This is a genomic window from Alkalihalophilus lindianensis (assembly GCF_032843265.1).
Taxonomy (GTDB): Bacteria; Bacillota; Bacilli; order Bacillales; family Bacillaceae_D; genus Alkalihalophilus; species Alkalihalophilus lindianensis.
In genome coordinates, this window is sequence record NZ_JAWJBA010000002.1 from 346,029 (window position 1) to 403,699 (window position 57,671).

Here is a 57,671-nt window from a genome sequence, read left to right on the forward strand (position 1 = left end):
TCATTTCTTCTATTGCATATTTAGGACCTTCTTTACCAGAACCACTCTGTTTCATCCCGCCATAAGGCATTTGGTCTACTCTGTAGCCTGAAGTATCATTGATGATCAAACCGCCCACTTCAATCTCCTCTGCTGCTTTCATGGCAAACGAAAGACTGTTAGTAAACAATCCGGCTTGAAGTCCATAAATAGAATCATTCACACGAGAGATTACTTCCTCTTCATCTCGATAAGTAGACACAGCTACAACTGGACCGAAGACTTCTTGTCGACAAACTTTCATGCTATCATCAACATTTGTAAGAATGGTAGGGGCATAGAATACTCCATCTCGCTTTCCCCCTACTTCTATCTTGGCTCCATTACTTACAGCCTCGTTTACCCACTGTTCCACTCGAATCGCTTCTTTTTCTGCAATCATCGGGCCAATTTGCGTAGTTGACTGGCTTGGATCACCTATTTCAAGTGATTCTGTCACCTTTTTCATTTGGTCTAAGAATTTCTGATAGATCTCTTCCTGAACGTAGACACGTTGAACAGATATACACACTTGACCAGCGTTGTTAAAACTCTTCTGTGCACAAAGTGTAGCTGCTTGCACAATATCAGCATCATTATGAACAATGGTTGCTGAGTTATTACCTAACTCTAGTGAAACCTTCCGTAGCCCAGCCTTTTCTCGAATCAATTTCCCAACTCGAGGACTACCTGTGAATGTAAACATGTTCACATCTTCGTTTTCTAATAACCATTCACCGGTCTTTGCACCATTTCCAGTAATTAAATTAAATCGGCCACGAGGAAGACCTACTTCTTCAAAAATTTGCATTAAGATAATGGCACTTATAGAGGTTACTTCCGCAGGCTTTAAGATGACACTATTTCCACTAGCAAGGGCAGGTCCGATCTTGTGACAAACTAAGTTTAGCGGAACATTAAATGGTGTTATAGCAGCTACCACCCCAACCGGTACGCGCTTTGTATACGCTTGACGAGTTTCAGATCCAGGTGCCGCTTCTACCGGGACTCCCTCTCCATGTATTCGCTTCGCTTCTTCGGCTGATATTTCTAGCGTTTGGGCCGCTCTTTCTACCTCGCCTAGTGATTCTGTAATAGGCTTCCCTACTTCTTGCACTAACACATTCGCTACTTCTTCTTTTCTCTTAATTAAAAGCTCTGCTGCTTTTTTCAAATAAGTAAAACGTTCATAAGGCGACAACGGAAGTTTCAATGCTTGTTTAGCAGAGGCAACAGCTTCATCAACATCCTGTTTCTCCGCTGACGCTACATGTGCAATAGTAGTTTGGTTATACTTATTCAATACCTCAAAGGTTACTTGCTTCTCTTTCCATCTACCATCAATATACAATCCATACGTTGGTACTTGAACAGTTGTTGTCATTATCAAAGACCCCTTTCGTTATAACGTTACTACCTTTTTGTCATTTAAAAGTTTCTCTGCTTTGTTAGCACTCCCAAATACTCTAATTTTCTCTTTAACTTTTTTCTTCATAACTGCGCGACCTGCACCTAATGTATCTGCTACTACAATATTGTTCATATCTTGTTGGAATGCTTCCTGAACTCCCTGTGTAAATGCTTGGCGTAGTTCTGTATCAACATTGATCTTTGAAACTCCTAAAGAAATAGCTTTTTGTACTTGCTCATCTGGTACATCTGAACCTCCATGAAGCACAATCGGTCTTTTCACCGCATTTGAAATCTCCTCTAAACGCTCAAAACGAAGCTTAGGTGTTTCTTTATAAATACCGTGAGCAGTACCAATTGAAACGGCTAAATAATCTACATCTGTCGCTAAAATAAATGCTACAGCTTCTTCAACAGTTGTAATTAAAGCATCTTTTTCATCTACCGTAATATCATCCTCTGTTCCACCAATCTTTCCAATTTCACCTTCACTACCAATATTCAAAGCTCTTGATGTTTCAACTACTTTTCTTGTAATGGCCGTATTCTCTTCAAATGATAAGGCAGACCCATCAAACATAACCGACTGGAATCCACACTGCACAGCTTCCATCGTTTGTTCAAATTGGCGACTATGATCTAAATGAATGGCTATAGGAATCGTATAGTTTTTAGCCAATGAATCTATTAGTACTTTCATAGGCTCAAGGCCAATGTTTTGAATGACTTTTTGACCTACTTGAATCATAATTGGTGATTGCTCTTCTTCTGCTGCTTCTAAAATAGCTTGAATTGTCTCTGCATTATGGGCACTAAATGCACCAACCCCATATCCATTTCTATACGCATGCTCTAACATTTCTTTTCCATTAACAAATGGCATACTTATTACCTCCTAATTTGTGTTTCTATTTAATAATGAGTAAAAACGGTATTCTTTGGAGCTAATGGGGGGTAGCTCGTTATTGGATCACCAATAATCGGAGCTAACCATTTATAATAAGCCTCAAGATTATCAATAAATCTAAGGGGCATGACTCTCTCTCCACAGCTCGCTACCGCCTGTAAGGAAGCAGGCTTCATTACAATCTCGTAGTCCTTTTTTTCTGTTCTCTCCATTGATACCATCACGTTAGATAAACCTTCCTCAATCCAACTAGCTCCGACCACACCTACTTGATATGCTTCTGCTGTGTCCCTTGAAGATACAGATTGAGAGAAACTGCGTTGGCTCATTCCTAATAATTCAGCACGTGCTGTAACCTTAAGCTCTTCTTTTAGAAGTTGTTCTATTTGCTTAGAGATCCCTCCAAGAATGGCTCTTCCTCCTACAACATCATGTTGAAATTGTTTACCATTACTAAAGGCTACCCCTTCACTAACGACCACTACAGCATAGCCATAGTTAGTCAATGCCGATTTAACCGCCTTCAGCAATTGTTCTTGATCTAACGGTTTTTCCGGCAATGCAATAAAATGAGGACCTTCTTCAGCGGTCGTCTTAAAAAAACCAGAAGCAGCAGCTAACCACCCTGCATTGCGTCCCATTGTTTCAAGTATCCTCACTTGTTCAAAGTTTTTCATTGAATAAAGATCTCTACTCAAATCTCTAGTAGCCTGGGCAACGAATTTAGCAGCACTTCCAAACCCTGGAGCATGGTCTGTACATCCAAGATCATTATCTACCGTTTTGGGCAAACCAATGACTTGAAGATCATACTTCTGTCTGGCAGCTTCAATCCCGACTTTATTCAAAGCTTCCATCGTCCCATTCCCACCAATAAAAACAAGCGTATTAATAGACATTTTCTTTAAATGACGAACGGCTGTTGAGATATTCTCATCTGTGAAAGCATATCTACCTGATCCTAAGCAAGCACCAGGGATATGCTCATGGTCTAGAATCCACTTTAGAATGGTTTCATTCCCTTCTGAAAATTGTCCATGTGTTAAGCCATCGTATCCATTTTCAATAAAATGGAGTTTATTTTCCTTCATAGCTTGTTTCACAAAACCAACTAACGTCGTGTTAATAACGGATGTGGGACCTCCGGCCTGCCCAATGGCAATATTTTTCATATCTCAGGCCCCCTTCATTATTTGGTAAAGATGGTTGTCTCAATGCCTAATTGGCGACCAAGTTCAATTAGTTCATCTACAACGTCTTCATAGACAATGGCATAATGTGGTTCAAAGCCATCTTCCATTAATGTATAAAGAGTTTCACTAACATTTGTCTCAAGTTGAACTTCTACCGACGTGCCGTTAAATCGTTGCGGAGTATCAAGCGCATTCCCCCTCATAATTAATAGGCGATATCCATCGGTCTCTGTGTAACCTAATCTAAACATTGTCACCCGGCCTGGCTTTAACCCAAACTCTAAGGTGAATCCTAATTTTCGATTAGGGTGGACACCAGCTTTTGCCCCTATTTCAGGATGAGCTAATGAATAGGCTCCTGCTCCGCAATGCCAGAATACAGCGGAATTACTAGCCTCGTTAATATGCACCATGTCGCCTAAATAAGGGGCACTACCATTTGCGAGCTTCCGTAAAATAAACATGGAGATGGAGCCGTGTATATCTGACTCACACGAAGAAACAACACCATCTTCTGTAAATTGGGATAATGTAGAACAAGCCGCTGCTCCTAGTTCATTAAAGAAATCTGGCCAGCACCTTACAGCAATTGCGTTCATTCCTTCTTCATCAATTCTATCTTTTATATACGTTGAAAACTGTGCGAACCGTTCAACTGTTTCATCACTACGATTCAACCCAATCACTTGCTTTTCTGCACGCTCGATCATTCCTACCCATTTTTCTTTAGGAAGCTTTTTACATTCATTAAATGCTTCATACAAGTCAAAATATGTAACGGTCGACCCCACTTTCTCTTTTAACAACTTTTCATCTACATCTGAGAAGAAAAATCCTGGTGGATGCTCTCCAACCACACCAATTTTAAGATTTTTTAAGTCCTTTATTACATTTTGAACAGCTAGCTTTTGCTTTATTTTTCGTATTACTTGAGCTTCATCTGCATTGCCAAATACAAAAGTGAACGGATGATTATTGGACCTCAATACGTGACTAGTGCTATTACCACCTGTTAAAGAATTTAGCCTTAATCTTCCCCCTACACTTGGTTCACGGACAGACCAAACAATTACTGGTGCCTCTACAAGCTCTATCACTGCTTTAATAAATTCACCATCAGCAAATGTAACACTTTGATAAATCGTTGTTGTGATCGACTCATTATCGATCGTATTTAAGAAATCTGCTAAATCTTCTGGAGATGTGATGATTTCGCTTGGTTCTATAACATGTTCTGTTAGCTGATTAAGCAAATCAGAACTCTTTTTTCGTTGCTCTTCACCAGCTTCTAAATCAAAGGTCTTTCTTCCAATAGGTAAATAAAGGACATTGGTATTAAGCAAGCTCGTCACCCCTTTTTTAGTATCTTTATCATATCATAGGTAGGTATGTTTTAAAATACATTATAACCTTTAGCAACGATTATTTAAATAATCGTTGCTACTCTTTCAAATAAAACTCTATGTTTAGTAGCTTTTCTATAGAAGACAGGAGGTTTCCCAACAGGCGCTTCTACTTCTACATATCCACCGTTATACTCCACTCCACTCCACAGGTGAACCCACTGATCCTCCGGTAAATAAACGGTCCACTTATCCTTTCCTTCTTCATGGACTGGAGCAACAAGAATGTCAGAACCCAGCATGTATTGATACTTGATATCATAAGATAGTTCATCCTCTTCATATTCCATAAACAATGGTCGTTGAACAGGAATTCCTTCTGTGGCGTTTAGCTTTACAGCTTCCTTCAAGTAAGGTCCAAGTTCAACATATACATTCGTCATTTTCACAAAATGATCCAATGTTTCATCATCACCATCAAACTGGAAACAATCATCCGGTCGATTCCCCTCATGCGTTCTCATAACTGGAGTAAATGCAGCCATCTCAGCCCAACGAAGTAAAAGTTCCTTCGAGCGTTTATTTCCATGTAAGCTGGTATAACCACCTATGTCACTATGTGAGATTCCACATCCAGATAATCCTGCAGATAATGCTGCTGGAATCACTGACGCTAAGCCGTCATCTAAGCTCCAGTCAACACTTTGATCTCCTGCCCACAAGAGCGGACAATACTTTTGATTACCTGTATAACCAGCACGCATAAAATAAACAATATCTCCCCAACGTCCGCTTTCCTTTAGAGCATCATGATTCGCTTTCGCCCACATAGCTGGCCATGCATTATGCATCACCTTAGCTGAAACCCCATTTGATAGCTTTACATCTGTAGGCAGGTATTCTCCAAAATCCGCCATCCAGCCATCTAACCCAAAATTGATCAAGTTCTCTTTGATAACCGAAACATACCACGTATGTGCCTCTTCATTTGTAAAATCGACGACCCCACAATAAAACTCACCAAAATCGACTACGTAATCACTACCATCTTCTTTTGTTGCTAAATAGCCTTTTTCTTTTGCTTCCTTATATAAATGACCTTCTACAGCAACATAAGGATTGATGTATCCTAGGAATTTGATTCCTTGGCTTTTCCACTCATGAATCTTAGTATCTAAATTAGGATACTCTTCTGGATTCCATTTCCAGTTCCACATTAGCCTTTTTCCAAAGGACGTAATTCTCTTTCCTTGCCAATCTTGGCACCACACCGCACCAACTTTTAATCCCTTATTAAGGGCATGATCAATCTTTTCTTGAACCTTCTCTGTTCCACCTTGGATCCCTAACCAAATTCCCTCATATGTCCAATCAGGAAGTTCAGGCTGTCTACCTAGCCTTGCTGTTAATCGCGTAACTAGTTCCTTATAGGTTGAGCCGCATTCAAACAGGATGGACTGCGGCACTTCCCAAATTTGAAGCTCATGAAATGACTCTTGGCGAAAATCGAAATCTGCATAAGCAGTTGTTTCTACATGGCAGAAGTACTTTCTTGTTGATAGAAATGTAGGCTGTGGGAAGTTTGTATTGTAGTAGTCTCCTCCCGCCTTATCTTTCACATCTGCTTGCCAAGTTGTATAGGTGTTCTTATTACGCCCCACACCAGGTTCAGATGTCCAAAGGGGGAAGTTTTTCCCTCTTAGGTTCAGATAAGACAGCTGTTCACCACAACCATAGACTTTCTCTTCTTGATCTGCGTGAAGACGCATCCAAAAACGATTTATACTCTTATCTAAACGGTCAAAAGAAACTCTTAACCCCTCCTGATCTTGTTCTAGCTTAATAGAAAGAACATCTTCATCATTTGAAAAACGTTTTAGAGTAATCGTTATAAGGTCTTCATTATGTAATACTTTGGCATAACGAAGAGGTACACGTTCTTCAAGGTAATCTTCTATTTTGAAGTTTCCACGATACATATCAATAGATTCTTCACCAGAGCCCACAAAGATAAAAGGTCTTTTAGTTTGATGTGAGAATAACAAGGTTCCTTCTAAAAGAACATCAAAGCCATTATCGTGTTCTACTACCTCAAATGATTTCATTACTAATTGTTTATCCATGATGCAGTCTCCCTCTCTTCATTCACTAAATTACTTTCTCATTATTATTTGCATGATCAACATGTTGAGTATGACTACGTTCTAAGACCACTGCATACTTCTTGTTCCAACTCGTCAGAGCTTTAATGTAAAGTCCAACTGTCACAACGGTTAAAGTAATCATTGCAGGCCAGAACCATTGAGACACAATACCGTCCGCATAAGCTACTCCAATTGGCGAGAAGACAATATACATCGCGACAACTAAGCTTAATAAAATGACTGTGACCGGAATCGCGTGTTTCCAAGGAACCATGTCAACTTTTGGACTAGGTTTAAATTGATATGGTGTCTTAAGTGGACGAATCCTTCCTACAACAATCATGATTCCAACTTCGATTACAAATAAAATCGCTGAAATATGAATAAAATTCATCCCAATAGTAATACCAAACAATTGATTTAATCCCCAAACAAGCATATAGTACGTAATGACGTGGAAGATAATCGCAATTTTAGCCCCTAGTGCAGGAATTCGTTTTGATATAATCCCCACAAGAACAATCGCAATGATTGGGATATTGAAGAATCCCGTAAAGCGGCGAATAAGATCCCAAATCCCATCTGGAGCGTTCATTAACATCGGTGCGATAAAGAACGAAATTAAGGCTAAAACACTACCGAAATATTTACTAATCGTAATTAACTGACGGTCAGTAGCATTCTTATTAAAACCTGCTTTATAAATATCTAATGTAAACATTGTCGCCGCACTATTAAGTAGTGAGTTAAAGCTTGAGAATACAGCTCCTAATAATACAGCTAAGAATAACCCAGACAAGAATGTAGGTAATAAATTAGATACTATAGTTGGATAAGCTAAATCAACCGGATCAATGTTACCACCATATAAATGGAAGGCAATGACCCCCGGAATCATCATTAAGAATGGAACAGCTAACTTATAGAACCCAGAGAAGATAACCCCTTTTTGCCCTTCAGCAAGATTTTTAGCTCCTAATGTTCTTTGAATAACGTACTGGTTTGTCCCCCAGTAGAAGAGGTTCATTAGAATCATACCTGTAAAGATGGTTCCAAATGGGACGGAATCTGTGCTGGAACCGATCGCATTTAATTTATCCGAATGCTCTAAAGTAACCGTTTTCATTCCTTCTAGTGCATTACCATTGCCGAGTGCAATAAACCCTAATATTGGAACGACTAACCCAATTAACAATAACCCTATTCCGTTCAACGTATCAGAAACAGCAACCGCTTTCAATCCTCCGAATATCGCATAGAGGGCACCGATAATTCCTACCACCCAAATGACTAGCCACACCGATTGTTCCAATGAGATTCCAAGTAACTCCGGAACATCAAATAACCTCAAAATAGCTAATGCTCCAGAATACAATACAGAAGGAATGGTGACTAATACGTAACCGAGCATAAAGAGAACAACGGTATAGCGTCTAACTCCTTCATCAAATCTAGTACTTAAAAATTCAGGTAAAGTAGTAAATGCACCGCCAAGATATCTAGGCAAAAGAATCAACGCACAGATAACGATTGCTAATGCAGCAGTTACTTCCCATGCCATATTTGATAAGTTAGCACGATATGCTTGGCCATTTAATCCAATTAGTTGTTCAGCAGATAAGTTTGTCAGTAGTAAAGAACCGGCTATAAATCCGCCTGTTAAACCTCGCCCCGCTAAGAAATAGCCATCTGAATCATTTACAGAGTTCTTTGACTTAATATAGGAGACCCAACCTACTAAAGCCATAAAGATGATACAAGAAATAAGTGTAAATGCCATTGAACTTCCCCCTTTAATACCTTTTCTTATTTGTAAACAACAGCTACATTCTCTCCAACAATCCCTGCGTGTGCCCCTCTAGACATAAAACGCTTATTATCAGGATGAGAGAGTAACCATTTGTTTTTCATAAATAACCATTCATCATAACCTTTATCTTCATCATGTAACGGAGAGTTTGTTCCTTCTGGTAAAATGACCGCACATTTAAACCCTTCATCAGAAACTTTACAAGGTGCTAGATGAAGAGTTGTTTGAAATAACTCTACCGCTGTCCCTTTTGGCACAAAGAAGGCCTGAATATTTTCAACTGAATAATGTCCCTCCTTGATGTCATTCACATGTCCAAGAAGTAATACAAAATCTGTAATGGCTATATTAATTTCACTACTCTTATGAAATTCAAGCCCATTAAGATGAGAGTTCCTCCCATTGCAGTAACCTAGCTGAACACTCATTCCTCCGAAGTATCGACTTTCAACAAGTTGCTTTAACTTGCCTTTTTCCCATTCACTAACGGAAGGTATATAAACGTTACCATCTTCAGGTATGTTAGTGCCCTCCATTAACTGAGCCATGATCCCCACAGGAAAATCAGGTAATACATTTCCAAATTTGCGGAACTGATCATCCCTTACAGATGATAGCTTAAGCGACTTATTAAGCGTTTTCAATTCTTCAATCATCTTAACACCCCACCAAAAGTAGTTATCTTTAATTAAACATCATTACCTTTGTCGTTATTATATTGTTAACTTTCTAAATATTCAAGCAAAACTTCACATTTTGGTCAAATTTATTCTCGAGAAATCTAAATAAAGGTAACTATATATAACAAAAACATCATAACCAATTATAATCAGACTATTCCTTGTTTGGCAACCATAAACTTACACACTCTTTCCTTTAGTGAAGCTATACTAAAACATATGTAGGGAGAGCAAGATACCTGCGCCCATAGGGGACGCTCCTTAGAATTTTAAGTTAAGCTACTTAAGTGTAATGAAGAATAAAACAAGCCCACTAAACTAAAAGTTTAGCAGGCAAATAGGCTATTTTCATTCGAAACCACTTTTCATTCACCAAATTCCAAGAAAAAAGGATGAATGGATTTCTCCCATTCACCCTTTGCTTATAGTGCATAATGCTTCCTGAACGTTTCTTGGGAATTTATTCGTTCTGCATGAAAGACTGGTCTATACTTTTTATTAAGTCTATAAAATTCTTTCCTAAAATCCATTCCTTCTGTTCTTGAGGAATGTCTAAAGAATCAATCCAACTCCTTTTTTCTGAGTAATCGTACTCATTAAACTTATTCATTCCATATGGACCATCGCAGCCAAACAATACTTTCCGATATCCAAGTGCCTGAACTACACTTCTTACGATAGAGGGGGTAAGGTAATCACTTGATGTGTCCACGTAAACACTGGGTTTTTCCTTTGCATATTTCCAAAAGCTTTTCCAAAAAGGAACCCCGGCATGAGCATAAATAATTTTGAGATTGGGATATTTGTCAGGTAAATATTTGTAGGATTCTGGTTCTGAAGATAGATGAATGATCATTGGGATGTCTCTGTTTTCGCATAGGGCTCCAATGAAATCGAGTTCTTTAATACGATATTTATGCATAAACGGATGGGCTTTTACTCCAATAAACCCAGGTAGGTTAAGATATGACTCTAACGTCTCCACAGATTCTGGAACAGTTGGATTAACGGCAGCCCAGCCCAGAAAACGATTAGGATAGCGATTTATCGCATTTGCTACAATGTCATTATTTGGCTCGTTAAAAATCTTAAAGCTTCCATTGACTTTAAAGTAACCATCTTTAACTAATCCATCATAAAGCTTGAGACCTATATTGGGGAAATTCATGATTAAAAAGCGAAATAAGCGGTGTAAGTTATCCTGATATGTGCTTTCTTTTTCGTACATGGTTTCATTAAAAGGTGGAATTAATGCGGTTTTATCAACATTGTTTTGATCCATTTCTTCAATCATTTTATCTAGCTCTAACATCGTTTCATCCACATGGAAATGACAGTCAATAACCATTTGTAATTTCAGCCGTCCTTTCTCATTAAAGCTAAAAGTTTTAAAATTGGAATATTTAGAATCATATAAACTCTATCACATTCCTTTTAAAGTTACCACAAACTGGATTAGGACTGAATCATCCTCCTTCGCCCCACGACGGAGGTTTTTTATTATTTCATACACATAATAAAAAACACCCATTTTCCCAAAACACCTCTTTTTTCACCTCTTATTCTGTCATTTTTACCCCTAAAAACCCCCGAAACCCGCATTCCACCGTTTTCATTTTTCAATTTTGCCCATATGCTCTTATTCGCCGCCCGCTGTATGCTGAGTCTACTTAAAGCAACCTACCTAAGGAGGCAGTCTATATGCAGTCAGGTCGTATTGATCAATTCACTCATTTAAGCTCATTTTCCTCAACCGAAGAATTTAATAAGGCAATAACTGTTCATTTCAAACAACATTTTCATCTATTCACGAAAGGAGAGGTGATAGCTCTGAAAAGGTTAATCCGCTATAGCGTCAAGCATAACGGCGTGTGCAATGCCAGGGTGGCGAAAATGGTCGAAGCGACTCATGAGAGTGAGAAAGGGATTTCTCGTTCAACCTTTGAGAGAATGCTAAGAAAAGCGAGGCAGTTGAAGATCATTGAGGTTCATCATACCGTTCGCAAAAGCGGAGGATTCTCTCACTGTGTCTATGTTTTTCTTCCACCTGCTGTAGCCAATGAGACACAATTGACGGAGCGTGAAGAAGCCGAAAAGCCTGATCCACCAAGTGTTGAATTCCATAATTCCACTCCTAAAGCTATTAAAAAACATAAAGCTATAAATCAAGTTCAAGATCATAGTCATACTAGTACAGCCGCTCCTTCAATCGATGATGATCTCCCTCCCTACATTCCAGAACGCTTCAAACATGTGACAAGTTCCTTCTCCCACCTTGCTCCGAAATTCACCGAGCGACTATGGTACAGTGCCCTATCCGCTTACAAACAAACAGGACAAACCGACCCAATTGAAGACTCCCTTCCTCTCATGATTCAAGCTTTTAAAGTCACAATCGCGAAATACAAAACCAACCAAATTGAAACGAGCATCTTTCAATACTTTTACGGAACCTTCCTTGCGATGCTCGCAGCTGAAGATCGAAAAAGAGCCGCAGAACGCCTTGGATTTCCGTCATGGCTTATGAAATAACAAAAAAATTCAAGCAACCCACTAAAATATCTCGAAATACCGGTTATAGCCGGTGTTCGTTCTCTTCTAGCCCATTAATAATTTGAGGAAAAGGGGCAAGAAGGTTGAAGGAAAAACCAATTTTAAATATAAAAATCGGCCAAGTGATTCGCAACAGGCGTAAGATGCTAGGAATGACGATTGAAAAACTCGCCGCAGAATCGAGAGTGAACGAAAAGCACCTCGGTGACATTGAACGCGGATTAGCCACAATCAAATACCCTACACTGTTAAAAATTGAAAAAGGACTAGGGTATAAAAAGCCAGGACACTTAAGCAATGATGAAGAAATTCTTAAACTTTATGAAAAACTATTTGAGCACGTAAAAGATAACGACAAAGAAGAAAAGTAGAGCCTCGAGCTCCCTTTTCTTCGTCCCCTCCCCACTACGATTCGCACTCGACATCCTACCTCTAACCCCATTAAGGAGAGATTCCCCTATGACAATTCCAATCCTTTTAAGCTACGAAATAAACCGCAACACAATGGCGCTTCTGCCAGCATTCCACACCGATTACGACACTATTGTTCTTGAATTAGACCATACCTACTACGTAAAGGAAACCAGCCTGATGATGATGGAGAGAGCCTGTATTGAAGGTGGTTCAACCTATGATGGCAGACGAGAAGCAGTAAGTACCTTAATTAATGTTCACAGTAAAGTACCGATCCCGATCGACCCCACCGACCACCTCTACACATTCCCGACACACTCACCGACAAAGATGGTTTGCATCTGGATCTTCTATCACCACATCACAACCTTTAAGCCTCTCCCTAAGTCCCCTCACAAAACCCTAATCACCTTCACCAATTCCGAACAACTCACCATTGATGTCTCCTATACTACCTTTGAAAAACAAATGCAGCGAACCTCCTATTGTATTGTCCGGTTAACGCATAGACCATTTGAGCGACGGAGGAAGTTGCAGGTTGTGGAGTAAAAGCTTCAAGATAAAATAATTCCCGGCAAAATATGAGGAATTTCAGGGAGTAAGTGAGTTTGGAACAAATTTATTAGATATAATTAGAAATAATGATTCTACATCAAAATATCATCGTAATATGTTATAAACAAAGCATTAGAATTGCTTTTTAGACTTGAATACATGAAAGAGCATACTAATTAAGCATGCTCTTTCAGTGTTATAATAAATCCTTTATGTAACCCGCACCCTATTCTATCTTCACCAAATTCCACAATCGATCATTCAGTTCGCTAATAGGCTTATTAATTCTAATCCTTTCCTTCGTGTCTTCCTTCCACACATGAAAATCTGTTAATCCTCCTCTACTAGGGTACAGATTTTCGACTATCAAACTAATTTCACGCTTTTTTAGTTCGTTACTGTCATGAGATTTAACAATTGTTAATATTTCCTCTAGCTGACCTATTTGATAGGTGATTTGTCCATTATCATATCTTTTTAAAATAGGTAATAAATCCTTCACTGTCATTTCAATAGCCTGTATATTACTGTCCATGGTATCAACTCCATATTATTTTAATCGACTAGAACCTTTCACTTGAACGCCTTCTATGTTCCATGGTTCTTTGATGTATATTTGGTTAATATCTAACCCACCTTGATAAATGTCTCCTTGAGTTCCCACTGGACCTTTATAAATCGTCGTACCAGAAGGTATTTCAATTTTGTAGACTGTACTTAGATGAGATGTTCCAGTTAAAACACCATTTTTATCTAACCACTGTTCTTTAACTGCTGTATTTATCCTTACTTGAGCTGCTGAGCTAGGAGGGATTTCAGTGAACCATTGACCTAGTGGACTATTAGAATCACCTGCTCTATAAAAACTTTTTGATTCACTTAAAACTTCTACATCATATCTACCACCATAGAAATTCTGATTAGGTTGCCCTCTAAAACTAGCCAAAGGTCCTGGGTTATCAAAAGAATTATATTTATATCTATAGAGATCATTATACTTTGAAATAGAATTGGACCCATTAGGGATAATAGCTTCTTCTGTACCCTTCCCAGTAACACCCTTAACTCCTTTAACCCCTTTAGAACCTAGTTTAGCAAGGCCTCCTGCGAGAATACCAGCTGCTGCAAAATACTGTTCCCATCCTTCTAACTCTCTTTTAGTGACCGGGTCTACTCCACTTGCAGCTTCTACACCTGCTTTTATATTTCCTACGATTGGAGTAAAATCCAGAACTGTGGAACTAATTTCTTGCGAATGATCTTTTGCCGCTTTCCCCACTGTTTTTGCACCACTTACTACCTGATCTCCAACCTTCTGAAACAAGTTCCGCTCCGACTCTGCAGCTATTGTCTTATTTACGTGAGCAGGTCTCGCACACCTTGGATTTGTCCACTTATCAAAGGCTACCGCTGTCATCGATTGATTCATACTAGAGGCAGGCGACTGCATCTGTTTTAATAATGGAGTAGTTTGTGTTTGCTTCTGAGATAGATTTGAATTCAACATAATAGAGGATTGATGGTATGTCAATTGATTCATAGAAACACTTGATATGCGTATCCCTTCCCCTTGAAACATAGCCTGAATCTCTTGAACATATCTCTCCATCAAAGTGATATCTGCTTCCACTGAATCAAGCGCTGCCGCCTGCTCATAATCAAATTGATGCAATTGCTCAAGAGCCTGATCTTTTTCTTGTCTCGCTTGTAGGATAGATTGCCTCACTTCATCATCTCGAAGAGGAGGAAGAGCTACGATATCAGCCACTTTCTGCATCGTAGCATTCGTTTCGTTGGTGATGTTGACCGTGACCAGTTCCACCTGTCGTAAGCCTTGCTCGACATCTTGTTCTAGAAAGCTTTCTTGAATTCGTCCATTACTTGCCGGTTCGAATGCTTGTAAGGCTGCTGTCATTTGCGAGAGCGACTCGCTATATTGAGTGAGTGATAGCTTGAGATAGTGCAAAAATGGGAGATGACCTTGTTGATAGAAGCGACGAATAGCCGCCCCACCTTCCCCTTTTAACGAATCACTTAAGCCAACAATCGCTGTTACACCTGACTCTATTTGATTTAATTGTTCTATATGTACATCAATCTTGGATTGGACTTCATCTATTCCGTTATGTAAGTCAGACACATCCAATGCTTTCATCCTATCACCTCTACTTCGCTCAAAGAAATCTATGTCTAATTTCCTTCTATTAAAAGGATAAAACAGACAGAAGATGGATTAAATAGGAAAAAGTATGGATATTCATTACTTATTAGCTATTTATTGATCATTATTTTAGAAACAATAGGTATAAATATACAATTAGAGAACTGCGCCTAATCATGTGGGCTTCAACATTTTCCAATATCTTGCTCCATTTGCCGAATTATTGATGAGTTTCGTCGAATTATTACTGATTTTCGTTGAATTATTAGCTACCTTGTTCGAATTACTCATAAATTTGTTCGAAAAAATGCCCACCACTCCCAATCCACATAAAAACCAAGCTGTCACTCCACAACAGCTTGGTTTATTACTTAATTCCCTTGAACCATCTCTTTTTATAGTTATACATAATAAATTCATAGATGATTTCTTCTACTAGTAGAGAAATACTCTTGAGTTCGTCTAAATCTAAACTTAGCTCTTCAGTGGCAGCTATACGTACTACGCAAGTAATAAAAATCCAGTTCATTGAAACTTCTCATTGGCCTACTTCGTATAGTTAAGTAGAAAGGTAGGAGGGATAATGAATGAATAAAAGATTCATAGCTGCAATTTTGATAGCCATTCTCTTTTTTACGCCAACTGAAGTACTCGCTGTTGATTACGACATCACAAACGTCGACATTCATGCTTATCTACAGCCAAATGGGAATGTTACTGTACAAGAGCAGCACACATATGCGTTTAGTGGCACATTCGGAGGAATGATTCGTGAATTAATACCGAAAGAGGGCACTGAGATTGTGCAGCTTGAAGCATTTGAAGGAAATAATCCGCTACCCATTGAAACAGATCAAACAGAGCATCGTATTCACCGAGAAGGGAACGATGAAACCGTAACAATGGACCTCCACTATGAAATCAAAAATGGTGTGGACGTTTATGCAGATGTGGCTGAATTTCACTGGCCGTTTTTTGATAAAGGGAATCAGTCGACTTATGAAAACTTGACCATTTATGTTTATCCACCCACACCTACAACTTCAGTGATTGCCTATGGTTATGATGAAGCTTACAAAACCGAGAATGTTAGTGAAGGCGGAATTGTTCAGTTTGCGATGGGTGAAGTTCCTCGGAAACGAAATGGAGATATTCGTGTTGCCTATAATAAGGAATTGTTCCCTGCTGGCACTCAGATATCCAATAAACGAATGCATGATGAAATTGTTGCGGACAAACAAGCGTTGATAGATGCTGAAGTCTCAAGAACAGAAAGGCGAGAGTTGTTGAGTTCAATCGGACTCGTCATCGTTCCAATTTTTGCTTTCATCTTCCTATTTGTACTTTTCAAAGCCTGGCTTGAATCAAAAAGAAGTAAAAAAGCTTTGATAAGAGAGTTATCCTATTCAAACGTCGTCCCAAAAGCAACGCTATCATTACCTATAATGATTTGTTATATGAACTTTCAACAGTTTCTACCAGAAACAATCGTTGCGGCACTGTTAGATTTAGTTCGAAAAGGTCATGTGAAAAAGGTAGAAAATGATCGCTTCCGTTTAGTCAACCAAAATGGGATGCAGAAACATGAACAAAAATTAGTAAAGTGGCTCTTTACGGAAATAGGGTCAGAGAGTGAATTTAGTTTTGACGATATCGCGACATATCTCAAAAATAAAAACAATCATAAAACGTATCAGGAGTTAAAGGCAAATTGGGAACAGGCAGTAAGAGAAGATTTAAAAGAGGCAGGCATGTATAAAAATAAAGGTAAGTACCGTTTTATGATTGGTTTCATTAGTTTCCTTCTCGTTCCATTCATTATTTTATTTGCTGTACACGGCCTGATGGCACTTATGATACTATCGCTCGTGATCTGTTTTAGTTTGTTGCTGTTTGCGATATGTTATTATCCGAGAACAGTAAAAGGCCTGAAACTGACGCTTGAATGGCGCCATTTCAAACAGCAATATCCAACGATCATGGAATCGACTTGGCACACACTTACAGAAGATGAAAAAATGCGAGCTTTTATTTTGGGATTGGGGATGAAAGATAAGAATATTACCAAGAAAAATGAATCACTGGTTCAAACATTTCAAGCAAGCGGAGCACCGTCAACTACCGCATATGGCTTTGATCCGACATTTCTGATCATTGCTGCAGCTGCTACGTCAAATTTCCGAAATGCCGAGCAAAATGCTGGTATACATGGAAGTTCAGGCAGTTTTACTGGCGGTGGTTCTGGAGCAGGTGGAGGTGGTGGCGGTTCAGGTGCGTTTTAATTGGATACAAAATTTTTGTAGGAGATAACGATGAAACGTTGGAAAATCGGTTAGTTAAATCGTTAAACTATGCATAAATACAGCCAGGTTAAGCATCTCCGCTCAACCTGGCTGTTCATCATTTGTAAGCGTCAAGCAAATTCTCAGCATGCAGATCATTTCCAATATCTTGCTCCATTTATTCGAATTATTGCTGAGTTTGTTCGAATTAACCGCTACCTTGATCGAATCACCCACAAACATCTCCAATTAATTCCCCCCACCCCCAATATCACACACAAAAAAACCAAGCTGCGCACCCGCATCAGCTTGGTTCATCCCTTAACTCTCAACAATCATCTCTTTTTTAATCCCTTTTCTCAGAATATTGTTATACATAATAAACTCATAGATATCTTCTTCTACTACGGGGGATATTTTCTTTAATTCGTCTAAGCTTAGGTCTTCAATGGCTTTATTTTGTTCTTCGCAATAGATGACGATTGCGCCTACTACCCCGTGTGCGTCTCGGAATGGGACATTTTTATTAACTAGGTAATCCGCTACCTCTGTTGCATTTAAGAAGCCTGCTTTAACGGCTTCTTTCATCTTTTCTCTATTCACTTTTAGTGTGCGGATCATCTCGTTCATGATTTTCAAACAAGAGATAGTCGTATCTACACTATCAAAGAAAGGCTCTTTGGCTTCTTGCATATCTTTGTTGTAGGCAAGCGGTAATCCCTTCATGATCGTTAATAACGACATCAGCGAGCCGTATACTCGACCTGACTTTCCTCGAATCAGTTCGGCTGCATCTGGGTTTTTCTTCTGTGGCATGATACTACTTCCTGTTGCGTAGGCATCATCTATTTGAATAAACCCAAACTCCTGGCTGCTCCATACGATTAATTCTTCACTTAGCCTGCTTAGATGCATCATCACTATTGAAAAGTGAGACGTTAACTCAATTAAGTAGTCGCGGTCACTCACTCCATCTAGAAAGTTCTCGACCGGTTGCGCAAACCCCAACTCTTTTGTCGTCATGTCTCTTTTAATCGTATGGGTTGTTCCGGCTAGTGCCCCGCAACCAAGTGGGTTTTCATCCATGATTTCAAGAGCACTTTTGATCCGTTTGGCATCTCTACCTAACATACTCGCATAAGCCCTAAGGTGATAATTAAATGTAACCACCTGAGCACGTTGGAGGTGCGTGTAACCTGGCATGATCACATTTTCTTCTTTTTCTTTGTCTTCTAACGTTCCTTTTAGGTTGTCTATTTCTTTTAGGAGATCTAAGGATTTATTCCTTGCATAGAGCTTCATGTCTAACGCTACTTGATCGTTTCGACTTCTCGCTGTATGTAGCTTTTTCCCCGTCTCTCCAATTCTATTAATTAGATGACCTTCCACAAAGCTATGAACGTCCTCATAATCCCCATCAAAGGTCAGACGATGTTCTTGAACATCTTCTAAAATGGAGTGAAGACCCTGTAATAACTCTTCCTTTTCAATAGAAGTAATAAGATTAGAGCCGAACAACATCTTCACATGAGCGATACTCCCTGTTAGATCTTCAGAAATTAATCGACTATCCATTTCTAACGAAGAATTAAAGTCTTCCATTAGTTGATCTTCTTCTTTTTGGAATCTTCCTCCCCATAATTTCATCCTTTTATATCCATCCCTTCACTCGTCTTTCTTATTTGCATTCTCGAAATGATAACCACTGTTATGGCCATCAATATGATTGCTACGATTAATGAAATAGCACTACCCGTAATACCGGCAATAATGTAGGCTACTAAAGCAACAGATGCATTTAGTACGGCGTAAGGTATTTGCGTTTTCACATGGTCGATGTGATCACAACCTGCCCCTGTTGATGATAAGACTGTTGTATCTGAAATAGGAGAGCAATGATCTCCAAACATACCACCTGATAAAACAGCACCGATACACACTAACATGTGAGCATCAAGTCCGACCGCCATTGGAATCGCTAAAGGAATCATAATCGCGTACGTTCCCCAAGAACTACCTGTAGCAAACGACATCAGAGCCCCTGCAATAAAGAGGATCGCCGGTACAATATATCCAGGAACGTTCCCTTCCATGATTTCAACAATATATAAAGCTGTACCCATTTCACTTAGAACGGTTCCTAACGCCCAAGCTAGTACGAGCGTAATCGCTACATACATCATTTTTTGCATACCAGATAGATAGATTTCAAAGGTTTCGTTGATCTTCTTCACTTTGTAGAGAACCATTAACACAATTAATAAAATACTAGCGAATAAATAAGCGGTACTTAAAGCGATTCGGAAATCACCACCTGCGACTGGTTCAAATGGAAATCCAAAGGTGATCAACAGACCAAAGAGAGTAACAAATAATACTAAAAGTGGAGCCCATATTAATAACGGCTTACTAATCACACCATCATTTAATTCATCCGTTTTTCTAAGTGGCTTAGATGTTTTCCAATAAAGCTCCCCTGTTTCTTGCACTCTTCGCTCGGCCTTTGCCATAGCTCCAAACTCTAGTTTAGTGAGAGCTACTAAAGGAACCATCAAGATAACTAAGAACGAATAAAATTGGAAAGGGATAGCCTGAACAAACGTTGTAAATTCGGAGTCTGTTAAATTTATGTTATCAAACTCTTGCCTAATTAATCCCATTATGTAAACACCCCAACCAATGAAAGGGATTAATACAGCAACAGGAGAAGAAGTTGAGTCAATAATCCATGCCAATTTCTCTCTTGATATTTTTATTTTATCGTAAATTTTTTCGAATACTGGCCCTACGATTAAAGGGGTTCCTAAATCTGAGAAAAAAACGATGATTCCACCAAACCAAGCTGATAATTGCGCCTTCGCTTTTGTATTGATAAATCTGATCGTACTTTTCGCAAAGGCTGCGGCTCCTCCTGATTTCTCCATCAAAGCGACAAAGCCACCTATGAATACGAGTAGTACGAGGACGGCTGCATTGTAGCTATCAGTAAGCTGCGGAAACAAGTAATCACCAATCGTCTCCATCGTTGCTTGAATCGGACGACCATTCGCTAAAATTAATACACCGACAAAAAGACCTGTAAATAAAGATATAATGACATTTTTCGAAATGATCGCAATTAAAATTGCTATAATTGCAGGAAGTAAAGATAAGATCCCCATGTGCTCCATCTACATCACCCCTTTTATAATTAGGGTAAATACCTTTTTATTACCCTAAAATAAGTATATTTGAATTTTCTGATTTCAACAACCATTATTTTCAAACCTAAATTTCATTTTAATTGATACATCTTTTGCGGTCTGCCTCTATTGATGGCATTTTCTTCACCGACATAAGCAATCACGTCAATCTCAACTAGACGGTTTAAAAACCTTCTTGTATTTCTTTTATCCCAGCTTAGTTGATCGGCCACATAATTCACCGTAAATGTACGCTTACCTGACTTGATAATCAAATCACTCAGTTTGTAATAGTTTTTGATGTTAATGTCAGCACTCTTAAACTTCTCAACCAAGTCGAGATCTGTTGAGGTTAATGGGTAGTTATTTTCTCGATTCAATTCATCTACTTCCATCACCGTACGATCGTCTTTCACAATCACAATTCGATTGCTTGCTTTAGCCGCTCTCGAGATGGCCTGCTTCGCATTGGATTGAGCCGAATAGGCATGATCTCCATACCCTATCCCCACGTTCAGTTTCACGTCCCAGTTCTGACGCAATTCTTGCAGCATAGTCTTCATTAAGGGGAGGTCCTTTTCCATCGCTCCTCTTGAACTGAAAATAAGATAACAGCCGCTCCCCTCTTCGATCAGAGAACCATTTACACTCTCACAAAGCTGGACTAACCGTTCTTTTATTTTAAGTTCAATCAATTGTAAGTTATACACACTGCCGGCATCTTCAACTAACTTCTTATAATGATCTATCTCCAGTAATTGGACTGCCACTTGAGTCCCTTTGAAATAAATAGCTTTTATTCGTTCTTCAATTATTTTAAGCGTTTGCATAATTTCCATTTCAGTAGTAGAAATGCGATAAGAAGGAACCTTTTTTAACTGAAGTTTTTGATAGACCTCGTCAAAACAAGTTAACGCCGCTTCCGTTTCTCCACTCTCCCATAAATCATGATGAAAAGTGACAAGTTCTTCGGTGCTTGTATCGATATCAAAGGTTTTAAGACTCATTTTCAAAGAATAAATATTTAATTGTTCCATAGCATTATGTAAATGATCTGTTGATAATTCATCAATACTAACTCGTTCCAAACTTCTTCCATGAGAACAAATGGCTTGAAGCAAGCTCTTATAAATACCTGCCTCTGTATGTTCTATGTAGACTAACTTTTCTTCACTCGCCATTACTTTCTTAGCTATAAAATAGGCTAGTTTACTCGAGAAAACCCAGGTGTCAGCTTTATGGAAATGTTTCTCGATTATCTCTTGAGTGTCTTTTATGTTGTTATAAGGAAACCCTACATATTGTAAATCACTCTCTAGTTTCTTTGTAAGATGTAAAATGGTGTCTACCGTCGAACGTGGTCCAATTACTCCAACTCTGTACATCCTTCACCAACCCTTCTTAGCACGTATAAATAGCCGTCTATGACTCTTCATTCTACAAAAAGCAGCAAAACCCTCTAACGGAATGAAAGTATTGCACACGAACAAGGCCAATAAACTAAAGCTCAGCAGGCATTATGATCGACAATTTTCTAGTAATTCCGGGTGGTGGCAGGCACTCAACACCCAGAGGAGCTTTAAAGTCATACATATTATGTAGAAAGGATTCTATCTATTGATCTTACCCCCATAAATACCACTATGTATAAAGCAATAGTTAGTAGAAAGTATAGCATCAACAATAATACATGCTTATCCTTTACGTTGATTATTCGTCCAATCAAAAAAAAGAAACCAAATGGTACTAATAGTAGTAGAAGAAGAACAATCCTAAACGATGTAAGGAATATGGCTAACAAAAGTAGGATAACAATAACATAAATGAATATCTTCTTAGTGATTTTTTTGAATTTCATAGTCCACAACATTGTTACAGGTACAGCAATTAAATATAGTATAAAAAAACTAATTAGAGAGTACTGCATGTATACGTAATTTATGAAAGTATTTTCATAAGGTGAATTTCTAAAATCTACGTAAGTAATAACCGTGAACAGAAGTGAAGTTAAAGTAATTGATAAATTAGCGATTATTAGTTTCTCTTTAAGAACTTTAAAAATATTAATAATTCTCACCTCTGCGATTGAAAGCTATATTTTTTAGAAATGACTGGCACCAAATCCTGTCATAACAAGTGGGGCTCTATCTGTCCGCATTACTCACTTGGTTCTCTTTATATTTTATAGTTTTAACAAAACGTGTTAATAAAGTGAGCCCTCGAAATTTTTCTTTCAAAAGGGTGCATCTATGATCATACTGATGAACGATTTGTATATATATGACAAACAGAATCTGATTGTTTATTACAAAATAAAGCGCAGGACTTTCGCAAGGATACATGCAGAGTTCTGCATTGTCATTTACTTGACATTAACATTTCATAAACTCTGTGACTAATCGTCCCCATCTATAAAAGCTTTCAATTCCCTAACTTCATTCAGCTGACTATCATATTCCATAATCTCAACATCTTCAGGTATTAAGTGTTTATACGTTCTAATATAATACTCGCCTAAAGTCTCTCCTCTTTTTTCGTTGTAATCCTTTAGAATAAAAAATACTTTTCTATATCCTTGTGACGCTAGGAAGAAATAATACATCGCTTCATTCCATACTGTCATTTTTGCACTAGGTACTTTCCCACTAGAGGTCCATTTGTGTGACTTACACTCTACAATCATTTTTTTAGAGTCACTTGAAATACACCCTAAATCGAAATTACGATTTTTCTTTAATTTACTTACACCGACTGGAAGACAGACCCCTCTATCAAGTAAGATATTATTTCCTTTGAAATAGTCCAATGCCACCTCTTCAAAATCTCTGCCAACGTGAGCATTACTTATAGAATTTTCTCTTTGAAAGTTCATGACTTCACCACCTTTATTCGATTAACTCGTTAAAGTGAAAATCCATAATAGCAGCACCCTCCAAGCTTCTATTGCTCAGAGGGTGCTGCTCTTTCTAAATCAATCCCTATTAAACAAATCTCTCGTATAAACCTTCTCTTCTACATCTTGTAACTCTGCATCGAGTCGATTAGATACGATGATATCAGAAGCTTGTTTGAACTCAGCTAAATCTTGAAGAACTCTAAATCCATCAAACTTGTCTTCTTCTAGAACTGGTTCATAAATGACTACTTCAATTCCCTCGTCCTTCACTTGTTGCATGATTCCTTGAATAGCTGAAGCTCTGAAGTTGTCTGAATCTGTTTTCATCGTAAGACGATAGATTCCTACTACTTTCGGTTCTGCAGCAATGATTTGAGAGGCAATGTGACCTTTTCGTGTATCATTGGACTCAACAATTGCGCTCACGATGTTGTTTGGAATGCCTTCAAAGTTGGCACGTAGTTGCTTCGTATCCTTTGGTAGGCAGTATCCTCCGTAACCAAATGACGGGTTGTTGTAATGTCCGCCAATACGTGGATCAAGTCCCACACCTTCAATAATATCTTTCGTATTTAATCCATTTGTCTCAGCATAAGTATCTAACTCATTAAAGTAAGCTACACGCATAGCTAAATACGTATTAGAAAATAGCTTAACAGCCTCAGCTTCTGTTGAGGCAGTAAAGAGAACAGAAATATCTTCTTTAATCGCACCCTCAGCTAATAGGTTAGCAAACTTCTCAGCTCTTGCTGATTTTTCCCCCACAATAATTCGTGAAGGATATAAATTATCATAAAGAGCTTTTCCTTCACGGAGAAATTCTGGTGAGAACATGATATTCTCAGTTTTGAATCTCTCTTTTACTTCTTTTGTGTACCCTACTGGGATCGTAGACTTAATGACCATGACCGCATTTGGGTTAATCGAAAGAACGGTATCAATCACATTCTCTACTGAACGTGTATTGAAGTAGTTCTTCTCAGGATCATAGTCCGTTGGTGTGGCGATCACGACGAACTCTGCTTCAGCATATGCTTGATTGGGGTTAGTTGTTGCTGTTAAGTTTAACTCTTTTGTGGCTAAAAATTCTTGAATCTCCTTATCTATAATAGGAGATCGTTTATTGTTAATCAATTCTACTTTTTCTGGAACAATATCTACTGCAATGACTTCGTTATGTTGAGCAAGCAATACGGCATTAGAGAGCCCTACATAACCAGTACCTGCAACTGCAATTTTCATTTATTCATACACATCCTTACATCTATTAACCTACTATTTGATCTGCATCTCTTTTTCAAATACTTCCTTCAAATAATTACGGACGTCAGCCTTTAAGTCTTCTCTCTCTAATGCAAAGTCAAGAGTAGCCTTTACAAAGCCAAACTTATCCCCTACATCATAACGAATACCTTTAAAATCATAAGCTAGAACAGCTTGGCTTCTGTTTAATTCATTAATCGCATCCGTTAACTGGATTTCGCCACCTGAACCTGCTGGGATCTTCGTTAAAATATCAAAGATCTCTGGACGCAGCACGTAACGACCCATAATCGCATAATTTGATGGTGCATCTTCTACTTTTGGCTTCTCAACTAAAGATTGAACATTAATGACACTCGGCTCAACTTCATGCCCTTTTGGATCAATAATACCATATTTAGACACATCGTTATCAGCAACCGTCTGTACCCCTACGACAGAAGAATGATAACGATCATAGACATCAATTAACTGTTTTAAACAAGGTGTATCGGATTGAACGATATCATCACCTAATAATACCGCAAATGGCTCATCGCCAATAAAAGACTTCGCGCAAGCAATAGCATGTCCAAGACCTAATGCTTCTTTTTGACGAATGTAATGGATATTCGCCATATTCGAAATGGATGATACTTCATCTAGTAAATCCATTTTCCCTTTTTTAAGCAACGTTTCTTCTAATTCATAGGACTTATCGAAATGATCCTCAATCGCACGCTTACTTCTTCCACTTACGATAATAATATCTTCAATACCAGAAGCAATCGCTTCCTCTACAATATATTGAATCGTTGGCTTATCAACGATTGGTAGCATTTCTTTCGGTTGTGCCTTTGTTGCAGGCAGAAAACGTGTTCCTAGACCAGCAGCTGGAATTATGGCTTTACGGACTTTCATAATTAACACACTCCTTTTATAGAATACAATCAAAAAACCCCTCTTTCCTATGAAAAAGGGGTAGTATTACTTCAAGTTATAATATTCTTTGTACCAATCAACAAACTTTTTAAGACCTTCATCAATTGTGGTAGACGGGTTAAAGCCTGTTACTCTCTGTAGATCATCAATATCAGCATACGTTGCTTGAACGTCACCCGGCTGCATTGGTAAAAACTCTTTCTTCGCTTCTATTCCTAAATGCTTTTCTAGCGTTTGAATAAAGTCCATTAACTTAACCGGTTGATTGTTGCCGATGTTATAGACTTTGTATGGTGCATAACTTGAACTTGCATTCGGTTCTTCACGATTCCAATCAGGGTTGGCCCTTGGTGGATGATCTAGAAGGCGTACAATGCCATCGACGATATCATCAATATAAGTGAAGTCACGCATCATGTCACCGTTATTGAACACCTTAATTGTTTTACCCTCAACGATATTCTTTGTAAACGAATAATAAGCCATATCAGGACGCCCCATTGGTCCATAGACCGTAAAGAAACGAAGCCCAGTCGTAGGGATATTATAAAGGTGACTATACGTATGAGCCATTAACTCATTCGACTTCTTCGTAGCAGCATATAAACTTACTGGATGATTTACTTCATCCGATGTAGAAAATGGCATTTTGACATTGGCACCATATACCGAGCTTGATGAAGCATAGATTAAATGCTTCACATCAAAGTGACGGCAAGCCTCAAGGATATTAACAAATCCCACTAAGTTAGAATCAACATAAGCATGTGGGTTTTCTAAGCTATAGCGGACACCCGCTTGAGCTGCTAGATTGATGACAACATCTATTTTGTGATCTTTAAAAATTGGATTGAAGCTCTCACGATTGGCTAAATCTACTTCATGAAAGTTAAAATTCTCATATTGAGTTAATCGGTCTAGTCGATCATATTTTAATTTTTTGTCATAATAATCGTTAATGTTATCTAATCCAACAACATGATGTCCCTCACCTATTAAGCGTTCTGATAGGAACATTCCTATAAATCCAACCGCCCCAGTAACTAATATTTTCATTGAATTGCCCCTTTTCTTTTCGTGATAAGTAATAGATCCCATAACTAAGCTGAAATTCCCTCAAAAACCCCGGGTGGTGATAGGCACCATAATCTAGCAAAACAAGCATCCATAGACTAGGCTAATACCCTGAATTGACTACTGATATTCGAATACATCCCAGTTAACTTTTCTGGTCGGATTGAATTTTATTTAAAACACATTTATTGTTTGGCTTTCATATAATCAATGTTTTTTATAAATTCACTTCTAGGTTTTTTTAGTATGAAAGTATCTTTTTCAAGTATGTGCTTAATAAAGAAGACTAAGATTAAAGGAAGTGCTATGTGTTTGCTGAAATATGTTAATATTGTTGCAAAATCACCCCTGTTAGCATATATAACTATTGGTATCAAAATTATATATATAAGCGCCCAAATCAATCCTGTATGAGCCTTTTTATAAAGGTATTTTAGTATCAAACCTAAGATAGCAAACCATAGTATTACACCTAGTATACCAAAATTTAAATATCCTTCAGCTACTAAAGAAAATCCGTTACCACCCCCACTAGCTACAAGTTCTGGATAGAAATTCTGATTGAACCAAGCCCCTGGTGAAGTAGAATTAATAAATGCTGCAATCTTCAAGTCCCAGATCAGTGTTTCTCCATTAAAATAAGTCCATGAGTCTGAACCAGAGATTAGTGTATATAAATTCCTTGAAGCCGATCTAAATTCCCCGCCAAATATGTCTACTATCAACGATTCATTTCTAACACTCTCTCGCTCTCCAAAAGCTAGGTTTTTCATATTACTTAAAATAGAAATTGCAAATACTCCTATAATCCCCATAGTTAAAATTAATTTCTTTTTAATTCTACGATGGAAAAAATGTACTATAAAAATGGTACCTAGTATCATTCTTAACAAGATATCTCTTTCACCAGCGATAATTAATATTAGTAATGCAAATGTGATTGTAAATATAAAGAAAATTTTCGGGAATTTTTGGTCTTTAATCAATTTATAGGTAAACAGAATTAAATAACTGAATACTAAAATAGAAAAGAAACCATGGAAACTAGAGTATATTGATTGATCTAGTGCAATTGCATATTTAGAAGTCAACCCTCTAGTATAAATATATATTAAATAGACTGATGATAAAATTAAGGAAACTGAAAATATAGGTATTAAAATGTATTTTATATTTCTTAAAATTGTTAGGTCATATGTCTTTTTTAAGTCACTATTTCTACCTACAAAAATAATAAAAGTTAACAATGCAACCCACTGTACAAATAATGTATATTCATAAATTGAATTAAAAGGGAATTCACCAACTAATATAAGCATAGGCATAGATACAGAATACATAAAAAATAATGGAGGAAACCAAGTTAATGGGTGTAATAAGTTCATTCCGCTTATAAACCAAGAAAGTATAACCAATATAGAAAGGGCTAAAATACCACCTATAAGACTCGGTCCCCAAAACAACAAAATTATAGAAAAGCTAAAACCAAGTATAATAAGGCTTGCCTTTAGATATATCTTATTAATATTACTCTCATTTAAATTTCCCAAATAATTACACCCCCTTAAGGTGATATTCTATCATAAGAAGCCTTTTCGTCCTGCGGATGGGTTCAAGACCCTCTATATCGAATATGTTGTTAATAACTACCTTTTATAGAATTCAGACAAAAAGATTAGAACTAGTAGATACATAGATGTTAATATACTTCCTGTTATTGATAGTTCCAGTAAAACCCTCTCTATATTTTTTAGTAAATTGTTTTTTATTATACTTTATTTGATATGTTTTAAAAAATGCCTTTCATTCCATGAATTATTACTTTCATTCCAAAGTGTACGATAATGATAGTAGAGTTACAGTGATTTACTCCATAAATAACGATTAATATCTGGTGACATTATTCTGCTAACTAAAAGTATTTGATGAACAGAAAGGATATTGTTTTGTTAATATCTAATACCTACGAATTATCATATTAAAAAAACAAAAATTTCATTTTAATGTTAGAAATAGTGATATAATGTGCCATAAATAAAAAAATGCCCATGATACTTCTTGTAACAATGAAGTCCCCCCTAATCTTATAAAGAGGTTATATAATGAGCTACTCCCATCCTCCCACGCTACAAGCGGACAACTTGAAGTCCTAAATTAAACTAGGCTGGTCTAGAAAAGATTGCTTTAGAACTTAGGCGACCTCCTCGTAAAACCAGCCACTCAACAGGTAGATAGCCTTTCTCATTAGTAGCGGTTATTGAGGAAAATCTTTAATTAACTTGGTTTCCTGAACAAATCAATAACGGTTTAACATTTAAACTTCCATACTCTTCATCCAGCGTGAAACCAATGAGACTGCAAATGTCCTATTACGTTGCTACTTCCATTTAAATAGAAGACATTAGTTATTAACTTGTTTTAGCTAAAGCACCTAATCTTTTATTCACAAAATATACTCTTAATATTAGTTGTATCAAATTAATAATAATCAATGTATATGCTGCCCCACTGATTCCAAAATTTTTTATGAGATAGTATGAAGTAAAGAGATTAATTAATAGTATAAAAGTTGTAATTTTAGGTTGTATGCTGATATATCTCATTGATAATAATGCTGTATCAAAATTCCAACTAACAAAGTTAATTGCTAACGCACAACTCATTAGTATCAAAATATCAGTATAATTTCCATATTCACTACCGTAAACTATTGTTAAAAATGATTCACCAAGCATTAATGAAAAAATGATTATTATTAATCCTAGTAGTGATGAAAAAATAGTTAAATTAACAAAAACAGTTTTTTTAAATGACTTTAATTCATTTTTTGCAATTTTATTAGAAAGACTTGGTAAAAATATTTGTGAAATAGCATTCAACATCATATTTCCTATTGTTAGAATATAAATAATAGCAGAAAAATAACCCAAAATTTCAATTGGCTCAAAATGTTCTAAAAGATATCTAGGGAATACAGTGTTGAAGGAAACTAACATTTGAACAAAACCTAAGGGCAAACCTAATAAAATTATATTTTTTATAGTTTCTTTTGATTTCGTAATATTATCATCTTTTACGTTTCCATCATATTTACCCCTAAAATGTTTTTTTTCTATTAGAACCAAAAATAAAATTTGAGTAATCAGTTGCGCTGATAAGGACAGTATAAGGTTTTTACTAATTAATAACACACATGAAAAAGTTACTAAAGTAAGTAGGTGCTTGATAATCATGATTTTCCCTATTGCATCCATTTTTCCGTTTTTATGTGGAATCGCATAGTACATATCAGACTGTAAATCTAAAATTTTCGATAATCCAACTAGCATAATTACACTAAAATAAGGTGGATACACGAGGATCGCAATTAAAAACAGTATTATAAATGCTAAAAGAGATAAGATATTTCTCACATATATATATTCCGAAAAACTCGGCATATTTTCTGTTATATATAGGGATCTTAATTTCATATTTGCAAAAAGGGTAATAGGGGCACTTATTGCAAAAGCTAATGAATACTTACCTACTTCTTCAGGAATTAAAAATTGAGCAATTAATACCACTATTAACCACTTTGTTATCGAAACTAATAAATTCGCGAAAAAAATCCAAGTTATACTCTTTATGATCTTCATATAAAAAATCCCACTTTAACATTTATCCTGTTAGGACTATTTTTGAAATACTCATTTTATACTTTTATATTATTATCTGGAGCCTTAAGTTTAAATTTAATTTTATCTAAGGGATAGAGGATGGGCAGGCATTCCTGCAATCTTACAATTAGCGTGTACATCCTTAGTAACTACGGCACCAGCATAAACGACTACGCCTTCTCCTATATTTACTCCTGAAGTAATCACAACATGCCCCCCACACCAAGTACCTTTGCCTATACTAATAGGTTTACTAATACCTTTGTTAGTTACTACACCTTTTTCAAATACGTGATTACTACTAGCAACCACTGACATAGGACCAATAATTACATTGTCTGCCAAATAGACTTTTCCTTTTGCTTGAACATAACAATAATGAGAAATATAACAATCATCACCTAGAAATAAATTGCCTGGATTATTTAAAATTACGCCCTTCCCTATTTGAAGCCGTTTACCACACTTCCCAAAGAAGGGTCGCATAAGTCCTCCTCGAATTCTATTTGTTATAAGGTGATTAGGTAATAATGCTGTAATTAGATTAATTAGATGAATGGGTGTTTCGCGACACAAAAAATTTATGATTATTTTAATATATCTCATTATTCCTTCTCCACTCATTAAATATTGTTCTCACCGATGAACTCCTTAAAAAAACCATTTCGCCTTTTATACAAAACTGATTTTAAATACTTCTTTGAATTTTTTTGGTTTTCTTCTGCTTGCTCCTTCATTGTTTTTTGGTTGAAACTTTTAAATATATCGTAAATCTGCTGAATATTTCCTTTGTCAAATATATAATCGTCGTCAATTAACTCATGGATACCACCAGCATCTGCGCCAAAAATAGGGCAACCCTTACTCATCGCTTCAATAATTGCTCTTGATAAACCTTCTTGTTTACTCGGGTGTACATATATATCAATTTGTTCTAACCACTTAAATACGTCTTCGTGCTTTAATGAACCGACAAATTCAACTTGCTCTGCTACTCCATATTTTTGCGCTATAGATTTAAGATATGAAGTATCTCCCCCACCTACTAATTGATATTCAATGTAATAACCTTCATCTTTTAATTTCGCTATAGCTGCTATTACATCTTGTTGTCCTTTGTAAATAACATCTACTGTAGCACAAGTCCCCAAGATAATTTTATTAGGTTCTAACTTATCTATTTGTTCCAAACGCTTACTTAGAAAGTTATCATCAACTGAATTTAAAGTAACATTTGAGCAGGCAATGTATTTGCCATTTGTAGGGTATCTTCTTTCTAAAAATTCTTCCGTTACATATACAGTATATTTAGAAGTACGAATTGCCTTTTTGGTTAGATGGGTTATTGCAGCCGCTGGGATAATTTTAGTTAATCCTTTATTTGCAATAGCATCCCATGGACAACCCACTACTTCAATTAAATAAGGCTTTTTATACTGTTGAGCCATACGGACCGCATAAAGTCCCAAAATGCTTGGAACTCGAATAACTAAGTAATCACTGTTTTTAATTTTTTGATTTATCATGTCTCTAATATCTTTATTCTTCAGTTGTTTTAAATCTAAAATTGTTAAAAATTCTATATCTGGTTGAACCTTTTCAGCTTTATCTCCTGAGGATATTTTGAAATTATATTCTCGACCGATAACCGCCATTTTATCAAAGATGGATAAATACCTGTTAAAAAATTCTTCGTCAAATCCATAAGAATGGTAGTATTCACTTTCTACCTTTGGGAATCTGTGATCATGTACAAATAAACCAAGCATATCTTTCTCCCACTCTAGATCTCTAGATGGCTTATCCATCATAAAATAAGCCTCTAAAGCTCAGAAATTATTAGTATTTGTTTATAGTCTCCAATAACTGTAACCAGCATTTTCTACTTTTGTTTTATCTAAAATACTCTTCACATCAATTACTATCTTTTCTTCATTAGGATAGTCTTTAAAAAGTTTATCAATTTTCTGCATAGATACATGTTTGAACTCATCATGTGCAACTGCAAAAACTAGGCAGTCCGCATCCTCTACTTCTTCAAGCTTTACTAAGTCTATACCATATTCTCGTCTAGCTTCCTCAGCATCCGCCTGTGGATCAACTATTATTGGAGTTATATCATATTCTCTGAGCCTAGTAATAATATCTCCAACCTTTGAATTTCTTGTGTCCGGACAATTTTCCTTAAACGTTATCCCAAGAATAACCACCTTAGACTGTTTTACCACTTTATTAGCAAGAATTAGCTTCTTAATAATTGCATCCGCAATAAATTCACCCATGCTATCATTGATTTTTCTTCCTGATAGTATAATTTGACTATGATATCCTAACTTTTCTGCTTCATATACAAAGTAATAAGGATCAACTCCAATACAATGACCACCAACTAGACCTGGGTAAAACTTCAAAGCATTCCATTTAGTGTTCATTGCCTCGAGGACATCATTGGTGTCTATACCCATACGATCAAATACCATAGCAAGTTCATTCATAAAAGCAATGTTAATATCGCGTTGACTATTTTCAACCACTTTGGCAGCCTCTGCTACTTTAATTGAAGTAGCCTTATGCACGCCTGCATCAATTACTAATTCATAAACTTTAGAAATTTCTTCCAAACTATCATTATCCATTCCAGAAACTATTTTTATGATTTTTTCGAGAGTATGAACTTTATCACCTGGATTAATACGTTCTGGCGAATAACCTACCTTAAAGTCTAACCCACACTTTAATCCTGACTCTTTTTCTAGAATAGGAATACAGATATCTTCTGTAACACCTGGATAAACAGTAGATTCATATACAACTATAGATCCTTTAGTAAGATTACGTCCAATTATAGTACTTGCACCTTCAACTGGAGCAAGGTCTGGAGTTTTATCAGAATTTATAGGAGTTGGTACTGCTACAATATGAAATTTTGCCTCTTTAAGTCGTTTTTCATCTGATGTAAAATCTATTGTTGTATTTTTTATAGCTTCGTCTCCTACTTCATTGGTAGGATCAATACCAGAAGTATACATTCTAATTTTCTTCTCATTTAAATCGTAACCTATTACCTCTACTTTTTTAGCAAAAGCAACTCCAATAGGCATTCCTACATACCCTAATCCTACTATTGATATTTTTTCTTCTTTATTAACAATTTTATTATATAAATTCATAGTTTCAATCCTTACCCTCGATTATTTTCTTGACTTCAGATATATATGTTTCGATTACAATTTTTCTGTCGAACTCTCTTTCAGCTTTTTCACGACTTCTTTTCCCCATCAATTCCTTTTCTTCACTTGGCAATAAAATGAATTTCTCTATTGCGTTTTTTAGAGACTGGGTATCTGCTACATTACATAAATAGCCATTGTATCCCTCATCTACATTGTCCTTACAACCATAAGTGTTACAAGTTATTAATGGCCTTCCTATAGCAGCTCCTTCTTGGAGCACTGTGCCTCTTCCTTCACCATATGATGGTAAGACTATACAACTTGATTTTGCCATGATATCAGGAATATCGTTTCTTTTGCCTAAATACTTTATAATACCTTCATTTTCATATTTCCTTAAAAGTTCGATATATTTCTCTTCGTCAACAAATCCCACTACTTGAAATTTCACTCTGCTATTTTTTTTTGAAACTTCTTTAGCTACACTGAGAAACTCTTCAATTCCTTTATCTTTTAACACTCTCCCTACAAAAGTAAAGATTATATTTTGATCGGCAGGCTGCTCGACATATTGGAAGTTTTTCAAATTGACTCCCGAGCCAGGGACAATCAAAGTATTATCAAAAGATGAAATTATACCAGCTTCTTTATAAAATGCTTTATTATCTTCATTCAAGAAAACTACTTTTGATGCATTCTTAAATGCAATTTTGTTTAGAATAATAGCAATATTTTTTTGCCACATATCCTGAATGTATACTGACCCTAAGCCAGTAACTGTATGTAAAGTCTTAACTTTACATATTCTTGCAGCAATTCCACCATACGTATTAGGCTTTATAGTATAGGTTAGGACTAAATCGGGTTTGATATCCTTAATTACACTTATATATTGGAATAATAACTTAATATCAGCTATTGGATTTGTACCTCGCCTATCTAGTGGAGTTTCAATAATCTCACACCCAATGTCTTTAAAGTACTTATTTTCATCGGATTTAGGCAACGCAATATATACAACATATTTTTGTTCTAATAACTCTTTAACAAGTTCTCTCCTAAAGGCATAAATTGTTATAAAATGATTTGCTAGTATTAAGACTTTCTTCATCTAATGTCCTTAGCCTCCAAATATTCTTTTACTTCAATGCGTATTCCCTCTTCCAAAGACATCGGGTTGTACCCAAAATCATTTCTAGCATTTATATGGGAATAACTCCTATCCTCTCCCATTCTTTGTACTTTTTCAACGTAGTTAATTCTACCTAAAGTTATTATCTTTATACTTTTTGCTAATAATTCACCTAAACTCAAAGGAACACTAACAAAAGTAGTCTGCCTGTTAAACTCTTTGCTTATTATTCTAAAGACCTCTATCATCTTGATTGGCTTTTCACCAGAAAGATCATATACCTTTCCAGAAGTCTCAGTTGGAGATAACAGCACATTAAAAAAAGCTTTACCCAAGTCTCTAGCGTTTACTGGTTGCAATAAACTTTCACCTTTATTAATAACAGGTATTACCCGAAGCTTATCAACCATCTTTATAAATTTACTCATGTTACTATCACAAATATCTCCGTATATCATAGTCGGTCTTAAGATAGTAACTTTTGTAGGACATTCTTTTTGTTTAGTTAATTCAAAGACTTTCTGCTCCACATTCTTATATTCTTGGGAAGCGTACTTGAAATTTGAATATATTCCAGTGGTATGTACTAAGATTGCCCTTTTAACTTTATTCTTAATTGCAGTTTCCACTATCACAGGTGAATGGTGAATGTTATAAATATGCATTATTGCTTCAACACCCGGCATAATTTGCTCAACAAAACTTTTATCATTTAAATTTCCGACAACCTTTTCTATATTTAGTCCGCTATTATCTAATAATGATGTATCTGATGTTTCTCTAACAACACATCGAATTACCCCTTGATATTTATTATTAATAAGTTCTTTCAAAAAATACTTTCCAGTATGTCCAGTAATTCCTGTAACTAATAGCATTTTATTAAACACCTCTAACAGTCTTTTGAATTTCCTGTTTCCTTAGGATTGTCCATTTGATTCTTCGTTGTCATTCCAGTCCCACCTTCAACTACTCCATCACTCTTCATCACACTAATAATCGTCCCAACAAAACATTTAAAATCCATCCATAAACCAATTCTTTCGACATACTCTCCGTCCAATCTTGCCTTCACTTCAATAGGAAGCTCATCTCTCCCGTTAATCTGCGCCCATCCTGTTAATCCCGGCGGTACGTCGTTAGCACCATGCTTATCACGCTCAGCAATAAGATCGTACTGATTCCACAAGGCAGGTCTTGGACCGATGACACTCATTTGCCCAACAAAAATATTCCAAACCTGAGGTAGCTCGTCTAATGATGTTTCCCTCAAAAATTTACCCATCTTGGTAATGTACTGCTCTGGGTTTCCTAGTAGATGTGTTGGTGTATCTTTTGGTGTATCGATTCTCATAGTACGGAATTTCAAAATACTGAAGTGAGTTTTATTTATACCGACACGCTTTTGTTTAAATAACACCGGTCCTTTCGAGTCAATTTTAATCCCTAAAATCAGAATCAAAAAAACAGGGGACAAAATAACTAATCCCAAAAATGAAAGTACAATATCTATTAATCTTTTTAATTTTAAATACATTTTATAACTCTCCTTAAAAAACTAGCTGATATCTAAAAAAGAAAAGAAAGCCATTTCCTCCTACTATGTAGAGAAAATGACTCTACTTTATTTAATTTTATTTTACTCTACTTAATGCCCTCAACTGCTTCACTCTAAAATTCGCAATATCCAACAACCTCTTACGCAACGATTCTTTCGTTTCTTGTTCGAATGTTTCTGCCAATTCATACATCACATTAATATCCACCACAGGCGTCTTCCCGCGATAAATCTTCGGGTACACCTGTTCATCATGAACTTCATCCTTACCGAGTAATTCCTCAAACATCTTCTCACCCGGTCTCATACCAGTGAAGACGATTGGAATTTCTTCTTCTGTGTAACCAGAGAGGCGAATAAGGTTTCGTGCTAAGTCGACGATCTTAACCGGTTCGCCCATATCAAGGACGAATACTTCCCCACCTTGTGCGAGTGATCCGGCTTGAAGGACGAGACGCGATGCTTCAGGTATTGTCATAAAGTAACGAACCATTTCAGGATCGGTTACGGTGACAGGTCCACCGTTTTTGATTTGGTCTTTAAATAATGGAATGACACTTCCACGGCTGCCTAAGACGTTTCCGAAACGGACTGCGACAAATCGTGTCTCACTGATCATGTCCATATGTTGAACGATCATTTCGGCAATTCTTTTTGTGGAGCCCATGACACTTGTTGGGTTGACGGCTTTGTCGGTTGAGATCATCACGAATGTGTTAACATTCGCTGCACTTGCTGCTTCTGCAACGTTCTTCGTGCCTAATACATTGTTCTTAACTGCTTCTTCTGGATTGCGTTCCATGAGTGGCACATGCTTATGGGCTGCTGCATGGAAGATAACATGTGGTTTTCTCGTTGCCATGATCGTGAAGATTTTTTCGCGATCTTGGATGTCTGCAATTTCGGTTGAGATGTGTAAGTCCGGTAGATTGCGTCGTAATTCCATTTCAATCGCGTAAATACTGTTCTCGCCGTGACCGAGTAAAACGAGTTCTTTTGGTGAGAAACGAGCAATTTGGCGACAAACTTCAGAACCAATTGAACCACCAGCGCCTGTTACGAGGATCGTTTTACTCGTAATATAATCAGCGATCCCTTCAATATCGAGTTCGACTGGCTCTCGTCCGAGGAGGTCTTCTACTTCGACATCACGGAATTGGTTGACCTCAACGTCACCTGTGATCAAGTCTTCCATTTTCGGAAGTACCTGTGTTTTCACTTTTGTTTTTGTACATTGAGCAATGATTTCATTCATCGCTTGACGTCCAAGAGAAGGAATCGCAATGATGATATGCTCGATGCTGTATTCATTGACTAGCTTTTCAATTTCTTTGATATTGCCTAATACAGGTAGGTCAAGAATTTCTAAGTGACATTTGTTCTTGTCGTCATCGATAAAGCCAATTGGATCAAGGTCTGCCTCATTGCTATTACGTAGTTGACGGGCAACCATTGTGCCTGCACTCCCTGCCCCGATAATTAAGGTGCGTTTTCCGCCTAATTTCGGTTTGATATATGTATCTCGGTAGAGGCGCCATGAGAACCTTGAACCGCCGATGAGAAGGATATGCATCATCCATGTGACGGCAAGTGTGCGGAAGTAGACATCTTGGATCAGGATAAATTGGGCAACTGCTGTTAAGAGGACGGAGAAGGTCACGGCTTTGAATATACCCGTCAACTCTCCTATACTGGCATATTGCCAAACACGTTTATACAGTTTATACATATGAGCAAACAAATGATGACTAAGGAATAAGACAATCGAGCTGACAATGATGACATTAGTAAACGGACTACCTGCTGGAAGCAAGATAAAGTAACTTAAGAAGATCGACAAAATGACAATCAGTGAATCGACTAATACTAATGAAGCAATACGTTTTTTATAACTCATAAATTTGCCCCCTTTTAGATTTTTTTCGTGTGTCGGCCAAATGAGTTCATTACAAAAACCCTAACTAGTGAATCTCTTATGAAAGATGCTCTAGTTAAGGTTCTTGTTGTCATACATTAGGGTTTCCCCTATGAGGCATTTAACCCCTCCTCACACTATGCCGGTGACAATTCAAGTCTAAGGCTGTCACACAACCCACAGCATAGCCGAGTGCCTCCATCGATATAGGCAAGGAGACATCGCCTGAAAGCTCATTTAGAAGATTCCTAGTAACTTTTTACGTCTAATTTGTTCAGGTGGTTCAACAAAGACATGCTTGTTCTCAACGATTAATTGCGCATTTTCTTGGAAGTAGCGTACCTTCTCTTCACCATGCTTTTGGGCAATTTCTGCATATGATTCTCTCAGTCTGAAAGGACGAGAATCGACATTATGAGCATCTGAAGCCACAAAATGAGTGAGATTTGCTTCGATTAATTGATTAGAGAACTGTTTGATCTTCTTGCCGAAATGTCCAGTGAGACTTGATGATGTCACTTGAGTGAGAGCACCATTTTGAACAAAATCATAGAGCTTGTCCGGATTCTCTAGTAATTTACTATTTCGTTCAGGATGAACAATGATTGGCGTGTATCCATTTAGTTGTAATTGGTAGAATAATTGGGCTGCGTATCGTGGTACATGATTAGAAGGAAATTCAATAAATAGATACATCTCATGATCTGCAAGCGTGATCGTGGTTTTAGTCGTTAAGTCTTCTACAACTTCTCCGTAGAGCCTTACTTCTTGTCCGGGATGAATCTTCAAATCTAGGTTCTCTTCTCTTAATCTCTTATTCAGTTCAATCACTGTCTCGCGCACAATCGATGCTTCATTTGAATACGTCGGGTGCTTATGGTGCGGTGTAGCAACAATTTCAGTGATACCTTCTTCAATCGCACGTCTTGCCATTTCGACACTTTCTTCTATTGTCTTCGGGCCATCATCTAAGCCCGGTAATATGTGACAGTGGAGATCAATCATCTTACCTCTCCTTTTCAGCCTATAAACCTTACTAATAGGCCTTTTTTATCTATTTTCTATCATTATTTGTCATTAGAGTAAAATAAAAAAACAACATTTGTTAGTAATTAGTAAATGTTGCTTTTTATTGTAAATACTAGTCTAATACTAGCATAGTTCTTTTGAAAGAAAAAGTCATTTTTCCCTATTGATTTATTCGTAGTAATAGAAATAATTATCGCCAGGTTTAACTTCTTTCTTATTCAAAACGACCCCTAAGAGCTTTGCTTTTGCTTGAGATAATAGATCTTTTGCTTTGAGGGCCATTTGGCGATCGGTCTTCCCACTACATACAACTAAGACTGTACCATCACATTTATTCGCTAGTAATTGTGAATCCGTTACGGCCATCACTGGTGGTGTATCGATAATGATGACTTCGTACTGCTCTTTTGTTTTTTCAAGAAGTAACTCCATTCCTTTTGAGTTTAATAGCTCAGCAGGGTTCGGAGGAATCGGTCCACAAGTTAAAATCTCTAAATTTTCAATCTTCGTTTGACTGACCGCTTCTTCTAGTGACACTTGACGAGTTAAAACATTCGTTAAGCCTTTCGTGTTCAGCACACCGAATGTGTAATGAGCAGTTGGCTTTCTCATATCGGCATCAATGAAAAGGACACGATTGCCGTTTTGCGCCATGACCACTGCTAGATTGGCAGATGTTGTCGACTTTCCTTCACCTGGGCTTGTTGATGTGACGACAATCGTGCGAATCGGCTCGTCAATGGCAGCAAACTCAATATTGGTACGGATTGTTCGATATTGTTCTGAGATTGGAGACTTTCTGTTTGTATGAGTAATCAAGCCTCGTTTGTTGTTTTCTTTCACTTGCTTGTTTGGTCGTGCCACAGTTGTCACTCCTTAGCTTGATTTCTTCAAATCACGTTTAATTTCTTTATTCATATCAGGAATCGCACCAAGGATCGGTAATTCTAATAGCGATTCAATATCTTCTTCACTCTTAATCGTTGTATCTAAGAATTCTAATAAGAAAGCAATCCCAACAGCAGTCATTAATCCTACTACAAACGCAATCGCCATATTTAATGTAGGATTTGGTTTGATTGGTGAAGGACTATCCGATACTTGAGCTGAGGATAGAATACTGACATTATCAACACTCATAATTTCAACAATCTCACGTTGGAACACAGTCGCAATCGTATTGGCAATTTGTGCAGCTACTTCCGGACGTTCATGTTCTACTCGAATATTCATTACTTGAGAATTATTTTCGCTTGATACTGAAATTTTATTGTTTAAATCATTGAAGCTCTCAGTAAGATTCGCTTCTGCAATGACCTTATCAAGGATGGTTGGACTTTTGATAATAACGGTATAGGTATTGATCAGTTCAACATTCGTTCGAATATCATTTTGAGAAAATGATTGATCTTGCTGTGTTTGGTTCACTAGAATTTGAGTTGAACTTTGGTAAATTGGAGTCAGGACTAAATAACTAACAAGACCTGCGAGAACAACCGCAATAATCGGTACTAATATAAGAAGCATTAAGCGTCTGCGCAAGGTGTTGTAAATATCTTTTAAACTTATTGTTTCTTCCATTCTTCGTAGAAACCCCCTAAAATCAGTTAAAATGCAACATAAGAGATTATATCATAATTTGTCAAAGATTTACGGTTTTTTTCGAAAACTATTGTCATTTTTACAATTAGTTTACTCATATTAAAAGTTTATACCAATTTAAAAGTTCTAATTGCCTATTACTAGATAGGAGATTATAATGACCTTAAGTAATTTACCAATAGATGTTATTTTTCAATAGAAAGCGAGCGTATATTAATGAAGAAATCGTTAAAAATTATCGGTATTATATTAGGGATTTTATTTCTTTCTGTGGTTGGTTATGGAGCGTATTTATACTTCTCCGTCACGAGTACAGCCAACGAAATTCATGAGCCTTTAGAACGAGATGCAGACAAGTCAGATAAACGAACAGAAAAAGTGAACGTAGACAATCAAGATCCACTGTCGATTCTGATTGCAGGTGTCGATTCTAGTGGAGAAGCGCATTCAGGAAGATCGGATACGATTATTGTTTTAACGGTGAATCCTAAAGAAGAGTCAATTAAGATGCTAAGCATCCCTCGTGATACACGAACTGAATTAATCGGGCGTGGCACAACGGAAAAAATTAACCATGCCTATGCATGGGGTGGGATTAAAATGACGGTTGATACCGTTGAGAATTTCTTAGATGTTCCGATTGATCATTATGTCAGTGTTAATATGGAAGGTTTTACTTCGATTGTAGATGCACTAGGTGGAGTTACAGTTGATAATGAATTTGCTTTCTCTCAAAGTGGTCACCAATTTAATGAAGGTGAAAATGTCTTAAACGGGGAACAAGCCCTAGCTTACTCACGAATGAGAAAAGCTGATTCCCGCGGTGACTTCGGTCGTAATGATCGTCAACGTGAAATTGTGGAAGCGGTCATTCAAGAAGCTGCTCAAGTTTCTTCGATTACTAGAGCAGGCGATATGTTAGATGCTGTTGGAAAGTCTGTACGAACAGACCTTTCATTGAACGATATGTGGAGCGTGCAATCAAATTATAAAGAAGCGCGTCACTCGATTGAGCAACTAGCACTAACGGGACCGAGCCAGCGTATTGATGGGTTAAGCTATGTGATTATCTCAGAGGAAGATCGTTTGGCTGCTTCGAATGAGTTGCGTGAACATTTGGAGTTAGAAGGCGCATCGACTGCTACGGCTGAATAATAGCATGATAATAACCTTGCCAGGTGGCAAGGTTATTTTTTGAGTTTATTAATAGATTAGTGGTGGTACATGATTAATAGGTCCTTACTCACTTCAACTAAAAAAGCTTGTCCACTAGTTTCCTAGTAAACAAGCTTTATGTACATTTTAGTGAAGGCGCTTCGCTCCTAAATAACGCTGTGACCAGTAGCTGTTACTCATGCTTGTGATCGTCACACCTGTTGAAGATCCAGCATGAATGAACTGATTGTTCCCAATGTAGATCCCGTTATGAGAAGGACCACTTGTATACGTTTCAAAGAAGACAAGATCTCCAACGCTAGGTTGTGAGACGGACCTTCCTGCATTCCATTGCTGTGCAGCTGTACGAGGTACAGAGACGCCTTGTTCTCTGAAGACCGTCTGGATAAAGCCACTACAGTCGAAACCTCTTGCCGTTGTGCCACCCCATAAATACGGTGTTCCTATGTATTTTGAAGCATTCGCCATAATGTTCGTTACAAATGCACCTGTACTTCCGCTTGCATTTGAATTGTTATTGCCTGTATTTTGCGTTGGTGGCGTGCTAAGTGATGGGTTCTTTAATACTTCATCAATTTTGCTAAGGGTCTTAGGACCGGCTACGCCGTCCGCTGTTAGATTGTGAGCCACTTGGAACGTGCGAACCGCTTGAGCTGTCACACTTGCAAAGTTCCCTGTTGAGTTTCCACTAAAGAACCCTAGTGAACGTAGGTTATCTTGAAGCTGCGTCACGCTGTTCCCTTTAGATCCTTCTCTTAGAAGTGAGCTATTTGTGCTTTGATTTGGATTTGGGCTCGGTGCAGGGGCTGCATTCGAGTTGTTTGAGCCGCTTGAGCTTGTGTTATTACCACTTGTTCCTAATGCGGCGAATGTTTGCGGACCGGCAATCCCGTCCACTTTTAAGTTGTTCGCTGCTTGGAACTTGCGGACTGCTTCTTCTGTAATCGCACCATAAATATTCGTCACAGAATGGCTGTAGTAGCCTTTATCTTTTAAGGCTTGCTGCAGGTTCCCCACTTGGCTGTTGTTAGCGCCACGACGAAGAATCGCTGAGGACGCGGGCGGAGCAGATGGAGATGGTGTGCTCGGTGCAGCTTGTCCACTGTTTCCTTTTAGCGCAGCAAATGTTTGACGACCTGCGATTCCGTCTACTGTTAAATTGTTGGCTCTTTGGAAATCGCGAACCGCTTGTTCTGTGATCGTTCCGTAATAACCAGTTGCTCGCTCGTATGTAAAAAACCCTTTTTCTTTCAGTGCGTTCTGCAACTCTGTTACATCACTATGTGTCATTCCAAGACGAAGCGTTTGATCCCCTAATGCTGCATCGGCAATTTGTGGGCCAGCTAGAAAGAATCCAGCTGCTATTGTTGATGAAACTACTACTTTTCTCATACTTTCGAATTCCCCCTATGGTTTATCAATCATTTCAATTACCCTTTTATAAGACTATAGAAACATATTATTGGATATAAATTACGATTACTGTCATCTCTATCTTCTCTATCGGCTTCTTTTCTACTATATTCTATCAAAATCCTCTCTATTTCTCTCTATTGTTACACAAATGTAATATTAGCGTGCTTATCGACATGTTTTCCACCTAAATAATTCCATATATTGCACAATAAAAAGAAGATGTTCAGTCTAGTTAATAATGATAAAATCAAACAAATAGAGCTATAAAACTTCTTATATAAAGTATGATATTGTCTACTAACAGGCATCATCAAAAAGTGATTAAATAAAGGGGAAGATAGGAATGGAAGAATTAATGGATTGGAAAAAGAGTGCTTACGGTCATAAATTTATAGCTTCTTTTAGCGGAGGAAAGGATAGTGTCTTAGCTCTATATAAAGCTGCCAAGGTTGGAGAAGCAGTTGGATTGATCGTCATGCTAGAGGAAGGAGGGAAACGTTCCAGATCACATGGGATGCCTCCAGAACTCATACATGCCCAAGCTAAATCAATAGGTTTGCCAATATATACTGCTGCTGCAAGTTGGACAGATTACGAAAAAGTATTTATGCAACTCTTAGAAAAAGCTAAAAATGAAGGCGCAGAAGTGTTAGTAACTGGAGACTTAGACATGCCTGCTCATGGCTGTTGGCATGAAAAGGTTACGAAGAATGCTGGATTAAAGCTCGGAATGCCTTTATGGGAAATGAACCATCGTGAAGCAGTCGAAGAGTTCATAAATCTAGGGTTTGTAACGATTATTGTAACTGTAAATTTATCATTGGGCATGCACGAGGATGATTTAGGGCGAACGTTAACCCATGAATACGTGAAGGAGCTTGAAGCTCGTGATATTGACCCCTGCGGAGAAGGGGGAGAATTCCATACCACAGTCATAGACGGGCCCATTTTTAAACATCCTATTCCAGTTCGTAAATGTGAGATTATTAAACACGGAGAATATGCTTTTTTGCCTTTGGAGCTAGATCAGTGGGAGTAGCAACAATCCCTATAAAATTAACAATGAGTCCCATCGCAATTAATGTGTACACTAAGATAGGGAATTTACCTAAGTATGAAAGCAGAACACAAATTGGAGCGACAAGAAATATGGTTACAATCACCATCTTTTCTAAATATCTAAATCTTATAAATTTTATTATGATAAGCATCTCCTTACTAAAAAGCATGAGCCTTAAATAGATTTTACTAGTATTATATTACCACAACTATTATACCGTTGTTATTATATTTTTTTGATATTCATTCAACTGTAAAAAGACATTGCACGTAGCAATGCCCGTTAGACTTTATTTAATTATAATAATGGTAGTCCTCTATTATTTAGAAAACAAGATAAGGTGGCACCCGGATTTGAACCGGGGATCAAGGTTTTGCAGACCTATGCCTTAACCACTTGGCTATGCCACCGCAGTACTCGACTTAGTCGAGTAAGGTTTATTCACTGCAATATGCTTTTAATCTATTTGATGTCTCTGCTGCATCTTTAATTAGCTCATAAATAATTTCTTTTTCTCTTGGACTAAAATTAGTATGATCTAAGCACTTTGAATAAAAGGCTTGAGCTTTTCTTGCTTGACAATAACACTTAAAAATAGTTTCATTTCTCAAAATGATCACCTTTTTTTAGTCTAGTAACAATCGCTTTGCTAACATTTTCTCATTAAATCCTGTAATGATTTCGCTAGTATTTTTAGACTTTAGTAAAGTAAGCGGTGTCCCTTTTCCCTCTAAGTCTAAAAACTCATTTCTAAAGTCTTCTTTCGATAGATCACGTTCTTCAAAAGGTATGTGCTTTTTGTTCATCCATTCCATTTGTCTGTGACAATGACCGCAAGATTGCTGAGTGTAAACGATTATTGATGTACTCATACTATAACCCCCTGAAATTTTACCGTTTTATATGTTACATCTAATAAAAGGGCAAAAGCCTAAGAAATCACAACCTCGTACTTAAATAAATTAAACCATTACCTTCAACATTAATTGGATAACCTAAGCTTTTGGTGCGCTTCATTAGTTGAGCATAAATTTCCGTTTCTGAGATTGTTCTTTGTAGTTTGATTTCAATGTCCTGAATCAGCAAGCTAACTGCCCCTGCAACAAATGGAGCTGCCATAGAAGTACCCGACATTAACCTATAACTATTATCTAGGTAAGTAGAGTTTATATTGACTCCTGGAGCTAAAATATCCATTTGATTATTCAAATTAGAGAATTCCGCTATTTTCTCATCTACATCTACTGCTCCCACTTGGATTACTTCATTATAGGCTCCTGGATAACCTAAATTAACATCTTCTACATTTCCTGTTCCTTGGTTACCAGAAGCGGCCACTACGACGATCCCTTGACTTATAGCAAATTTAATGGCTGCATACAACTGTCTATTATCCTCCGCTGTACCCAAAGATAAGCACATGACTCTTACTCGTTCATTGTTTTTCCCTCGCCAATTTACGGCGTAATAGATACCATTAATGAGATTTTTAATACTACCACTACCACTTTTATTTAGGACCTTCACCACTAACAGTTTGGCTTCAGGAGCTACACTTGTCATTCTTCCTGTTTCATTATTAGAGCATGCAATCCCAGCCACATGAGTTCCATGTCCATTATAATCATGGTACCTTTTAAAATCTCCCTCATCTTCCTCTGTAAAGTTAGCTCCATCTGTAATTCTAGTTGCTAAATTCAAGTGCTCATCATCACAACCGCTATCTAAGATAGCAATCGTAATTCCTTTCCCTTTAATCCCTTGATCCCAATATGATTTTACGTTAATGATTTCTAAAGCTTTATTATTTGTCTGGTTCAAAGGGTAGGTTCCCTCAAAAACAGGTATGGCTTTAATTGAATGGTTCTCCATATTAAACCGCCTCTTTTCTACTTATTTATTAATTTATTTACGTACTCTAAAAAGCTTGGTGCTCTCTTCACATCAAAACGTTTGATTGCTTTGGTGATTTCAATTGTAAGTTCTTGCTTTAAATCCTCACCAGCATGAATGTCTAGGGTACGGGTTTTACTCTTTATTTTCGGATCAAAAATAGAGACGATCTCCGAAATCGCATGATTATCATTACTCACTTTTACTTTCTTTGTTAACTCATATAATCCATTCATGTTGTCCAGCTCCAAACTTTCCTATGATATAGTCTCTCTGATCTTTTGCAACGATTGCTTTATTGTTTTAGAAACTGATTGTTGACTGATAGTTAAGTGCAAGGCTATTTCTGTATGAGACATTTGGTGTAAGAAATGGAGATTCAGGATCATTAACTGCCTTTTAGTAAGCTTATTGAGAGCATTGTGTAAGTTTTGATCCTGTACTTCATCTAATATGGAAGATGTTTGCAAAAAGAAACCATCTTTGTCCCCCAACTTCAAAAATTGCTCGTTAACCTCTTTACTCTCAAAAATAGATTCATCTTCAAACGCATATACATAAAGCTCTTTTTCTCTATTCTTCTTTCTGTAAAAGTCCCTCGAATAATGATTGATTAGTTGAGAAATGTATTTGATTAGCTGAATCTCTGTGTAATACCTTTCAAATGCCAAGTTTAATCCTAGGATATTTACTTCACTAGGTTCCTTTTGTGCATCCAACAATAACTTTTCATTACTCTTTATACTTAGGAAGTTTTTCACTAATGGGTCTTTTATACTTTCGAAATCGTAATAGAGTAAATCTTCATAAGAATTCTTTAGATCTGTGATTATAGTAGTGCTCATGATTTACCTCCTTTTATATATAAGAAGGGAGTATATGGTAAAAAAACAACCTAAATAGAAATAAAACGAGAACATAAGTTCTCATTTTATTATTATGACAGATTATTTGAATTTTTTCATCCAAGTTGTTAATTAGCGTACTTATTCCTTTTTATCGTATGTAAGGCAAATACAACAACAGAAAAGGAAGTGTTACTATGTACAGAATTATTAATGGAGCTTATCTTTCTGATCAGGAGACGACCAACACAATTAAGGAGCTTAGTAAGTTGCAGGCTTATCACGACTTAATGGAGGTACTAAGTAAAGAATTAGGAACATCTATTAAAAACCTAAAAGTTAAGAAAGCTTATCAACTCAATGCTAAGGGTGAACGTAAGGATGAAGGGGAAACCTTCTTCACAACTAAATCGTTAACATTAACGGATACTAACGAGTCATTAGTCATTGATTTTAGTGACGTTCATTATGAATCTCCTTTACTAGACGATGTAGTATTAATTAGTGGATCTATTTTTAAGAATGTAGATGAAAATACGAAGCTTCAGAAAGTATTTACTGTTACTGAAGATGGTATTGAGGTTACACTGAAAAATCTAGTGGCAGAAGCCGTATTAGAAGGGTTATATCTAGAGGAAAACCTACCGAATGATCCTGGTTTCAAAGCGGGTGTTTATAACGAGGATGCAGTCGAAACCGCTGCTTGGTATGATTTCTGTGCACCTGGTGGATATCAGCATTGTGGATCAGGTTGCGGGTACGGCATGAAGTATGGGGGAGGTTCGCCAATTAATTCTACCGACTCATGCTGCGTAAGACATGACAACTGCTGGAAAGTATACGGTAGAAATGACGCATGCTGCGATAAAATGTTCCTTGATTGTTTAACGGGAATTTATACAGTGACTGCTACTGCTGCCAAAGCGTGGTTTGGTAGTAACGCAAAGAAATGCTAAAGTTAAAAAACCTGTTGTGAATCTCACAACAGGTTTTTCCTATTTTAAAAATTAAACTGTGTAGATAGAAATAATACTAACGTTACGACTGAAAGAGACACCTTTAAAATTCTGAATGTCGTTTCATGCTTTCTTGATTTTAATTCTCCTAGCACGAATGCGATCCATAGAACGATTAAGCCAATTGGAATAGCAAGGTATACAAATGATTCAGGAGAAAAAATCAATAAACCAGCAGCATATAATAAACTTGCTCCTAAAACCACAATTCCAGTGAGAATAGTAGTAATCATAATAACGCCTCTTTTCTGCTTTTGTATTTGGGTAAAGATTAATTCGATTGGTTGATAAATAACGCCTAAATAGATTTGGCTAAGAGCCAATATGATTGATACAGCAAACACCCCTACGAAAAGGCTATATAAGAGGGTGTTGCTTTGTATTCCATCCATTAAAAGAAGACCATATGAACTTAGAATCATCTGCCAAACGAGTAGGACTATCAAAAATAACCTTTGATTAGCTCCCCTAGAAGGCTTTTTGACAAAATATAATAGGAGTAAACTTGATAAAACGACTAACGTTACCCAAATAAAAGGAATATACTCATGTGCAAGATACGTTGTAAACGCGAGAGCTACTGCAAACAAGACCGTCATTAAACTAACTAAAAGTAATAATGGTTTTCTATATGGAAAGAAGGATCTATTTAACTCTTTGCCGACCTCTTCTCCTTCACCAAAAGCTTTTTTAGATTTATCAATGGCTGTAGCTTCGTCATACCCTTGGCTCTTGTAGTCATTTACTTTGTCTTGAAAATGTGTAGCAAGTTCTCCTTTTAGATCTTCTTTATTCGTAGGATTTAATTCGATATAACTCATAACTCTTTCTATATAATCATTTACACCATGCATAGCCATCACCCCTTGTTAACCTCTTCAATAATCTTATTAATCAATTTCCAATTATTAAGTTTTTCTTGATGAAGTTCTTCCCCTAAAGCGGTAATACGGTAATACTTTCTTCGGGCCCCTTTGCCCCCCTCTCCCCAATAGGATTCTATAATCTTTTTTCTATCTAATCTTTTTAATACCGAGTAGAGAGTGCCTTCACTCAGTTCAAATTCAGTTCCAGTGATTTGATTTACTGTGTTTATAATCATAAAACCATACATATCTTCATTTTTAAGTAAAGAAAGGATCATTAAATCCATGTTTCCTTTCCATTGCTCTTTATCCATATTTTCACTCCTTTACAATTAAATTAACACATAGTACCTCGTTATGCAAGGTACTTTTAAAAGTTATGGTTGTTATTTTTTTGTGTTATCCCTTTTTAATAGGTGTAGGTCATTAAAAGAGAAAGGAGTGAAGAAGTTATGATTAGAAAAAGTGAGTTAAAAGCGACAGAAAAAGTCACGGCTCAGTACATGGAATTTTGTGTCCAAGACCGTAAGTATTGTCAATGCTTTGATTGCAAAGCCACGATCGCTGTTTATTCAAACGGCCAACAAAGCTTCAACCGTTGTGGGTGTTAATCTTTAAGAAATAACTTGATTTGCCTTACAGATGGAAGGGAGCTATCACAACAGATAGCTCCCTTTACTATTCCTATTACAGGTGAAATTTCATAAGACAACAGCAAAAAACCATTAGCACTTGCCGGAGAGCCTAAGAGGGTCTAATAGATATGGATATAAAGATAAAGCGGCTTGATTCAAATCCCCTTTGGTGACGCCTCTTGTCGCTGTAGCACACTTTAAAGGACTACGTATTAGATTAAAACTAAGGAAAGGTGATACCATGTTTCAAAAACGACTAACAGGTCTAGGCTTTAAAGTTTCATTAGTCATTTTGATAGTATTAGTTGCTCTTCAATGGAGCTTGTATGTGTTAAATATTGAGGGCATTACCAGTGGATTCTTTTTTATCTCGATCCTCATAGTGTTTCTCTTTTGGGCATTCTTCATCTATAAGGATCATGCAAAGTCCAAATAGCAAGGACAATAATTATGTAAGGAGTCACGACACTATTTGGTGACTCCTATTTTGTTTTCTACTTTTGATATTGCACAAACTTTATATTTTCAACTTTTTATCGTGCTTATCGACAAGATTTCAACCTAAATAACCCCATTTTTCATCATAGAAAGAAGGTGCTCAGTATAATAAACTAAGCACCTCCTCAACTTACATCGACATTTTCTTATCACTCTTATCCTCGTTGACAATTTGTTTATACTTGCCTCTACTCATTTGTACAAAATAGTAGAAGCCAATCAGGAACCAGCCACCGAAGATCGCCCACTCAGGTCCGATTAAAGCTGCCGGCATACCTGGTAAATAGATGATCAAGAAACCGATGCTGAAAATCGTCGCAATCCAGCCTACAATTGGCGTTTTTCCAGACTTGTACGGTCGCTCCATTTCCGGCTCTCTTTTTCGCAGGAGAATAAAGGCAATCGCTACCATTAAATAAGCAATAACAATCGCCGGCCCACCACTGTTTACAAACCAAACGAGTGCAGGTCGACCGAGTAATGGACTGACAACCGCTAGTGCCCCGATAAAGAGAATCGCATTTGAAGGCGTCTTGTATTTTGGATGCAGTTTGGCGAACCATTTTGGAAGCATGTCCGATTGTGCCATCGCGAAGATCACTCGACTTCCTCCAATAATAAAGGCATTCCAGCTCGTCAGAATTCCAGCGACACCACCTACAATCAGCAATTTCCCAAAAATAGCTGAGCCAAAAAGAGTCGTCATCGCATCAGCAGTCGCTAGCTGTGTTGTTGATAAGGCAGCACCATCAAGGGCTGAAGCCACCCCGATTGCAATCAGAATGTAGAACACAATCGCGCATACAACTGAAAAGATTAATAATTTTCCGATATCTCGAGGCGGAACATTCGCTTCCTCGGCTGTTTGCGGAATGACATCAAAGCCGATGAAGAGAAAAGGAACCATAATTAAAACAGCCATAATACCCGTCGCTCCATTGATGAAAAGAGGTTCAAAGTTGGAGCTATTTCCATTGAAGGCCGACCCAAATATGAGCATTAAGCCCATTAAGATCACACTAGCCGTTAAGATGACTTGAATTTTTGCTGCTGGCTTTAAGCCAAAATAGTTGATCGCCATCACAAAGATCGAGCCACCTACCCCAACTAACACCCATGAGGCGTAGACATCCCAGCCGGCAATCGTCCACATGTACCCAACTTGATAATTTGGGAAGATGTATTCAATGACCGTCGGCAAGGCAACAGCTTCAAATGCGACAACCGATACATACCCTAATGTGATCGCCCATGAAGCGATAAACGCCGCTTTATTTCCCATCGCCCGATGAACATAGACATGTTCCCCGCCGACTTTCGGCATAGCCGATGCAAGCTCCGCATATGTAAGACCGACAAAGGTAACCAATAGGCCACCAATAATGAAGGCTAACACTGTTCCTAGGGAGCCGGCAGAAGTGAGCCAAGCTTCAGATAAAACGACCCACCCCCAACCAAGCATCGCACCAACTGAAAGGACAAAAACATCAAGACGAGATAACACTTTATTAAGTTCTGGCTTTTGATTTTGCAAAAAACACACGACCTTTCCACTTTTTCAATTTCTCTCCATGTTCTCTCTATTTCTCTACTGATGCTAAGTGGCTCTCTCTTTTTTTAGCCGAGGGTTTTCTGGTTTTAGTTTGTATCCTCGTTAATTACGATTAAAAATAACCAGCTTCTTCTCCGTCATTTCTTCGATTGCATATTTGATTCCTTCACGCCCGACTCCACTTTCTTTCACCCCGCCGTAAGGCATATGGTCAACGCGGAAGGTTGGAATATCATTGATTAAGACGCCACCTACATGAAGATTTTCTGCAGCATCTAAGGCTGTATGAATATTTTCTGTATAAATCCCAGCCTGCAAGCCATAATCAGAGTCATTTACAGCTTCGATCGCTTTGTCGACATTTTCCACTTTGTTAATGAGGACAATCGGTGCGAATACTTCTTGGCATGATACTTTTTGAGCAGGGTCGACATCTAGAAGAACCGTCGGCAATAAGACATTCTCTTCTGCCGTGCCACCTATCGCTATTTTTGCCCCATGTGCTTCTGCCTCTTGAATCCAGCTTAACGTCCGGTCGACATCTTTCGGGCTAATGAGAGCCGAAACATCTGTTGTCTCTTCTAGTGGACTACCGATTTTTAATTGCTTTGTTTTCTCTACAAATTTTTCTACGAATGCCTCATAGACTTCTTCTACGACGAAGATTCGTTGCAATGAAATACACACTTGTCCTTGAAACGAAAAGGCCCCCGTCACACATCTTGAAATGATCTTATCAAGATCGACCCCTTTATCAATAATAACAGCCGCATTTGATCCAAGCTCTAATGTAACACGTTTTAAACCGGCTTTATTACGAATGCCGATTCCGACCGCTGGGCTTCCCGTGAACGAAATCTTGCTGACTCGATCGTCTTTGACAATCTTCTCGCCAATGACAGAACCACTACCTGTTACAACATTGAGAGCTCCTGCCGGCAAGCCTGCCTCGTAAAATAGTTCCGCGATAAAAAAGGCGGATAATGGGGTTTGATTCGCTGGCTTTAAGACGACGGTATTCCCTGCTGCAATCGCCGGTCCTACTTTATGTGCGACTAGATTCATCGGAAAGTTGAATGGCGTAATCGCTCCAATGACACCGATCGGTTCAGAGACGGTGTAAGCAACTCTGCCTTCTCCACCAGGTGCTGCATCAAGGGGAATTGTTTCCCCGTGAATCCGTTTCGCTTCTTCTGCAGCGAATTTATACGTTTGCACCGTACGATCCACTTCACCCTTTGCAACCGTAATCGGTTTTGCTGCTTCAAGGGCAATGATTTTTGCGGCCTCATCGGCTCTTTCCTGTAGTAAAGAAGCGACTTTTTCTAGGATCAACGCGCGCTTATAACTTGGCATCTTTGCCATCGTCTCTCGTGCTTGGTATGCTGCTTCTAGTGCAAGGTCCACTTCGCTTTCATCAGCTGCAGCAATTTGTGCAATCTCTTCTCTACTATAAGGGGCGAAAAGGGGCGTGTAGTTTTTTGCTTCCACCTTCTTGCCATTAATCAATAGATCTTTCTTCATGCCTTCATCTCCTCTTCCTATGCGTTGGTTTTTTCGCTTGGTACAATTGCTGAAAAGGTTTCCGATAAAATCGTCATCATTTGCTCGATCTCTTCTTTATTGATCGTTAGTGGTGGAGCAAAGACGAGTGTGTCCTGCCCATCAAAGACAACTGATCGTAGAACGAGACCACGTTTTGCTGCTTCTGTTACAACAAGCGGGGCTAAAGGCGTTGCAAATCTCTCATTCGTTTGTTGATCTTTAACGATTTCAACCGCTCCCATTAAACCGAGGGCACGAACTTCGCCGATGAGGTTGTGTTTACTTTGTAGCTTTTGGAAACCAGCGAGCAATTCCTCACCCATCTCTTTTGCGTTGTCAATTAACTGTTCTCGTTCGATGATTTCAAGGTTTTTCAAGGCAACACGACAAGCGGTCGCGTGGCCACTGTACGTATAGCCGTGCAAGAGAGTTCCTGTTGAATGGTCTTTGAACGCTTGATGTACCTGATCAGAAATCATCACACCGCCAAGCTGCGCATAGCCACTTGTGACACCTTTAGCAAAGCACATCATGTCTGGTACGACACCGTAATGCTCAATCCCAAAATACGTTCCAGTCCGTCCAAATCCTGTGATGACTTCATCTGTGATAAATAAAATGTCATATTGATCACAAATCGCTCGCACTTCTTTGAAATACGTTTCCGGTGCGATATGAACCCCCCCAGCTCCTTGAACCGGCTCTGCTACAAATGCCGCAATGCTATCAGCGCCTTCTGTTTCAATGAATTCGCGCAGAGCATCAGGTGAAAAATGATCGACGTAATGAAAGTCTGGAGCAAGCGAATTCGTAAAGTCGCGGAAAGGCTTCAATCCGGTTGCACTGGTCGCCCCCATCGCCACACCGTGATACGACTTCGTTCTCGTCACAATCTTCTTCTTTTCTGGTTGACCTTTTAAAATCCAATAATGTCTCGCGAGCTTATAGGCTGTATCATTTGATTCCGAACCTCCTGATGTGAAAAAGGTTGCTGATAAATGACCAGGTGCGACTTCTGCTAGTTTAGCAGCTAATCGAATTGCCGGCTCATTGCTATAGGTCGCAAAACAAGAGCTAAATGCCAATGTCGACATTTGTTCCTTTGCCACCTCGCCCATTTCCTCGCGACCATGACCAATATTGACATTCCATAAAGAAGACATCCCGTCAATGACTCTTCTGCCTTGGATATCCTCTAAAAAGACCCCTTCTCCTTTTGTGAAAATAAAACCAGGTCCATCCTGCTGTTGTTGTTGAACCGGTGACGTGGGATGAAGAAAGTGCTTTTTATCTAATTCCATTAACTCTTGGATTTCATGGTTCATGTTGATCGCTCCCTCTTTGAAATGATTGTTTGTCTATTTATATTGCAAGACTTGTGCCAATTTTTCCGTGCCGTATATCAAGGCCTCCAGCCTGCTTTGATCAACTTTTAAATCAAATGTTGTTATTTTTGATTTAAAAGTTGATTATTCACTCAATTTAATCAATAATTAAATCAATAGAAGAAAGCGTTTTTTTTGAGAAAGGGGGACTTCGATTGGGAGAAGAATTGGAATTAATGCTTGCCAAAATTATTGAGACATCCAATAACAACATCACGATTACAGACGAGCATGGTACCATCGTCTACTCCAACCCTACTCATTGGACGATGTATGGACTCGAGGCTGACGCGTATATTGGTAAGTCTGTTTATGAGTTAGAAGAAAGCGGCGTTCTTTCCCCTTCGATTAATGCTCTTGTTTTAAAGGAGAAAAAAGAGGTTCAAATTCTCCAACATACAACGTCCGGAAAAGTCGTGATGTCGACGGGTTTTCCTATTTTCAATAAAGAAGGGCGTTTAGTGAGAGTCGTCAGTTATAGCCAAGACCAAACGGAAATTGTGAAGCTGCAAAAACAGTACCAACAATTGCAATCGAAAATGGCGGGCTATCAAACAGAAGTCGAAGAGCTACGTGAAAAAGAAGCGAGTCATCATCCGATTTTATTTCGCAGTTCAACGATGCAGCATATTTTCACAACGATTCAACGAGTCGCCAAGACGGATGCCAGCATCTTATTTTTAGGGGAATCCGGAGTCGGAAAAAGCACCCTTGCTCGCTATATTCACGATCAAAGTGAACGTCATAAAGAACCATTTATTGAAGTGAACTGTAGTACGATTCCTGAGACATTATTTGAATCGGAAATGTTCGGGTATGAACCAGGTTCCTTTACAGGGGCACATAAATCCGGAAAGCAAGGATTGATCGAACAAGCTGATCAAGGCACGTTATTCTTAGATGAGATCGGAGAGTTACCTCTGTCGATTCAAGTGAAATTACTGAAGGTGCTGCAGGAGAAAAAGATGATGAGGGTCGGCGGAAAGGAAGAGCGTCACGTTAATTTCAGGCTCATTACGGCCACGAATCAGCCTTTAAAGAAGATGGTAGACGCGGGGACATTTCGCTTCGATCTGTATTATCGCTTGAATGTCATTCCGATTCGCATTCCCCCTTTAGTCGAGAGGCCGGACGATATCCCAATCCTCCTGCAACATTACTTACAATTGATCAACGACAAATACAACGTAGAGAAAAAGCTCCACGCGACAACCTATGATTTATTGGTTCATTATGAATGGCCTGGAAATGTGCGTGAGATGGAAAATTTACTGGAACGCCTCATCTTAACGATTGAGGATCCTGTTATCCGACCTGAACACCTGCCGATCGAGCTACAGAAAACTAGGAAGGAAGCAGTCGAATACCCAACAAGCTTTGATGCGAATAGAGAAGAAAAGAAAACATTGAAAGAAACAGTAGAAGAAGTCGAGATCGAGATGATCGCTAGAGCCTATCAGCAATGCAAAACGACGTATGAAATGGCTGAGGTTTTGGGGGTCAGCCAACCATCAGTGATGTACAAAATGAAGAAATACAAAGATCGACTCCGTTTGAATACGACATAAAAGCATTCTTCTCATGACCGAGAAGAATGCTTTTTACCTAATTATTTACGATTCTCAACAACGCCAGCCAATGCATACAGCGCAATCATTGACGCAAAGTGACTGGAGACATTGTTTGGATCTTGTTGTGGGTAGACTTCGACAAAGTCCATACCAACAATCCCACGCTTTGTGAATTCATAAATTAAGGTCAAAAGTTCATACGATGTTAAGCCATTTCCATCTACAGGTCCACCTGGATTAAAGGCAAAATCAAGTACGTCACTACAAACCGAAAGATAAACAACATCGACGCCTTCACTTGCTTGATCATACAGATCAGCTGCTAGCTTACGGATGTCTTTGGCTTCACGGATGTCATTGATCGTCACCGTTTTCGCACCAGCATCACGGGCAAACTTGCCAGTCTCTGGCTTGTTACGTGGGCCGTGAATTCCGGCATGAATCAGGCTCTCATTTCTAACTCCATCCAGCTCATACATTCTCGCAAATGGAGTTGAGCGTGCGTATTTATCACCATCTTGATGCGGCATATTATCGTAATGGGCATCAAGGTGAAGAATGCCGACTTTTCCTTCTGTTCGTTCGGTTAATGCTTTAACGATCGGATAGGTAATCCCGTGGTCACCACCAAGGGCGAGCGGAAATTTACCTGACTCCCACATCTTCCCTGCAAATGACTCAATTCGGTTCATCGTCTCCACCACATCGGCAGGAACAACATCGACATCACCCATATCAGCCAGCTTTAAATGTTGAAAAACATCAATATGATCAAGCTCCGGCAAGTAGCCGCTGTAACGACCTGAACAGAGGCGCATCACTTTCGGTCCAAGCTCGCAACCGGTGTAATCTCCCCATGTTACAGCTCCTTCCCAAGGTACACCATAGATCAGGACATCTGAATCCTCCGTTGATTCGGTTGTTCCGTTAATTGCCCCCAAGAAAGGCGGCGTATTTCCATAAATGTTCTCACTCATCCAACCCACTCCTCGCTTCAATAGTCACCCTCTTTATATACCCTCTTTTGGCTGGGAGTAACCACAAAAAAATGGACCTGATTATAGGTCCATTTATTTTTAATATGTTGTTTTACTTGTCGTACCCTGAAGGATCTCTTTGCCAGAACTTGTGCCGATTCGAGTTGCACCTGCTTTGATCATGGTAAGAGCCGTCTCTTGGTCTCTTACTCCACCAGAAGCTTTCACTTCTGCCTGATCACCAACTATGTTTTTCATTAGTTCTATATCTGAGACCGTTGCATAACCCGGTCCAAACCCTGTTGATGTTTTGACAAACTGAGCTCCTGCCTCCACAGCAAGCTTACAAGCTACACGCTTCT

50 protein-coding genes and 1 tRNA gene (2 of these 51 cut by a window edge) are annotated in these 57,671 nt (G+C 38.0%); 9 read left to right on the forward strand and 42 right to left on the reverse strand.

The features are described 5' to 3' along the window. From RYX56_RS08380 to RYX56_RS08415, 8 genes are all read right to left on the reverse strand, one after another. On the reverse strand, positions 1-1,402 hold the 5' portion of the coding sequence (locus tag RYX56_RS08380) for an aldehyde dehydrogenase family protein (RefSeq protein WP_317121618.1). It extends 32 nt beyond the left edge of the window; 1,402 of the gene's 1,434 nt are visible here — the first part of the coding sequence; its start codon is at positions 1,400-1,402; the stop codon falls past the left edge of the window. 18 nt (positions 1,403-1,420) lie between these two features. Beyond that, the gene (locus RYX56_RS08385; protein ID WP_317121619.1) at positions 1,421-2,311 is read right to left on the reverse strand and encodes a class II fructose-bisphosphate aldolase; all 891 of its coding nucleotides are present in this window, start codon (positions 2,309-2,311) and stop codon (positions 1,421-1,423) included. 29 nt (positions 2,312-2,340) lie between these two features. Next, on the reverse strand, positions 2,341-3,507 hold the full coding sequence (locus RYX56_RS08390; protein WP_317121620.1) for a diphosphate--fructose-6-phosphate 1-phosphotransferase: 1,167 nt from the start codon (positions 3,505-3,507) through the stop codon (positions 2,341-2,343). A 17-nt stretch (positions 3,508-3,524) separates the two neighbouring features. After that, positions 3,525-4,880 carry a sulfoquinovose isomerase gene (sftI, locus tag RYX56_RS08395; RefSeq protein WP_317121621.1) on the reverse strand — a complete coding sequence of 452 codons (1,356 nt, stop codon included), beginning with the start codon at positions 4,878-4,880 and terminating at the stop codon, positions 3,525-3,527. A 74-nt stretch (positions 4,881-4,954) separates the two neighbouring features. Next, positions 4,955-6,994 carry an alpha-glucosidase gene (locus RYX56_RS08400; protein ID WP_317121622.1) on the reverse strand — a complete coding sequence of 680 codons (2,040 nt, stop codon included), beginning with the start codon at positions 6,992-6,994 and terminating at the stop codon, positions 4,955-4,957. A 25-nt stretch (positions 6,995-7,019) separates the two neighbouring features. Further along, positions 7,020-8,795 (reverse strand): solute:sodium symporter family transporter, encoded by a 1,776-nt coding sequence (locus RYX56_RS08405; protein WP_317121623.1) that lies wholly within the window; start codon positions 8,793-8,795, stop codon positions 7,020-7,022. A gap of 26 nt (positions 8,796-8,821) precedes the next feature. Beyond that, positions 8,822-9,481, reverse strand: a complete 660-nt coding sequence (locus RYX56_RS08410; RefSeq protein WP_317121624.1) for a DUF4867 family protein — start codon at positions 9,479-9,481, stop codon at positions 8,822-8,824. 484 nt (positions 9,482-9,965) lie between these two features. Further along, entirely contained in the window at positions 9,966-10,853 is an 888-nt protein-coding gene (locus tag RYX56_RS08415; protein WP_317121625.1) for an amidohydrolase family protein, read from the reverse strand. 353 nt (positions 10,854-11,206) lie between these two features. Between RYX56_RS08415 and RYX56_RS08420 the strand changes: the two genes are divergently transcribed. The 3 genes from RYX56_RS08420 to RYX56_RS08430 all read left to right on the forward strand — a co-directional run bounded on the left by RYX56_RS08420 (position 11,207) and on the right by RYX56_RS08430 (position 13,021). Then, positions 11,207-12,037 carry a hypothetical protein gene (locus RYX56_RS08420; protein WP_317121626.1) on the forward strand — a complete coding sequence of 277 codons (831 nt, stop codon included), beginning with the start codon at positions 11,207-11,209 and terminating at the stop codon, positions 12,035-12,037. Between the two features lie 104 nt (positions 12,038-12,141). Then, complete coding sequence (locus RYX56_RS08425) at positions 12,142-12,429, forward strand: helix-turn-helix domain-containing protein (protein WP_317121627.1); 288 nt, start codon at positions 12,142-12,144, stop codon at positions 12,427-12,429. Between the two features lie 88 nt (positions 12,430-12,517). Next, complete coding sequence (locus tag RYX56_RS08430; protein ID WP_317121628.1) at positions 12,518-13,021, forward strand: competence protein ComK; 504 nt, start codon at positions 12,518-12,520, stop codon at positions 13,019-13,021. A 232-nt stretch (positions 13,022-13,253) separates the two neighbouring features. Here the strand turns inward: RYX56_RS08430 and RYX56_RS08435 are convergent, their stop codons facing one another. Next, entirely contained in the window at positions 13,254-13,562 is a 309-nt protein-coding gene (locus RYX56_RS08435; protein WP_317121629.1) for a hypothetical protein, read from the reverse strand. Between the two features lie 15 nt (positions 13,563-13,577). After that, complete coding sequence (locus tag RYX56_RS08440) at positions 13,578-15,182, reverse strand: T7SS effector LXG polymorphic toxin (protein WP_317121630.1); 1,605 nt, start codon at positions 15,180-15,182, stop codon at positions 13,578-13,580. Positions 15,183-15,775: 593 nt separating this feature from the next. On the opposite strand from RYX56_RS08440, the gene RYX56_RS08445 reads away from it, so the two are divergent. Then, on the forward strand, positions 15,776-17,470 hold the full coding sequence (locus RYX56_RS08445) for a DUF2207 domain-containing protein (RefSeq protein WP_317121631.1): 1,695 nt from the start codon (positions 15,776-15,778) through the stop codon (positions 17,468-17,470). 321 nt (positions 17,471-17,791) lie between these two features. Here the strand turns inward: RYX56_RS08445 and argH are convergent, their stop codons facing one another. The 19 genes from argH to RYX56_RS08540 all read right to left on the reverse strand — a co-directional run bounded on the left by argH (position 17,792) and on the right by RYX56_RS08540 (position 40,853). Then, entirely contained in the window at positions 17,792-19,117 is a 1,326-nt protein-coding gene (argH, locus tag RYX56_RS08450; RefSeq protein WP_317121632.1) for an argininosuccinate lyase, read from the reverse strand. Further along, positions 19,114-20,640 carry a Na+/H+ antiporter NhaC family protein gene (locus RYX56_RS08455; RefSeq protein ID WP_317121633.1) on the reverse strand — a complete coding sequence of 509 codons (1,527 nt, stop codon included), beginning with the start codon at positions 20,638-20,640 and terminating at the stop codon, positions 19,114-19,116. The genes argH and RYX56_RS08455 overlap by 4 nt, the downstream gene beginning before the upstream one ends. 104 nt (positions 20,641-20,744) lie before the next feature. Continuing rightward, the gene (locus RYX56_RS08460; protein ID WP_317121634.1) at positions 20,745-22,037 is read right to left on the reverse strand and encodes a hypothetical protein; all 1,293 of its coding nucleotides are present in this window, start codon (positions 22,035-22,037) and stop codon (positions 20,745-20,747) included. 1,010 nt (positions 22,038-23,047) lie between these two features. Then, on the reverse strand, positions 23,048-23,524 hold the full coding sequence (locus RYX56_RS08465) for a hypothetical protein (RefSeq protein ID WP_317121635.1): 477 nt from the start codon (positions 23,522-23,524) through the stop codon (positions 23,048-23,050). A gap of 99 nt (positions 23,525-23,623) precedes the next feature. Then, the gene (locus RYX56_RS08470) at positions 23,624-24,790 is read right to left on the reverse strand and encodes a nucleotide sugar dehydrogenase (RefSeq protein ID WP_317121636.1); all 1,167 of its coding nucleotides are present in this window, start codon (positions 24,788-24,790) and stop codon (positions 23,624-23,626) included. Between the two features lie 33 nt (positions 24,791-24,823). Continuing rightward, entirely contained in the window at positions 24,824-25,711 is an 888-nt protein-coding gene (galU, locus tag RYX56_RS08475; RefSeq protein ID WP_317121637.1) for a UTP--glucose-1-phosphate uridylyltransferase GalU, read from the reverse strand. Positions 25,712-25,777: 66 nt separating this feature from the next. Then, complete coding sequence (locus tag RYX56_RS08480) at positions 25,778-26,788, reverse strand: NAD-dependent epimerase (RefSeq protein WP_317121638.1); 1,011 nt, start codon at positions 26,786-26,788, stop codon at positions 25,778-25,780. A gap of 203 nt (positions 26,789-26,991) precedes the next feature. Beyond that, a complete protein-coding gene (locus RYX56_RS08485; protein WP_317121639.1) occupies positions 26,992-28,356 on the reverse strand; it encodes an O-antigen polymerase in 1,365 nt (454 codons plus the stop codon). Between the two features lie 858 nt (positions 28,357-29,214). Beyond that, positions 29,215-30,444: an oligosaccharide flippase family protein gene (locus RYX56_RS08490; RefSeq protein WP_317121640.1), complete on the reverse strand. Its 1,230-nt coding sequence runs from the start codon at positions 30,442-30,444 to the stop codon at positions 29,215-29,217. Between the two features lie 102 nt (positions 30,445-30,546). Further along, a complete protein-coding gene (locus RYX56_RS08495; RefSeq protein ID WP_317121641.1) occupies positions 30,547-31,071 on the reverse strand; it encodes an acyltransferase in 525 nt (174 codons plus the stop codon). 17 nt (positions 31,072-31,088) lie between these two features. Beyond that, positions 31,089-32,276, reverse strand: a complete 1,188-nt coding sequence (locus tag RYX56_RS08500) for a glycosyltransferase family 4 protein (protein WP_317121642.1) — start codon at positions 32,274-32,276, stop codon at positions 31,089-31,091. A gap of 39 nt (positions 32,277-32,315) precedes the next feature. Continuing rightward, positions 32,316-33,635 carry a nucleotide sugar dehydrogenase gene (locus RYX56_RS08505; RefSeq protein ID WP_317121643.1) on the reverse strand — a complete coding sequence of 440 codons (1,320 nt, stop codon included), beginning with the start codon at positions 33,633-33,635 and terminating at the stop codon, positions 32,316-32,318. Between the two features lie 4 nt (positions 33,636-33,639). Further along, complete coding sequence (locus RYX56_RS08510) at positions 33,640-34,749, reverse strand: glycosyltransferase family 4 protein (protein WP_317121644.1); 1,110 nt, start codon at positions 34,747-34,749, stop codon at positions 33,640-33,642. Next, positions 34,746-35,648, reverse strand: coding sequence for an NAD(P)H-binding protein (locus RYX56_RS08515; RefSeq protein WP_317121645.1), 903 nt, complete (start codon positions 35,646-35,648; stop codon positions 34,746-34,748). The genes RYX56_RS08510 and RYX56_RS08515 overlap by 4 nt, the downstream gene beginning before the upstream one ends. Before the next feature lie 14 nt (positions 35,649-35,662). Next, on the reverse strand, positions 35,663-36,307 hold the full coding sequence (locus RYX56_RS08520) for a sugar transferase (protein ID WP_317121646.1): 645 nt from the start codon (positions 36,305-36,307) through the stop codon (positions 35,663-35,665). A gap of 97 nt (positions 36,308-36,404) precedes the next feature. After that, entirely contained in the window at positions 36,405-38,225 is a 1,821-nt protein-coding gene (locus RYX56_RS08525) for a polysaccharide biosynthesis protein (protein WP_317121647.1), read from the reverse strand. Positions 38,226-38,480: 255 nt separating this feature from the next. Next, the gene (locus RYX56_RS08530) at positions 38,481-39,248 is read right to left on the reverse strand and encodes a tyrosine-protein phosphatase (protein ID WP_317121648.1); all 768 of its coding nucleotides are present in this window, start codon (positions 39,246-39,248) and stop codon (positions 38,481-38,483) included. 192 nt (positions 39,249-39,440) lie between these two features. Continuing rightward, the gene (locus tag RYX56_RS08535; protein ID WP_317121649.1) at positions 39,441-40,136 is read right to left on the reverse strand and encodes a CpsD/CapB family tyrosine-protein kinase; all 696 of its coding nucleotides are present in this window, start codon (positions 40,134-40,136) and stop codon (positions 39,441-39,443) included. Positions 40,137-40,148: 12 nt separating this feature from the next. Further along, the gene (locus RYX56_RS08540; protein ID WP_317121650.1) at positions 40,149-40,853 is read right to left on the reverse strand and encodes a YveK family protein; all 705 of its coding nucleotides are present in this window, start codon (positions 40,851-40,853) and stop codon (positions 40,149-40,151) included. Between the two features lie 237 nt (positions 40,854-41,090). On the opposite strand from RYX56_RS08540, the gene RYX56_RS08545 reads away from it, so the two are divergent. Beyond that, on the forward strand, positions 41,091-42,029 hold the full coding sequence (locus RYX56_RS08545) for an LCP family glycopolymer transferase (protein ID WP_317121651.1): 939 nt from the start codon (positions 41,091-41,093) through the stop codon (positions 42,027-42,029). Between the two features lie 147 nt (positions 42,030-42,176). Here the strand turns inward: RYX56_RS08545 and RYX56_RS08550 are convergent, their stop codons facing one another. Further along, entirely contained in the window at positions 42,177-43,442 is a 1,266-nt protein-coding gene (locus tag RYX56_RS08550) for a C40 family peptidase (RefSeq protein WP_317121652.1), read from the reverse strand. 367 nt (positions 43,443-43,809) lie between these two features. On the opposite strand from RYX56_RS08550, the gene RYX56_RS08555 reads away from it, so the two are divergent. Next, positions 43,810-44,505, forward strand: a complete 696-nt coding sequence (locus tag RYX56_RS08555; RefSeq protein WP_317121653.1) for a Dph6-related ATP pyrophosphatase — start codon at positions 43,810-43,812, stop codon at positions 44,503-44,505. Between the two features lie 359 nt (positions 44,506-44,864). Here RYX56_RS08555 and RYX56_RS08560 read toward each other — a convergent pair. From RYX56_RS08560 to RYX56_RS08580, 5 genes are all read right to left on the reverse strand, one after another. Then, positions 44,865-44,936, reverse strand: a tRNA-Cys gene (locus RYX56_RS08560). A 216-nt stretch (positions 44,937-45,152) separates the two neighbouring features. Continuing rightward, the gene (locus RYX56_RS08565; RefSeq protein WP_317121654.1) at positions 45,153-45,398 is read right to left on the reverse strand and encodes a glutaredoxin family protein; all 246 of its coding nucleotides are present in this window, start codon (positions 45,396-45,398) and stop codon (positions 45,153-45,155) included. 67 nt (positions 45,399-45,465) lie between these two features. After that, positions 45,466-46,398 carry a S8 family peptidase gene (locus RYX56_RS08570; protein ID WP_317121655.1) on the reverse strand — a complete coding sequence of 311 codons (933 nt, stop codon included), beginning with the start codon at positions 46,396-46,398 and terminating at the stop codon, positions 45,466-45,468. A gap of 17 nt (positions 46,399-46,415) precedes the next feature. Continuing rightward, complete coding sequence (locus RYX56_RS08575) at positions 46,416-46,655, reverse strand: helix-turn-helix domain-containing protein (protein ID WP_047973410.1); 240 nt, start codon at positions 46,653-46,655, stop codon at positions 46,416-46,418. A 21-nt stretch (positions 46,656-46,676) separates the two neighbouring features. Next, complete coding sequence (locus RYX56_RS08580) at positions 46,677-47,264, reverse strand: sigma-70 family RNA polymerase sigma factor (protein WP_317121656.1); 588 nt, start codon at positions 47,262-47,264, stop codon at positions 46,677-46,679. A gap of 197 nt (positions 47,265-47,461) precedes the next feature. Here RYX56_RS08580 and RYX56_RS08585 point away from each other — a divergent pair, with 197 nt between their 5' ends. Then, positions 47,462-48,220, forward strand: coding sequence for a hypothetical protein (locus RYX56_RS08585; protein WP_317121657.1), 759 nt, complete (start codon positions 47,462-47,464; stop codon positions 48,218-48,220). Positions 48,221-48,264: 44 nt separating this feature from the next. On the opposite strand, the gene RYX56_RS08590 is transcribed toward RYX56_RS08585, so the two are convergent. Together RYX56_RS08590 and RYX56_RS08595 are read right to left on the reverse strand one after the other, a co-directional pair. After that, positions 48,265-49,134: a permease prefix domain 1-containing protein gene (locus tag RYX56_RS08590; RefSeq protein ID WP_317121658.1), complete on the reverse strand. Its 870-nt coding sequence runs from the start codon at positions 49,132-49,134 to the stop codon at positions 48,265-48,267. 5 nt (positions 49,135-49,139) lie between these two features. After that, positions 49,140-49,460, reverse strand: coding sequence for a PadR family transcriptional regulator (locus RYX56_RS08595; RefSeq protein WP_317121659.1), 321 nt, complete (start codon positions 49,458-49,460; stop codon positions 49,140-49,142). A 562-nt stretch (positions 49,461-50,022) separates the two neighbouring features. Between RYX56_RS08595 and RYX56_RS08600 the strand changes: the two genes are divergently transcribed. Further along, positions 50,023-50,217: a hypothetical protein gene (locus RYX56_RS08600; protein WP_317121660.1), complete on the forward strand. Its 195-nt coding sequence runs from the start codon at positions 50,023-50,025 to the stop codon at positions 50,215-50,217. Between the two features lie 192 nt (positions 50,218-50,409). On the opposite strand, the gene RYX56_RS08605 is transcribed toward RYX56_RS08600, so the two are convergent. The 3 genes from RYX56_RS08605 to RYX56_RS08615 all read right to left on the reverse strand — a co-directional run bounded on the left by RYX56_RS08605 (position 50,410) and on the right by RYX56_RS08615 (position 54,701). Next, positions 50,410-51,813, reverse strand: coding sequence for an APC family permease (locus RYX56_RS08605; RefSeq protein WP_317121661.1), 1,404 nt, complete (start codon positions 51,811-51,813; stop codon positions 50,410-50,412). A gap of 120 nt (positions 51,814-51,933) precedes the next feature. Beyond that, positions 51,934-53,355 (reverse strand): aldehyde dehydrogenase family protein, encoded by a 1,422-nt coding sequence (locus RYX56_RS08610; protein ID WP_317121662.1) that lies wholly within the window; start codon positions 53,353-53,355, stop codon positions 51,934-51,936. Between the two features lie 17 nt (positions 53,356-53,372). Next, the gene (locus tag RYX56_RS08615; RefSeq protein ID WP_317121663.1) at positions 53,373-54,701 is read right to left on the reverse strand and encodes an aminotransferase family protein; all 1,329 of its coding nucleotides are present in this window, start codon (positions 54,699-54,701) and stop codon (positions 53,373-53,375) included. Positions 54,702-54,937: 236 nt separating this feature from the next. Between RYX56_RS08615 and RYX56_RS08620 the strand changes: the two genes are divergently transcribed. Continuing rightward, positions 54,938-56,329, forward strand: coding sequence for a sigma-54 interaction domain-containing protein (locus RYX56_RS08620; RefSeq protein ID WP_439108480.1), 1,392 nt, complete (start codon positions 54,938-54,940; stop codon positions 56,327-56,329). A 41-nt stretch (positions 56,330-56,370) separates the two neighbouring features. Here the strand turns inward: RYX56_RS08620 and RYX56_RS08625 are convergent, their stop codons facing one another. Next, positions 56,371-57,309 (reverse strand): agmatinase family protein, encoded by a 939-nt coding sequence (locus RYX56_RS08625; RefSeq protein ID WP_317121665.1) that lies wholly within the window; start codon positions 57,307-57,309, stop codon positions 56,371-56,373. Between the two features lie 99 nt (positions 57,310-57,408). Next, on the reverse strand, positions 57,409-57,671 hold the 3' end of the coding sequence (gene deoC, locus RYX56_RS08630) for a deoxyribose-phosphate aldolase (RefSeq protein WP_317121666.1). 403 nt of this gene lie beyond the right edge of the window; the window shows 263 of its 666 coding nt (coding positions 404-666); its start codon lies off the right edge, out of view; it ends in the stop codon at positions 57,409-57,411.

Coding starts and splice junctions, on each gene's coding strand:
- RYX56_RS08385 (WP_317121619.1), bottom strand. CDS start 2,311: ATGCCATTTGTTAATGGAAAAGAAATGTTAGAGCATGCGTATAGAAAT.
- RYX56_RS08390 (WP_317121620.1), bottom strand. CDS start 3,507: ATGAAAAATATTGCCATTGGGCAGGCCGGAGGTCCCACATCCGTTATT.
- RYX56_RS08400 (WP_317121622.1), bottom strand. CDS start 6,994: ATGGATAAACAATTAGTAATGAAATCATTTGAGGTAGTAGAACACGAT.
- RYX56_RS08405 (WP_317121623.1), bottom strand. CDS start 8,795: ATGGCATTTACACTTATTTCTTGTATCATCTTTATGGCTTTAGTAGGT.
- RYX56_RS08410 (WP_317121624.1), bottom strand. CDS start 9,481: ATGATTGAAGAATTGAAAACGCTTAATAAGTCGCTTAAGCTATCATCT.
- RYX56_RS08415 (WP_317121625.1), bottom strand. CDS start 10,853: ATGGTTATTGACTGTCATTTCCATGTGGATGAAACGATGTTAGAGCTA.
- RYX56_RS08420 (WP_317121626.1), top strand. CDS start 11,207: ATGCAGTCAGGTCGTATTGATCAATTCACTCATTTAAGCTCATTTTCC.
- RYX56_RS08430 (WP_317121628.1), top strand. CDS start 12,518: ATGACAATTCCAATCCTTTTAAGCTACGAAATAAACCGCAACACAATG.
- RYX56_RS08435 (WP_317121629.1), bottom strand. CDS start 13,562: ATGGACAGTAATATACAGGCTATTGAAATGACAGTGAAGGATTTATTA.
- RYX56_RS08440 (WP_317121630.1), bottom strand. CDS start 15,182: ATGAAAGCATTGGATGTGTCTGACTTACATAACGGAATAGATGAAGTC.
- RYX56_RS08445 (WP_317121631.1), top strand. CDS start 15,776: ATGAATAAAAGATTCATAGCTGCAATTTTGATAGCCATTCTCTTTTTT.
- argH (WP_317121632.1), bottom strand. CDS start 19,117: ATGAAATTATGGGGAGGAAGATTCCAAAAAGAAGAAGATCAACTAATG.
- RYX56_RS08455 (WP_317121633.1), bottom strand. CDS start 20,640: ATGGAGCACATGGGGATCTTATCTTTACTTCCTGCAATTATAGCAATT.
- RYX56_RS08460 (WP_317121634.1), bottom strand. CDS start 22,037: ATGTACAGAGTTGGAGTAATTGGACCACGTTCGACGGTAGACACCATT.
- RYX56_RS08465 (WP_317121635.1), bottom strand. CDS start 23,524: ATGAACTTTCAAAGAGAAAATTCTATAAGTAATGCTCACGTTGGCAGA.
- RYX56_RS08470 (WP_317121636.1), bottom strand. CDS start 24,790: ATGAAAATTGCAGTTGCAGGTACTGGTTATGTAGGGCTCTCTAATGCC.
- galU (WP_317121637.1), bottom strand. CDS start 25,711: ATGAAAGTCCGTAAAGCCATAATTCCAGCTGCTGGTCTAGGAACACGT.
- RYX56_RS08480 (WP_317121638.1), bottom strand. CDS start 26,788: ATGAAAATATTAGTTACTGGGGCGGTTGGATTTATAGGAATGTTCCTA.
- RYX56_RS08490 (WP_317121640.1), bottom strand. CDS start 30,444: ATGAAGATCATAAAGAGTATAACTTGGATTTTTTTCGCGAATTTATTA.
- RYX56_RS08495 (WP_317121641.1), bottom strand. CDS start 31,071: ATGAGATATATTAAAATAATCATAAATTTTTTGTGTCGCGAAACACCC.
- RYX56_RS08500 (WP_317121642.1), bottom strand. CDS start 32,276: ATGATGGATAAGCCATCTAGAGATCTAGAGTGGGAGAAAGATATGCTT.
- RYX56_RS08505 (WP_317121643.1), bottom strand. CDS start 33,635: ATGAATTTATATAATAAAATTGTTAATAAAGAAGAAAAAATATCAATA.
- RYX56_RS08510 (WP_317121644.1), bottom strand. CDS start 34,749: ATGAAGAAAGTCTTAATACTAGCAAATCATTTTATAACAATTTATGCC.
- RYX56_RS08515 (WP_317121645.1), bottom strand. CDS start 35,648: ATGCTATTAGTTACAGGAATTACTGGACATACTGGAAAGTATTTTTTG.
- RYX56_RS08520 (WP_317121646.1), bottom strand. CDS start 36,307: ATGTATTTAAAATTAAAAAGATTAATAGATATTGTACTTTCATTTTTG.
- RYX56_RS08525 (WP_317121647.1), bottom strand. CDS start 38,225: ATGAGTTATAAAAAACGTATTGCTTCATTAGTATTAGTCGATTCACTG.
- RYX56_RS08530 (WP_317121648.1), bottom strand. CDS start 39,248: ATGATTGATCTCCACTGTCACATATTACCGGGCTTAGATGATGGCCCG.
- RYX56_RS08540 (WP_317121650.1), bottom strand. CDS start 40,853: ATGGAAGAAACAATAAGTTTAAAAGATATTTACAACACCTTGCGCAGA.
- RYX56_RS08545 (WP_317121651.1), top strand. CDS start 41,091: ATGAAGAAATCGTTAAAAATTATCGGTATTATATTAGGGATTTTATTT.
- RYX56_RS08550 (WP_317121652.1), bottom strand. CDS start 43,442: ATGAGAAAAGTAGTAGTTTCATCAACAATAGCAGCTGGATTCTTTCTA.
- RYX56_RS08555 (WP_317121653.1), top strand. CDS start 43,810: ATGGAAGAATTAATGGATTGGAAAAAGAGTGCTTACGGTCATAAATTT.
- RYX56_RS08565 (WP_317121654.1), bottom strand. CDS start 45,398: ATGAGTACATCAATAATCGTTTACACTCAGCAATCTTGCGGTCATTGT.
- RYX56_RS08570 (WP_317121655.1), bottom strand. CDS start 46,398: ATGGAGAACCATTCAATTAAAGCCATACCTGTTTTTGAGGGAACCTAC.
- RYX56_RS08575 (WP_047973410.1), bottom strand. CDS start 46,655: ATGAATGGATTATATGAGTTAACAAAGAAAGTAAAAGTGAGTAATGAT.
- RYX56_RS08580 (WP_317121656.1), bottom strand. CDS start 47,264: ATGAGCACTACTATAATCACAGATCTAAAGAATTCTTATGAAGATTTA.
- RYX56_RS08585 (WP_317121657.1), top strand. CDS start 47,462: ATGTACAGAATTATTAATGGAGCTTATCTTTCTGATCAGGAGACGACC.
- RYX56_RS08590 (WP_317121658.1), bottom strand. CDS start 49,134: ATGCATGGTGTAAATGATTATATAGAAAGAGTTATGAGTTATATCGAA.
- RYX56_RS08595 (WP_317121659.1), bottom strand. CDS start 49,460: ATGGATAAAGAGCAATGGAAAGGAAACATGGATTTAATGATCCTTTCT.
- RYX56_RS08600 (WP_317121660.1), top strand. CDS start 50,023: ATGTTTCAAAAACGACTAACAGGTCTAGGCTTTAAAGTTTCATTAGTC.
- RYX56_RS08610 (WP_317121662.1), bottom strand. CDS start 53,355: ATGAAGAAAGATCTATTGATTAATGGCAAGAAGGTGGAAGCAAAAAAC.
- RYX56_RS08615 (WP_317121663.1), bottom strand. CDS start 54,701: ATGAACCATGAAATCCAAGAGTTAATGGAATTAGATAAAAAGCACTTT.
- RYX56_RS08620 (WP_439108480.1), top strand. CDS start 54,938: ATGCTTGCCAAAATTATTGAGACATCCAATAACAACATCACGATTACA.
- RYX56_RS08625 (WP_317121665.1), bottom strand. CDS start 57,309: ATGAGTGAGAACATTTATGGAAATACGCCGCCTTTCTTGGGGGCAATT.